The organism is Saccharopolyspora montiporae (assembly GCF_015209505.1).
Taxonomy (GTDB): Bacteria; Actinomycetota; Actinomycetes; order Mycobacteriales; family Pseudonocardiaceae; genus Saccharopolyspora; species Saccharopolyspora montiporae.
Genome location: NZ_JADEYC010000015.1, coordinates 114,474 through 169,844, shown reverse-complemented (window position 1 = coordinate 169,844; position 55,371 = coordinate 114,474). Strand labels below are relative to the sequence as shown.

The following is a 55,371-nucleotide window of genomic DNA, read 5'->3' as shown; positions in this document are numbered from 1 at the left end:
GATCTCCTTTCCCCCGTCCGGTTTGCTGCCCGTCACCGCGGTGACGGTGACGAATCCGGTGCGGTCCGTCCCGGAGTTCGTGATGAACGCCTTCGAACCGTTGATCACCCACTCGTCCCCGTCCAGCACCGCGGTGGTCCGGGTGGCTCCCGCATCGGATCCCCCGCCCGGCTCGGTGAGCCCGAACGCGCCGAGCACCCCTCCCGAGGTCAGCCCGGGCAACCAGCGTTCCCGCTGTTCCCGCGTGCCGAAGCGGTAGAGCGGCATGGTTCCCAGGGACACCCCGGCTTCCACGGTGATCGCGACCGAGGAGTCGACCCGGGCCAGCTCCTCCAGCGCCAGGCACAGGGCGAAGTAGTCGCCGCCCATCCCGCCGAACTCCTCGGGGATCGGCAGTCCGAACAAGCCCATCCGGCCCATGCCGTCGACCAGCGGGTCGGGGAACTCCTCCCGCTCGTAGTACCCGCCGATGACCGGGGCGACCTCCTTGCGCGCGAACGCCCGCACGCTGTCCCGGAGCTGTTCGTAATCCTCGCCGAGTCGGTGATCAACCATGCCTGTCCTCCTGTCCTGCGGTGAGGACGGCCAGCGGTTCGTCCAGACCGACCGGTTGTCCCGCACGGGCGTGCACTTCGGCGACCACGCCGTCGTCCGGCGCGGTGACGGTGTGCTCCATCTTCATCGCCTCGACCACGAACAAGCGCTGCCCGCTGGACACGCGCTGACCCGCTTCGACATCGGCCACGAGCACGGTCCCGGGCATCGGGCTGGCCACGACGCCGTCCGACCGTCCCCCGGATCCGGCCGGGTCGGTGAGCAACCGCTGCTCGGTCAGCGCCCAGCAGCGGCCGCCCGACCCGAGCCAGTCCACGCCGTCGGAGCGCACGAACCGGTACCGCTCGGTGCAGCCGCCCCAGGTAACGGTGAGCAAATCGCCATCGAGTCGCGCGGACGCCGGGTGAACCTCCCCGCCGACCGCTGCTTCGGCGGCGTGCGCGCGTCCGCGCACCCGGACCTGCACGTCGTCGCCACCGGTGCTGAACCGCCAGGTCGACCAGGCCGGTTCACCCAGGCGCCATCCGTCCGGAACGGCCCAGCGGTCCACGATCGGGCCTGCGGGTTCCGCCGCCAGTAGGCCCGCCATCGCCGCCGCGACCGGCACCTGCTCCGGGATGCCTGCGGAATCCGCGACCAGGCCCGCGAGATCGCGCTCGACCAGCCCGGTGTCCAACCGGCCCGACCGGACATCCGGGTGCGCGAGCAGGTTCCGGAGGAAGCCGACGTTGGTGCGCACCCCGAGCACGGCGACGTCGGCCAGCGCGGAGTCCAGGCGGCGCAGGGCCGCCGCCCGCTCCGGTGCCCACGCGATGACCTTGGACAGCATCGGGTCGTAGTCGGAGCCGATGCGCGTACCGGGAGCGAGCCCGGAATCGACCCGGACGTCCGGCCCGGACGGCTCGTGCAGCCCGAGCACCTCACCGCCGGTGGGCAGGAAATCCCGCGCCGGGTCCTCGGCGTAGACGCGCGCCTCCACCGCGTGGCCCGCCATGCCGAGCCGGTGCTGCTCGAACGGCAGCGGTTTGCCCTCGGCGATCCGCACCTGCTCGGCGACCAGATCGATGCCGCGCCGACCGGACACCGCGGTGACCTCCTCGGTGACCGGGTGCTCGACCTGCAGCCGCGTGTTCATCTCCATGAAGAAGAACTCGTCCGGGCGATCCGCGGAGACGATGAACTCGACGGTCCCCGCGCCGCGATAGTCGACCGCCCGGGCGGTGTCCACCGCGGCCTGCCCGATGCGCTGCCGGGTCGACTCGTCCAGCAGCGGTGACGGCGCCTCTTCGACGATCTTCTGATGCCTGCGTTGCAGGCTGCACTCCCGCTCACCGAGGTGCACGACCCCGCCGTGCGCGTCGGCCAGGACCTGGACCTCGATATGCCGCGGGCGGTCGACGAACCGCTCGACGAACAGGGTGTCGTCGCCGAACGCCGCACCCGCCTCCCGGCGCGCGGCGGCCACCGCCTCGGGCAGTTCCGCCGGTCCGCGCACGGTCCGCATTCCCTTGCCGCCGCCACCCGCGGAGGGCTTGAGCAGCACCGGGAAGCCGATCTCAGCGGCGGAGGCGGCGAGATCCTCGTCGGTCATCCCGGGATCGCTGCGTCCGGGCACCACCGGGACACCCGCCTCGCGCACCGCCCGCTTGGCGCGGATCTTGTCGCCCATCGCCTCGATAGCGGCCGGCGGCGGGCCGATGAACACGACTCCGGCATCGGCGCAGGCGGCCGCGAACTCCGCGTTCTCGGACAGGAACCCGTACCCGGGGTGGATGGCCTGTGCACCGGTGCGCTGCGCGGCATCCAGCAGGCGACCGGGATGCAGGTAGTTCTCGGCGGCGCGGCCCGAGCCCAGGTGCACCGCCACATCAGCTTCGGCCGCGTGCCGCGCGTCCCGGTCCGCCTCGCTGAACACGGCGACCGTCCGCAGGCCGAGCCGGCGCAGCGTCCCGATCACGCGCACGGCGATCTCACCGCGGTTGGCCACCAGCACGGTGTCGAATTCGCGCACCTCGTCCCACTTTCCACACATCGCGCTCACATCCGGAACACGCCGTAGGCGGTCCGCTCGTCAAGCTCCGCGTTGCCCACCGCGGACAGCGCCAAGCCGAGCACCGTCCTGGTCTGGTCCGGCGCGATGACGCCGTCGTCCCACAACCGCGCCGTCGCGTAGTAGGGATGCCCCTGGTGCTCGTACTGGTCGCGAATCGGCTGCTTGAACTGCTCCTCGTCCTCCGCGCTCCACTCCGCTCCGCGCCCCTCGACCTGGTCGCGGTGCACAGTGGCCAGCACCGAGGCGGCCTGCTCCCCACCCATGACGGAGATCCGAGCGTTCGGCCACATCCACAGGAAGCGCGGCGAGTACGCCCGCCCGCACATCGAGTAGTTCCCCGCACCGAACGAGCCACCGATCACCACGGTCAGCTTCGGCACGCGGGCGCACGCGACTGCGGTGACCATCTTGGCGCCGTGCTTGGCGATGCCGCCCGCTTCGTACTCCGCGCCGACCATGAACCCGGAGATGTTCTGCAGGAAGACCAGCGGGATGCCGCGCTTGTCGCACAGCTGCACGAAATGCGCGCCCTTCTGCGCCGATTCGCCGAACAGGATCCCGTTGTTCGCGACGATGCCGACCGGATGGCCGTGGATGCGAGCGAAACCGGTCACCAGGGTGGTGCCGTACTCGGCCTTGAACTCCGCGAAACCGCTGCCGTCGACGATGCGCGCGATCACTTCGCGCACGTCGTACGGGGTGCGGCTGTCCACCGGTACGGCGCCGCGGAGCTCGTCCGGATCGACCTCCGGTTCGCGCACCTCGGTCACGTCCCACGGCGGAGGGCCCGCCGGTCCGAGGGTGGAGACGATGGAGCGGACCCGCCGCAGCGCGTCGGCATCGTCGACGGCCAGGTGATCGGTCACCCCCGAGGTACGGGAGTGCAGTTCCCCGCCGCCCAGTTCCTCGGCGGTGACCTCCGCGCCGGTGGCCGCCTTCACCAGCGGTGGACCGCCCAGGAAGATCGTGCCCTGCTCGCGCACGATGACGGCCTCGTCGCTCATCGCCGGGACGTAGGCCCCGCCCGCGGTGCACGAACCGAGCACGGCGGCGATCTGCGGGATGCCCCGCGCGGACATCGTGGCCTGGTTGTAGAAGATCCGGCCGAAGTGCTCGCGGTCCGGGAACACGTCGTCCTGCCGGGGCAGGAAGGCGCCGCCGGAATCGACGAGGTACACGCACGGGAGGTTGTTGTGCAGGGCCACTTCCTGGGCCCGCAAGTGCTTCTTGACCGTCATCGGGTAGTAGGTGCCGCCCTTGACGGTCGCGTCGTTGGCCACGACCACGCATTCGCGCCCGCAGATGCGGCCGATGCCGGTGATGATCCCCGCGGCCGGGGCTTCGTCGTCGTAGAGCCCGTGCGCGGCCATCGGGGAGAGCTCCAGGAACGGCGAGCCGCGGTCCAGCAGCGCGTCCACCCGGTCGCGCGGGAGCAGCTTGCCGCGCTCCTCGTGCTTGCGGCGGGCCCGTTCCGGACCTCCCACCCGCACAGCCGCGAGCCGGGCGTCCAGATCGGCGGCGAGCTCCGCGTGCCGCGCGGCGTTGCGCGCGAACTCCGCCGAGCCCGGGTCCACGCCCGTGCGCAGGACCGGCGCTTCCATCAGTGCACACCTCCCACCCGCGGGAGCGGGTAGCCGAGTCGGTCGCCATCGAAGTCGGTGGCACTCGAAGTCGAACGCCGCCGAAGTCGAACATCACCAGCAGGTTAGCCGTCGTTAACCAAGCCCATGTTAACGACCACTAACCGAATCGTCTACCATCGGATCCGATGCCGCCCGAGAACACCCGACGGGGACCTGATGCCCGGGGACGACCCGACGACCGGGCCCCCGATGACCGGGACCCCGACGACCCCCCGGCGGAGCAGCCGGTCCGCGAGCCGACCCGCCGCGAGCAGATCCTGTCCGCCGCGGCGGGGAAGTTCGCGCGGCACGGGTTCCACGGCGTCGGCATCGACGACATCGGGGCAGCCGTGGGCATCTCCGGGCCGGCGCTCTACCGGCACTTCCGGAACAAGGACGCCATGCTCGCCGAGATGCTCACCGGCATCAGCGACAAGCTGCTCAACGGCGGGCGGGAACGCGTGCGCGCGGCGGCCGGACCGGAGCGGGCGCTGGACGAACTGGTGCGCTGGCACGTCGATTTCGCGCTGTCCAACCCGGAGCTGATCACCGTGCAGCTGCGCGACCTGGACACGCTCACCGGCACCGATCGGCACGCCGTGCGCGAGCTGCAGCGCGGCTACGTCGAGATCTGGGTGGACGTGCTGCGCCGCAGGCACCCCGACCTGGACGTGCCCACCGCGCGGTCCACGGCGCACGCGGTGTTCGGGCTGATCAACTCGACCCCGTTCAGCAGGCACCTGGACGTCGCGGCGATGGCCCAGCTGCTGCACGACATGGCGCTGGGCGCGGTCGCCGCGGCCGCCGCGCAACACGTCCGGGCGTAATCCGGGACTGCGGAGCGGCGGCGGCCGCAGCACGGATTGCAGTCCCGCGGTGGCCGGGGAAGACTCCGATCCGTTGCGCAGGAGAAGGACCTCCCCCGGATCCAGGAGACTGGCATGGCCGCCGTCCGACCGTCACCGGTTCCGACCCGAGCCCGCGAGCAGCACCGGGGGCGCAAGGGCGGCAAGCTGATCCCCTGGCTGCACACCACCGACCCCAAGGAAGTCGGGGTCCTCTACCTGATCACGTCGTTCGCGTTCTTCATGGCCGGCGGCGCGATGGCGATGCTGATCCGCGGTGAGCTCGCCTACCCGGGCCTGCAATTCCTGTCCCAGGAGCAGTACAACCAGCTGTTCACCATGCACGGCACGATCATGCTGCTGCTGTTCGCGACACCCATCGTGTTCGGGTTCGCCAACATCATCCTGCCGCTGCAGATCGGTGCGCCGGACGTGGCCTTCCCGCGGATGAACGCGCTGTCCTACTGGTTGTTCCTGTTCGGCGGCCTGATGGTGGTCAGCGGATTCCTGCTGCCCGGCGGGGCGGCGGACTTCGGCTGGACCGCCTACGCGCCGCTGTCCCGCGCGCAGTACACGGCGGGCTTCGGCGGGGACATCTGGGTGATGGGGCTGGTCGTGTCCGGGCTGGGCACGATCCTCGGCGCGGTCAACATGGTCACGACGCTGGTGTGCCTGCGCGCACCCGGCATGACCATGTGGCGGATGCCGATCTTCTGCTGGAACATCCTGGTGACCAGCTTCCTGATCCTGCTGGCGTTCCCGATCCTGACCGCCCTGCTGATGGGCCTGCTGGCCGACCGCAACCTCGGGGCGCACGTGTTCGATCCCGCGCACGGCGGCGCGATCCTCTACCAGCACCTGTTCTGGTTCTTCGGTCATCCGGAGGTCTACATCGTGGCGCTGCCGTTCTTCGGCATCGTCACCGAGATCATCCCGGTGTTCAGCCGCAAACCGCTGTTCGGCTACACGGGCCTGGTGCTGGCCACGCTCACCATCGGTGTGCTGTCCGCGGTGGTGTGGGCGCACCACATGTTCGCCACCGGCGCGGTGCTGCTGCCGTTCTTCTCCTTCGCCACGTTCCTGATCGCGGTGCCGACCGGGATCAAGTACTTCAACTGGATCGGCACCATGTGGCGCGGGCAGCTGACCTTCGAGTCGCCGATGCTGTTCTCCACCGGCTTCCTGGTGACGTTCCTGCTCGGCGGGCTGACCGGGGTCCTGCTCGCGTCCCCACCGCTGGACTTCCACATCACCGACACGTACTTCGTGGTCGCGCACTTCCACTACGTGCTGTTCGGCACGATCGTCTTCGCCGTGTTCGCGGGCGTCTACTTCTGGTTCCCGAAGATCACCGGGCGGATGATGGACGAACGGCTCGGGAAGCTGCACTTCTGGCTGACCTTCGTCGGCTTCCACGGCACGTTCCTGGTGCAGCACTGGCTCGGCGACGAGGGCATGCCGCGCCGCTACGCCGACTACCTGGAGACCGACGGTTTCACCGCGCTGAACCAGGTCTCCACCATCGGCTCGTTCATCCTCGGCGCCTCGATGCTGCCCTTCCTCTACAACGTGTTCATCAGCTACCGGGCCGGTGAGCGGGCCATGGTCGACGATCCGTGGGGGCACGGGAACTCGCTGGAGTGGGCCACCACCTGCCCCCCGCCGCGGCACAACTTCACCGAGCTGCCGCGGATCCGGTCGGTGCGGCCCGCCTTCGAGCTGCACTACCCGCACATGACCGACCGCATGGAGCTGGAAGCACACGCCTCGGTGCTGCCCCAACGCGACCAGGGCTGACCAGCGGCGTTCACACCGGACGAGCTGCTGCGCCGCGCGGGTGACACCGCGGGTGGCGCGGCTCATAGCCCAGCGCGGAACAACGTGCGGCCCGACTACCGTTGATCCCTTCCCGGGAGCGCCACCGACCGCCGCATCCCGAAGCCCGCCCACACCGCGGGTGGAGATCGCACCGGTCCGGAAAGATCAGACTCCTGGGGGAGAACCGTGCCCATCGCGCTGCTCGCGCTCGCCGTCGCCGCGTTCGGCATCGGCACCACCGAATTCGTGATGATGGGCCTGCTGCCCGAAGTCGCGACCGATCTGGGTGTGTCCATCCCCGCTGCGGGCGGCTACATCTCGCTGTACGCGCTGGGTGTGGTGGTGGGCGCACCCGTGCTGACCGCGCTGGGCATGCGGATGCGCCGCAAGTCGGTGCTGCTGGGGATGATGGCGCTGTTCACCGCGGGCAACGTGCTGTCCGCGCTGGCTCCCACGCACGAGCTGCTGCTGGGCGCCCGCCTGCTGTCCGGATTGCCGCACGGCACGTTCTTCGGCGTGGGCGCCGTGGTGGCGGCGAACCTGGCCGCACCCGGGAAGCGGGCGCAGGCGATCTCGATGATGTTCCTCGGCCTGACCACGGCCAACGTGGTCGGCGTCCCGGTGGGGACGCTGCTCGGCCAGGAACTCGGCTGGCGCTGGGCTTTCGGGCTGGTCGCGGTGATCGGGGTGCTGGCGTTCACCGCGGTGGCCGCGCTGGTACCGAACGAACCCGCGCCGGAGGGCGCGAGCCTGCGCGGGGAGCTGCGCGCCTTCCGGAACCCGCAGGTGTGGCTGGCCTTCGCGGTGGTCGTCTTCGGCTTCGCCGCGACGTTCTCGTTCTACAGCTACATCAAACCCGTGCTCACCGACGTGTCCGGCTACTCGCCGACCTCGGTGACGCTGCTGCTGGCGCTGTTCGGCACAGGCATGACGGCGGGTACCGCGCTCGGCGGGCGGCTGGCCGATCGGGCTCCGCTGCGCACGCTGCACGTGTTCCTCGCGGGCCTGGCGCTGGCGCTGTCCGCGTTCGCGCTCACCGCGCACTACCCGGTAGTGGCCGCGGGCGCGGTGTTCCTCATCGGACTCACCGGGTTCGCCGCGATCCCGAGCATCCAGGCGCAGATCCTGGACCACGCTCAGGACGCCCCGGCGCTGGGTTCGGCCAGCATCCAGTCCACGTTCAACATCGCCAACTCGCTGGGCGCCTACCTGGGCGGGCTGGTGATCGCGGCCGGGTTCGGGCTGACCTCGCCGAGCTGGGTCGGCGCGCTGCTGGCCCTGGTGGGTCTGGGCTTCGCGCTGCTGTCCGGCGGGCTGCAGCACCGGGCCCGTCGGCAGACCGCGCAGACCACCGCTGCAGCGCCCGCGGAGATCGGTGAGCCGGGTACGGTCGAGGTGGCTACGGTGAGGGCGGACCGCTCGGCGCGGGCGGCCGCCACGGATCACCAGATCGACCGCAGACAGCCGCGATGAGGCTGGGCAGGTCCACCGGCCGGGCGGGTCCGCGCGGAAACCGCCCGCCGCCTGCCGGCCCACGGGCACGGAAACGACATCGGCGGAGGAACGCGAACACATGACCAAGGTTCCGAACATCACGCTCAACACCGGCGCGCGGATCCCGCAGCTCGGTTACGGCGTTTTCCAGGTCCCGGCCGACGAGGTCGTGGAGCCGGTGCGGAACGCTCTGCAAGCCGGATACCGCAGCATCGACACCGCGACGATCTACGGCAACGAGGAAGGTGTCGGCAAGGCGATCGCCGAGTCCGGCATCCCGCGCGAGGACCTGTTCATCACCACGAAGCTGTGGAACGACAGCCAGGGTTACGACGAGGCGCTCACCGCGTTCGACGCCAGCCTCACCCGACTCGGGCTGGACCACGTCGATCTCTACCTGATCCACTGGCCGCAGCCGGCCCGCGATCGCTACGTGGACACCTGGAAGGCGCTGGAGAAGCTGCACGCGGAGGGCCGCGCCAAGGCCGTCGGCGTGTCCAACTTCCAGATCCCGCACCTGCGCAGGCTGTTCGAGGAGACCGACGTCGTGCCTGCGCTCAACCAGGTCGAGCTGCACCCGAACCTGCCGCAGGCCGAGCTGCGCGCGTTCCACACCGAGCACGGCATCGCCACCGAGGCGTGGAGCCCGCTCGGTCGGAACAACGGCCTGCTGGACAGCGACACGGTCACTTCGCTGGCCGAGAAGTACGGCAAGACGCCGGGGCAGGTCGTGCTGCGCTGGCACATCCAGCTGGGCAACGTGACCATCCCGAAGTCGGTCACGCCCGCGCGCATCGAGCAGAACATCGACGTCTTCGACTTCGAGCTGGCCGATGACGACATGTCGGCGCTGACCGCGCTGGAGAACGGGGTTCGGGTCGGCCCGAACCCGGACGACTTCAACGACTGAGCAGCACGGACGCGTCCTCCGGGTCGGGGGACGCGTCCGGCCTGGGCGGTCAGGCCAGCGACGGGGACGGCGCCAGTCCGCGCAGCACGTTGCTGCCGGAGCGCAGCGACACCACTTGGCTGCGGGTCGCGATCCACTTCGGGAACCGGCCCAGCCGCTGCAACGGGGTGCTGCGCTGGGCGGAGGTGAACGCGGCGGTGCGGGACACCTTCATCACCCGCGGCCGCCGCTCCTGCTCGTAGGCGCGGAGCGCGGCGGTCGGCGCGGACCCGGCCGGCACGTCGGCCAGGCAGTTGGTCAGCATCCAGGCGTCCTCGAACGTCTGGTTGGCCGCCTGCGCGACCGCGGGCGGCATCGCGTGCACCGCATCGCCGAGCAGCGTGCTGCGCGGTCCGCCCCAGACGTGCGGCACCCGGTGCCGGACGTGCGGGAAGAAGCCCAGGTCGTCATCGGTCACCGAGGCGAGCAGCGCCTCGACCGGCTCCGGCCAGCCGCGGAAGATCCGGCGCAGGTCGGCCACGGACAGGGCCGAGTCGCCGTCCTTCCACGGCATGTCGAACCACCAGTGCAGCAGGCCCTCCCCGGTGGGGATGAGCCCGCAGTGCGCGTTGCGGCCGGCGATGTTGATCGTCTGGTGCCCGGCGGCGACCGGGAGCGCGCTGGAGGTCAGGCCCTGCCAGCTCGCCCACCCGGTGGGCTTGGCGGGCTCGGGGTCCAGCAGCATCGACCGCACGGTCGAGCGCTGGCCGTCGGCGCCGATCAGCAGGTCGGCGTCCGCACTGGTGCCGTCGGCGAACTCGACGGACACGTGGTCGGCGTGCTCGGTGACCCGGGTGCAGCGCTTGCCGAAGTGCAGCACGCCCTCGGGCAGCGCCTGCGCCATCCGGGCGATCAGCGCGCGCCGCGGGATCTGCACGGTCGGCGAGCCGAGCCGCTCGGTCACCTCGCTGAGGTCCGCTTCCCAGAGCAGGCGGCCGGTGTCGGTCATGGCACGCAAGCTGTCCAGCTGCCTGCCGACCTCGGTGATGTCGACGCCGAGCTGCTGCAGCGCGGCGGTCCCGTTGCTCCAGACCGTGATACCGGCGCCGGTGGTGCGCAGCTGCTGCGCGTGCTCGAAGACTTCCACATCGTGGCCGCTGTCGAGCAGCCCGTTGGCGACAGCGAGTCCCCCGACTCCGGCTCCGATCACGAGAACCCGCATCGTCTCCATCCGTCCCTGAGAAAACCGCTTCTACTTCAACTCTATCCAGTAAGCCGGATCTCCCGGATTGTCCTTGCTCACACCCCGTGCACGAGCGCCCGGGTCCGCTGCGCATTCCGGGCGAACGGAAGGCCCTTTTCCCGGTCGCATTCGCGAACTATGTTGCGGGGGATGAGCCCACGTGTCACTCCCCCCTTCCGCGCCGACCACGTCGGCAGTCTGCTGCGCCCGCAGTACCTGCTCGACGCCCGGGAGGAGCACGCCGCAGGCCGGCTTCCCGACGACGAGCTGCAGCGCATCACCGACGACGCGGTCACCGAGGTGGTCGCGATGCAGGAGCGGGTCGGCCTGTCCGCGGCCACCGACGGCGAGTTCCGCCGCAACTCCTGGCACATGGACTTCCTGTACCAGCTGGACGGCGTGAACCGGGTGACCGGCTCCGAACTGACCGTGCAGTTCCACAACGCGCAGGGCGACATCGAGTTCGCCACCCCGGAGATGCGGGTCGACGGCAAGATCGGACTGGGTGCGCCGATCTTCGCCGACGCGTTCACCGCGCTGGCGGACCGCGTGACGACGGCGACGCCGAAGCTGACCATCCCGTCCCCGGGGATGCTGGAGTACCGCGGCGGCCGCGCCGCCATCGACGAGGCGGTCTACCCGGACCTGGCCGGCTTCCGCGCTGATCTGGCCGCCGCCTACCGGGCCGAGGTGCGGGCGCTGGCCGGAATGGGCTGCCACTACCTGCAGCTCGACGACACGAGCCTGGCCTACCTCAACGATCCGGATCAGCGCAGGCAGCTCGCCGAGCGCGGGGACGACGCCGAGCACGCGCACCTGCAGACGATCCGGCTGATCAACGAGTCGTTGCGCGACCGGCCGGACACGATGTCGGTCACCACGCACATGTGCCGGGGCAACTACCGGTCGTCGTGGGTGGCCGAGGGCGGGTACGACTTCGTCGCCGAGGCGCTGTTCAACGAGCTGAACGTGGACGGGTTCTTCCTGGAGTTCGACGACGAGCGCTCCGGCACCTTCGCCCCGCTGCGGTTCGTGCCCGCGGGGAAGGCGGTGGTGCTCGGCCTGGTCACCACCAAGCGGGGCGAGCTGGAGTCGAAGGACGACCTCAAGCGCCGCATCGAGGAAGCCACCCGGTACATCGACATCGACCAGCTGTGCTTGTCCCCGCAGTGCGGTTTCGCCTCCACCAAGGAGGGCAACGCGCTGAGCTACGAGCAGGAAGTCGCCAAGTTGGAACTGATCGTGGAAACCGCGGCGGAGGTCTGGGGATAGTCACCGGACTGCCGGGGAGATCGACCGCGCTCGGCGCGTGGCACCGCGGTCGGCTCGGCGGTTCAGGCCGCCTGTTCGAGGAACTGGCCCGCGACCAGACCCGGCTCTTCCTCGCCGTCGAACCGGACCCACATGACGGGTCCGTCGAAGACCTCGGGGAGGCCGCTGGCGGACTCCACGACCGTGCCGACCTGATCGCGGAACCGGCCGAACGTAGCACGCACCCGCGCCCCTGGCTCGAACGGGCTCGATGACTGCTCCATGTGTGGGGACGTTACGTGGCCGCGAGCCGCAACGGAAATCGCCTCCCCCCGAGCCGAACATCACGGTTGTGACCTGCGCAGTCACCGTCGATGGGAGGATGCGCGCAGGGGTCGCGGCGCATGCGGGCAGTGACCGCCATCACGACGCGAGAGGACTCGATGCGGACCATCAAGGCGGCCGGCGAGCACGAGCTCGACGTGCGCAGATCGCGCTTCCGCTGCGCGCTGGCCCCGGTGACCTCGCAGGACCAGGCCCGGGATTTCGTGCAGCAGCGCCGCAGAGCGCACCCCGACGCCCGGCACCACTGCTCGGCGTTCGTCCTCGGTGACGACGGCGAGTTCCAGAAGTCCAGCGATGACGGGGAACCCGCAGGAACGGCGGGCACACCGATGCTGGAAGTGCTGCGCCACAATGAGATTACCAACACCGTGGCCGTCGTTACCCGCTACTTCGGCGGTGTGCTGCTGGGTGCCGGAGGGTTGGTCCGCGCCTACGGCAGCGCGGTCTCGGCCACGCTGGAGCAGGTCGGCACCGTGGAACGCCGTGCCATGCGCATGATCTCGACCACTGTGGACTACGGGGTCGCGGGGCGGCTGGAGAACGAGCTGCGGGCGGCGGGCTACCGGCTGGCCGACGTGGACTACCGCGAATCGGTCCGGTTGCACATCCTGGTGCCGGAGTCCGGCGTGCCCGAGTTCCGGACCTGGATCGCCGAGACGACGGGCGGCGCCGCCGAACCCGAGCTCGGCGAACTCGGCTACAGCGAGGTCTGAGGCCGGCGCCCGATCAGACCCGTTCGGCCTCGGGCAGCGGCCGCTCCGGCGCGGGCGGGCGGCTGAACCGCTCGACCGCCGCGACCGCCAGCACCGCGACCAGGGCGCCGAGGGCCATTCCGGCCAGCACGTCGTGCGGGTAGTGCGCGCCGACGAGGATCCGGGAGAAGCCGGCGAGCAGCGCCATGGCCAGGGCGGACACGGCGAACCGGCGCCACAGCAGCGCGATCGCCACGGCGAGCGCGGCCGCGATGGTGGTGTGGTTGCTGGGCAGCGACCAGTCGCCGTACTCGGGGCACGCCTCCACGGTCTCCCGCACCCCGGGCACGCCGCGGCAGGGGCGGTCCTGCTGGATCAGGTCCTTGGCGGTGGTGCTGACCAGGTAGGCGACCGCGGTGGCGGCGAACGGGGCGACCAGCAGCGGAATCCGCCGGTCCCGGCTGCGCCACCAGGCCAGCAGCACCAGCACGGCCAGCAGCACCAGGAACGCTTCGGTCAGGACGGCGACCAGCAGCTGCACCCATTCCGGGGCTGCCACCCCCCAGCCCGCGATCTCGCGGTACCAGGCATCGCTGATTTCAGGAGTTTCCGCGTTCGCCACGCGCAGTACGATACGACGTCACTCACACGTGTGATTGCACAGTATGTGACCAGCGGATATACCGAGCGCAGGAAATGAGCCGCGTCGAGCCCCGCGCACGGCCCGTCGAGCTCAACGGGTGACTCGTGATCCGCTCCCGCCCCCGACGCCGGTCGTACTCCCCGGAGACGGCAGTCGACGCGGAGGGACTCTTCGTGCAGGACGAGCTGATCGCGGAGTTGCCCGACGGTGCGGACCGCAGAGCAGCCGTGGTCAGCCGTCGTTGGTGGAGCGTCCGGTGATGGTGGCTTCGATCCCGTTGAGCAGCTGGGCGAGCCCGAAATCGTGGGCACGCACGGTGGATTCGGCCGCGTCGGTGTCGTAACCGCCGCTGCGCCAGACCCGGGTGATGGCCGGGTACCCCGTCTCGTCGAAGCGGTTGGCCCAGAACGATCGGCGCGCCTTGCGCCAGGATTCCCCGGACAGGCCGGTCTGCTCGGCCTGCGCGTCGTCGACCTCCAGCGCCGCGGTGGCATCGACGAAGGCGATGACCGCGTCGGCGGCGTCGGCCATGTGCTGCTCGGTCAACCCGATCCCGGAAAGCGCTTCCAGCAGGTATTCCCGCTGCTCCAACAGCCCCGGGCCGAGCGGCGGACGTACCGTGGAGACTTGGCGCAGCCACGGGTGGCTCCGGTAGCTTCGCCGGGTCAGGTCGGCGTAGCGGTGGATCCGGGCGCGCCAACCGTCCGGCGGCGGACCCCAGCGCAGGCCGCGCTCGACCAGTGCCGCGTCGACCATGAGGTCGATCAGCTCGGCCTTGCCGGGCAAGTAGGTGTACAACGACATCGTGCCGATGCCGAGCTCGCGCGCGAGCCGGACCATCGACATCGCCGCGAGGCCCTCGGCATCGGCGACGCGGATCGCGCCCTGCACGATCTCCTCGACGCTGTGTCCGGGTTTGCGGCCGGGTTTGCCGGTCTCCGGCGGGTCTCGCCACAGCAGCGCCAGCGTGCGTTCGGGATCTCCGTGTCCGCTCCGCTCCAGAACCATTCCCGTATAATATACGAATATATTTCACGTTCAGCACCGGGGCGGTGACCGCGGAGCGCGGCCGATGCTCACTCCCCGCGGCGAACCAGCAACATCGCCGCACCCGCCGCGGTCGCACCCCCGCCGGTCAGCAGGAGCACCGGCAGGGGACCGGGCCCGGTGGCGGCCAGACCACCCTGCGGCTGCGGTGGCGGCTCCGGGCCCGGCGGCGGTGGCGGCGCGGACTGCTCGGTCATCCGCACGGTCACCGGTTCGGAGCTCGACGGGGGGCAGGTGTCGGTACCGGAGTAGTGCGCGGTGATCGCGTGCTCGCCGGTATCGGGTTGATCGGTGGTCAGCGTCGCGGCGCCGTCCTCGCCGACGGTGGCGGTACCGATCTCCCGATCGCCGTCGGTGAAGCTGACGGTGCCGGTCGGCTCACCCGCGCTGCAGGTCACGGTGGCGGTCAGCGCGACGGGCACACCCCGGTGGACCACCGCGGGTTCGGCGGTGAGGTTCGTCGCGCTGCTCCGCGGCCGGACCAGGGCCGCGCTGCGCGCCTGGCCGGCACCCACGCCGGTCGCCGCGCGGTCGGCCGGGACCTCGGCCTGCACCGCCGTGCGCTGATCCGCGCCGCCGCCGATCCCGAGCTGGCCGGCCGCGTCGCTGCCCCACGCGAACACCCGCCCGAGATCGTCCAGCGCCAGGCTGTGGAACTCGCCGGCGGCGACATCGACGACCGCACCGTCGCCGGGCAGCGCGACCGGCACCGGACTGCTCCGGTCGTTCGCGGTGCCGTCACCGAGCTGGCCGCGGTCGTTGCCGCCCCAGGTGTACAGCCCGCCGTCCGGAGTGATCGCCAGGTTGTGGTCGTTGTCCGAGACCACCTCGTCCACCACCGCATCCCCCGGCAGGTTCGCCGACACCGGGCTCGTGCGGTCGGTGAACGTACCGTCACCGAGCTGCCCCTGGGAGTTGGCTCCCCAGGTCAGCAGCCGGCCGCTGCTGGTGACCGCCATCCCGTGCTGCGCACCGGCGGCCGCCGTTCGCGCCACCGCTCCGGCAGGCAGAGCTGCGCGCACCGGGACCGCGCTCGGCACGCGGTTTCCGCTACCCAGCTGGCCGTCCGAGTTGTCCCCCCAGGCCAGCACCGAACCGTCCGATGTGGACACTACGCTGAACGCCTCGCCCGCGGACGCCGAAGCGGCCCGTGCCCCGCCCGGGAGCGCGACCGCGACCGGGACGTCGCTGGCTTCCCGGCTCCCGTCGCCCAGCTGGCCCGCATCGTTGCGGCCCCAGGCCAGCACTCGCCCGTCCACGGTCAGCGCGAGGCTGAACCCGTATCCGGCCGACACGGCCAGCACCTCGGCGTCCTCGGGCAGCGCGACGTCCACCGGGACCGAGCTGGACTCGTTCGTCCCGTCGCCGAGCTGCCCCGCGCCGTTGCCGCCCCACGCCAGCACCCGCCCGTCGGAGGTCACCGCGAGAGTGTGGTCATCGCCACCCTCGACATCGGTGACCGAGACGCCCGTGGGCAGCTGCACGTCACCGGGCAGGTCGCGGTCCGCGGCGCCGGCGTCATCGTCGCCCAGCTTCTCGGACGAGCCCGCGCCCCAGCTCAACACCTCGTCCGCGGGTTCGGCCGCGACGGCGGGCGGACCCGCGGCCCCGGCGAGGAACAGCATCGCCAGCGCCGTGGACGCGACGCCCCACAGCGGGTTTCGGTGGTAAGCCACAGCAGAACCTCCGCGCACCGCACATTCCCGGCCTCCGCGATTCGAAAGCCGCGAGATCGCAGCCTGTGTACCTGTGCGCCGCGGGCGCGGCGATTTACCACACGCAAGATCGAGAACGCTTCACCCGAAGAGGCAACGTGGCGGCACGTTGCCTGGACCTGGGACGATGGCAGCAGGTGGGCCGCCACCGGAGGCGGCCCCGGAGCCGCGAGCCGGAGGAACCATGACCGAGGTACTGGACGACGCCGCCGTCGACCGGGAGCTGGCGACGCGCGACGGATGGTCCCGCTCCGGCAGTTCGCTGACCAGGACCTGGCAGTTCAAAGGCTTCGGCGGTGCCATGCAGTTCGCGAACGTGATCGCCTGGATCGCCAACCAGTCCGGGCACCACCCGGACATCGCGGTGCACGACTACAACCGGGTCACCGTCACCAGCACCACGCACGATGTGGGTGGAATCACCGAGCACGACTTCGCGTTGATCGGGCGGATCGACGACCGGACCCGCGAGTTCTGAACCGTTTCTGCCCCGCGGAAAACACGTGTGTGCAACGAATCCCACACAAGCGACGCTAGGCAGGCGGATCGCAGGATGACACCATCGCCTAGCGATCCGCACGGACATACCGGGCGGAATGTCAGCACCGAGGGAGGTGGTCGCACCGTGACGAACCCGTCGACGAACGGCCTCCGGCACACGGCCGGGGTTTTCGCGGACGTGCAGCAGCGCGATCCGCACCAGCGGTGGTTCCACCAGGCCGTGCACGAGGTGTTGGAGTCGCTGGAACCCGTGCTGGACCGGCACCCGGAGTACGGGCACGCGCAGGTGCTGGAGCGGTTGTGCGAGCCCGAGCGGCAGATCACGTTCCGGGTACCCTGGACCGACGATGCGGGGACGGTGCAGGTCAACCGGGGTTTCCGCATCGAGTTCAACTCGTCGCTGGGGCCGTACAAGGGCGGGCTGCGCTTCCACCCCACGGTCGATCTGGACACGGTCAAGTTCCTCGGCTTCGAACAGGTCTTCAAGAACGCGCTCACCGGGCTGCCGCTGGGCGGCGGCAAGGGCGGCTCCGACTTCGACCCGAAGGGCAAGTCGGACGGTGAGATCATGCGGTTCTGCCAGTCCTTCATGACCGAGCTGCACCGCCACCTCGGCGACCGCACCGACGTCCCGGCCGGGGACATCGGGGTGGGACAGCGGGAGATCGGCTACCTGTTCGGCCAGTACAAGCGAATCACCAACCGCTTCGAATCCGGCGTGCTGACCGGGAAGGGCCTGCACTGGGGCGGTTCCGAGCTGCGCGCCGAAGCCACGGGGTATGGCCTGGTGCACTTCGTGCAGGAGATGCTGCACGCGCGCGGCACCGAGCTGGACGGCCGGAACGTCGTGGTGTCCGGGTCGGGCAACGTCGCGATCTACGCGACCCGCAAGCTCCACCAGCTGGGCGCGACCGTGGTCGCGATGTCCGACTCGACCGGCTACCTGGTGGCCGAATCCGGGATCGACGTGGACCTCGTCGAGGAGATCAAGAGCTCCCGCTCGGGCAGGCTGGACGAGTACCCGGCGCGCGGCGGCCGCGCGGAGCACGTCACCGGCGGTTCGGTGTGGGACGTGCCGTGCTCGGTCGCGCTGCCCTGCGCCACGCAGAACGAACTGGACGCCGACGGGGCCGCGGCACTGGTACGCGGCGGCACGATCGCGGTGGCTGAGGGCGCCAACATGCCCACCACACCGGATGCCCTGGCGGTGCTGTCCGAAGCCGGCGTCGCGTTCGGCCCGGGCAAGGCGGCCAACGCGGGAGGTGTGGCCACCTCGGGCCTGGAGATGCAGCAGAACGCGGCTCTGGATGCCTGGGACCGCGATTACATCGACAAGCGGCTGGCCGACATCATGGCCGACATCCACACCACCTGCCAGCAGACCGCGGAAGCCTTTGGCGCACCGGGGAATTACGTGCTCGGCGCGAACGCGGCGGGCTTCCGCAAGGTCGCCGGCGCCATGCTCGACCAGGGCGTGGTCTGACGATCGGCCGCGAGGAGCGAGCGCCCGCAGCGGAGCTCGCTCATCGCGGCACCGACCCGCTCATCCCAGGTGGAGCCGGTGCCAACGGCTCCGACGTCGTGACCGGAACGGTCTCCGGGACCGCGAACGCCACCACGCAGATCGCGCAGGACAGCGCGAGTGCCGTCAGCGGGATGAGGACGAGCCCGACGAGGCCTCGCCCGGGCAGCGAATGCGCGGCGACGCCGCTTTCCGCGTCGCCGTCCGCCACCGCGATCCTCGTTTCGCGCGGGTGCGGGGCCGCCGAACGGTCCCTCAGTCGCAGCAAGCGCTCGTTCGATTCCCGGGCTCGACCTGCAGGTCTGGCGATGCGCCCGCGACCGCGGAGTCGCCCTTGACGACGTAAACCTCCCAAGGCTCCCGCCCCGGGCCGTGGACCCAAACCTTGTCCTGCTGGGCATAGCAACAAGTCGTGTCGTTCTCGACCTGCGTGAACAACCCCAGTCGCGCGAGCCGTTCGGTGGCGGCATCGACCGTTCCGGAGTCGTCGACCTCGACACCGAGGTGGTCCAGCACCGTGTCCTGCCCCGGGTCGCCTTCGAGCAGGACGAGCTTGAGCGGCGGCTCCGCGACGGCGAAGTTGGCGTAGCCGGGACGCCGCTTGGCGGGTTCGGCCCCGAACAGGTTGGTGTAGAAGGCAATCGATCCTTCCAGGTCACCGACCCGAAGAGCGAGCTGCAGACGAGACATGCGCATCCCCTTGATTCGGCATGCATCAAAACAGTGGCACGTGTCAGCTTGCTCCCCTGTATTGATGGCTGTCAATATAGAGACATGTCGAATCAGGACCCGGGCGTCGAGCTGTGCAGCTCACCGATGCTGCGGGAACCGCTCTCCGCGGAACAGGCCGCTGACCTGGCGCGCGTGTTCAAAGCCATCGGCGAGCCGGTGCGTGTGCGGCTGGTGTCGCTGATCGCCTCCCATGCTGGCGGTGAGGCGTGCGTATGTGACTTGACCGGGGCATTCGAGTTGTCGGGGCCGACGATCTCGCACCATCTCAAGGTGCTGCGCGAGGCCGGGGTCATCGAGGGCGAACGCCGGGGCACCTGGATCTACTACCGGGTGCGGTCCGCGACGCTGCACGCCCTCTCGTCCGTCTTGCTGCCCGCGGAATCCGGAGCGGTGACGGCGTGAACCGGACAGCGGAGGCACCGGCTGGTGCGCGCTTGCCGGTGCTGGACCGGCTGCTGCCGGTGTGGATCGGTGTGGCCATGCTGGCCGGCCTGCTCGCCGGGCGATGGATCCCCGGCCTCGGCGCGATGCTGGACGCGGTGGCCATCGACGGGATCTCCCTGCCCATCGCGGCGGGGCTGCTGGTGATGATGTATCCGGTCCTGGCCAAGGTCCGCTACGACCGGCTGGACACCGTCACCAGCGACAAGCGGCTGATGGTCTCCTCGCTCGTCCTCAACTGGGTGTTGGGTCCGGCGCTGATGTTCGCGTTGGCCTGGCTGTTCCTGCCGGACCTGCCCGAGTATCGGACCGGTCTGATCATCGTGGGCCTGGCGCGCTGCATCGCCATGGTCATCATCTGGAATGACTTGGCCTGCGGCGACCGGGAAGCTGCCGCTGTGCTCGTCGCCCTGAACTCGGTGTTCCAAGTGATCGCGTTCGCCGGGCTCGGCTGGTTCTACCTCGCGATCCTCCCCGCCTGGCTCGGGCTACCAGGGGTGGCTCTGGAGGTTTCGGCGTTCGAGATCGCCAAGAACGTCGTGATCTTCCTCGGCATCCCGCTGATCGCCGGGTACCTCACGCGAAAGCTCGGCGAACGAACCAGGGGACGCGACTGGTACGAGACGCGATTCTTGCCCAAGATCGGCCCCCTCACCCTGTGCGGGCTGCTGTTCACCATCGTGGTTCTGTTCGCCCTGCAGGGCGAGGCCATCACCGCCAACCCGCTCGACGTCGCACGGATCGCACTACCGCTGCTGGCCTACTTCACGATCATGTGGGCGGGCTCGTTCGCCTTGGGCAAGGCCCTGCGATTGAGCTACGAGCGGACAGCAACGCTGTCGTTCACCGCGGCCGGGAACAACTTCGAGCTGGCCATCGCGGTAGCCATCGCGACGTTCGGCGTCACGAGCGGCCAAGCCCTCGCCGGCGTCGTCGGCCCGCTCATCGAAGTCCCGGTCCTGGTCGGCCTCGTCTACGTCTCGCTGGCCGTGCGACGCCGGTTCACCTCGCCCGTCCCGCCGACCGAACACGTCCCGGCCCCCTGAACGAGGAGCGATGTTGCCCGCACTCCCGGAGGTCCTGTTCGTCTGCGTGCACAACGCCGGGCGATCGCAGATGGCTGCAGCGCTGCTGCACCACCACGCACGAGGTCGCGTGGCCGTCCGCTCGGCCGGATCCAGTCCCGCCGACGACCTCAACCCGGTGGTACTGGAGGTCATGGCCGAAGTCGGCCTCGATCTCACCCGGCAGGCGCCGAAGAAACTGCTCAACGCCGATGTCGACGCAGCTGACGTCGTGATCACCATGGGCTGCGGTGATGCCTGCCCAGTCGTCCCCGGCAAGCGCTACGTGGACTGGGACCTCGACGACCCCGCGGGCAAGGGCACGGCCGAGGTCCGCGGAATCCGCGACGAGATCGACCGCCGGATCCGCCACCTGGTCGCTGAGATCGCCCCCGAAGCATGAAGCGTGCTCGCCGAAACATCCGCACACGCCCGGACGGAGCCGTCAACAACCCGAACTCCGCAAGGGATTCCGCGGGCAAGTTGGCGGCACTCCAGAGGCGTCTTGTGCACGGCGCCCACGCCATTCACTGCAATACCAGCATGACCTGGGGTTTTGTGGGCCGCCGGGGGATCGAACCCCGAACCCGCGGATTCTGAGGCCACGTCCGGCGTCGTTTGACGACGGCTGATGGCACCTGACATGCGCTGCGTGCTTCGCAGATGCGAACGCATGTCAGACGCCTTCGCCTGTCGTCCTCTGACGTCGTTTCGTGGGGGTTTTGTGGGGCGACTGGCCTTAGCTTGAGCGTCGCGTCCGGACCGCTGGGAGCTTTGCCGTCCCGATCGTCGACGCGCCGCTTACTCGGGTTGCTCCGGCACTTCCAGGAGCGAGTGGGCCGCGTGGTTGGTCGTCGCTCCGTTGACGATCACCGAGTGGGCCAGCCCGTTGTAGACCAGGTCCCACAAGTCCCGGTCTTCCTGCAGTTCGTCAACCCGAACTTGAACGGACCGGCCGCCGCTGTCCTTCAGATCGAGGTGCATCGACGCCCCGCGATGGCGAACCTTGATGTCGGTGAGCTCGTACAGCAGGACCCAAGTGCGTCCGATCTTGAGCCAGTCCGCCCCAGCAGCAGGATCGACGAGGCGGAAGATGCCGTACATACCCAGAGCAGCTACGAACAGGAAGATCCACATCCACCAGACCGTGAGCCAGGCGAAGTCGAGCCCTTGGCGGAGACTGATCAGGATGCCGATCACGAAGAAGGCGGCAACACCCATACCGATCGCGTAGCGCTGGCTGTGCCGGTACCACTCCAGCACAGGACCTTGTGCCTTCGGCGGCGTAGGTTTGCGCCGTTCACTGCGGTCGCGTTCCGAATCCTGCTCCTTCGGCGGCTTGTCCCGTTTGAAGAACCCGGGCGCCCGCGGTGGTCGCGGTTCGCCGGTCCACCGGTCCGGCCGTGGCGGCAACTGCTCTCGCGTTACAGGAGTTTCCTCAGACATGCTCCGCACCCTGTTCTAGTCGCCGGTCAGGGAATCCTCTGCCTTGGTCGCGAGGAAGTCGCCAGCCATGCTCCCAAGGGCGCCACCCACGACGGTTCCGACACCGGGACAAATCGCGGAGCCAGCCGCAGCGCCGACGGCCCCGCCCACCGCGCCCCCCGTGAGGCTGGCTCCAGCATCCGCCGCCGCCTCACCGGCCGTGTCCGTCCCCGTCGCATAGTCGGACGCTTCCGAGCCCACGGTCGCAACTGTCCCGACGTAGGGGAGCCCACGGAGAACGGACCCCGCGCCACGTGCGATTTTCGACCCACCCTTGACGTACCGACTCGCGTCAGCCGCGACGAAGTTGCTGCCGCGTTCTCCAATTTTCCTGGAGAGTCGCCCAGTCTTCTCCGCGTGCATGTTGGCAACTTTGCCCTTGGCGCGGGTTGTCATGGCGGCGACCTTGGTTTTCGCAGCGTCACTGCTGTGATCTGCCACCCTGGCCATTTTGTCCATTTCCTTTGCTCGGCCCTCCAAGGTATGAGCCTTGTCGACAAGGGCAGCTGCACTGTCCGTGGACGTCTTTACCGCGGCCAAGCCTCCGGTTACCGCTCGCATCACGTGCGTCTTGATCGTGTTGAACGTCTCGTAGGGACTCTTCAGCTCACCTTCGAGCTTGCGGTGCGCTTCTTCTTGTTTCGTCCGGGCATCAGCGACCGTCTCTCCTGCCGCCCGGAAGGCCTTCTGCTTCATGTCCGCCCCGTCTGGCGCACCTGACTCACCAGCGGGGTCCGCAGGGCTAGGTTTCGGGGGAAGGATCTTCGTGCCGTTGATTACCAGACCCGCTCCGCGGGCGACGTCGCGCGCATCGCCCATCCGAGATTTGACGGTGTCGATCTCGTCAGCGAAGACCGCCAACGCCGACCGAACCTTCTTGATCCCACCTTCTAGTTCGTCCGCGTTCGTGGCGTGCCTGCCGAGCTCTCCGCGTGCCGCATCCGCAGCAGTTCCCGTCCAAAAGCCTTCGGACGAGCTCCGCTGCTGGTTCATGCTGTCGGCGACTTCGCTGATGCCATCCGCGAGCTTGCCCAACCAACCGGCCGTCCGCCGGCACGTGTCAGGTTCGTCCAGTACGTCGGTATCCAGTTCCCCAGCCATATCCTCGCTCCCGCTCAGTCCGGCTGGCCGCCGTACTTGTCGGAGTACTCCTTCTGCAGGTCCTGCGCGTTGCGGTTATCCACGTCGCCATAGCTGCCGTCACTAGCGTCGATCTTGCCCGCGATCTCCTCAACGGTCGCGATCAGCCCTGCCGCGGCTTCTGAGAGCACACTGAGCGTGTGGCTCATCTTCTCGGCAGAGGTGCTCACTTCCGGCATGTCGGGCGAGCCACCCGCAGCGTCATCCAGTTGATCAGTGCTATTTCGCAGCCCCGAGGCCATTTGACGTACCTGCTCGTGACTGACGTGGACTTCGTCACCGGACATGCTCACTCCTTTCCGCTGTGGCGCAGGTGTTCGGGAAGTGGCGTGTCCAGGCAGATCGTGTGGGCTCCGCACTGACGTCGAACATCACCGAGCACGCCTGCTGGGACGGGGGCAGCGGCTTGGTGGGGTCCGCATGCTTTCTGCAGCGCGACCTGCGAGGTGTAGGCCATGACCGCCAACCGGCCCCCGGGCATGGGTTGCAGCTCCAATTCGACCTGGTCCGGCCTACCGCTGAACGAGCGAGAAGCGACGTGGACCGTCATCCAATCCGGAGACTCAGCGCTGTTCCAGTCCGCGTCGTCGGTTGCCCAGCCGCCGGTGGTTCCACGGAGATCAGTGGGGATGGAGCCGTCCAACGCCACGCCGAAACGGAAGGTCGGAGGAGCCATCGCCGATCCTTCGCTGACGCACGCGATCTCACGCACCTTGCTGGTCGGCAGCAAGATCCATGGCTGATCCGGGCCGCACCCCTCGATGAACGTCTCCAGGGTTGAGTACCCGAGTACCACCAGCTGACCGGACAGTTCCCGGGTCTCCAGCATCAGCCCGCTGTTCTCCTGGTCCGGACAACAAGCGAGATACAGCTGCGCAGGCAGCATGTCGGTCTCGTCCGGATCGTAGACTCGGGGTTTCTCGGCAACGCCGGTCATCGCGGCTCCAGCTCGGTACGACTACGCCGCGCGGACTCTAACCAGCGAGACCGCGCTCCACCCCCGTTTTCGCGCAAACTGGCAACTGTGCTGCGCATACGCCAAAGGCCGCGCGTACCGGACGGTTGGGCTGCGGGCAGTTGCCCCGGACCCACGATGCTGGTCGCAACCGCATCGGGCTGCTCTGCGACACGAGACCGGACCAACAATCTGACGGAATCCAGGTTCCGGCTCCCCCATCGTCTGACATCGGTTGCCAGCCTAGCTCGTGATCAGCACGGATTGCGTCCGCAAATGGCCATCGTGGTTGGCCGTCTGCGGACGTTTTTCATCGTTTCGGACACATAAAGTGCACGACGGCGAGCCGATCCAGCCTGCACTTGGTGATGAAGTGCACCACGGACTTCCTCAACCAGCGACAACACCCCAGTGAAGCGGCTTGACCAGGCAAAACCCTGCTGGTTGTCCGCCATCATTTTTCGACGGTCGCCGCACCACCTTGTCCCGGATATGTACCAGCGTGGGCGTGGCCTGCCTTCCGGAGAGCCTGACCGCGTCGCACACCGGCACGATCGTCGCCGCCCCACGATCTGGCATGTCGTGGCGCCGACCGTTCCGACCGCCGCGAGGGCAGTGGATTGAGCCATTAGAGCGAATTCCGGCAATGATTCGTACAGAGTCGTTCTTTTTATAGCGCCCCCAAAGGAGAGTAACTAGACTTGTGGCGGGTACAACCAGTGGGAGCATGGGTGAAAGACTGGAATCAGTTCTCGCCGCGTTTCAAGGGCGGCCAGGTCGCCGAACGCGTTTCATCACAAGACAGCATTGCCCTAGTCCTCGTCATTGAGGCGCTTGGTGGGATACTCCAAGGGACACCTCGAAATATTCTGGATCTATCTGGCCGAATATCTCTGGAAAAATTCGAGGACATTGAAATCCGCTGGGACGGTGGGTGCTTGATAGTTAGCGTGAAAGATAAGCATCTATCCTACCAGGAAGCGAAGTCGGAATTAGAGAAGTTCGAAGAAATTCTCGCCACTATGCCAAGACTTGGGGAAGTCGCATTTAGAATTGAGGCGACGGCCTTGTCTGGGAGCAAAACGCGGGACCTTCAGGGCGATTTGGATCGCTTACTCCAGGTGGCGTCGACTGAAATATCTGATGAGCTAGACGAGGTCATCGAGGAATTCGAGGAAAAGCATGGGGTAAGTGGCGACGTTGCGGTGAAGTCCTGCATCTCGTCGCGGGATTTGAGTCGAGATTCCGATACCGCACGAGCTATCTTTGCGACACAGTTTAGGTCCGTTTTCCCCGTGGCCGACTTTACAGACGACCGGATCGAGGAGATATTTCACGACTACACCTCAAGGATACTCGCTGGGGCGCGCCGAAGGAGGGAAACCATTGCTCTGTCGCAGCTTAGGCGTGAACTTCTTGAGCCGTTGGTGCCGCTTGAGCTGATGCAAACGAAGTTTGATGTACTCAGGACTCCATTCGGCTACGTCCCAGACCAAGACCTCGGAGAGGCATGGCATCGAGAGCACGAGATCGCTATGGCAGTCAGGCGAGAGGTCGTCAAGAAATGGAAGAGGCACACGCGTCGCGACCTGATCGCCTATTTCACGTATAAGTCTAGAGTTCGGTGCCCATTCTGTAACTACCCAACAGTGCGTTCGCTTCTCAACGACGGCGGTCTGGGCTGTCCAAAATGCGGATGGTTTCCATACCTGACTGTGTTTTATGCGTGTGATTGCCGAGCACCTGTTCCCGTAATTCGACAGCCTCCAATGGATGGCCTTGATATGTTTAGCGACCTCTTGGAATACGTAAGAAAAGAGCGCCCTAAATGCACAGAATGCGGCTTAGACGTCGAAACAGAAAAGCTTCAGGACCGCACATTCTTGGCGCATTTGCCGTGGCCAATCGAAGAATACTCCGACGAGAAAATAATACAGATGCGAATTGACATGGGGTGGGATGGCGCCAAATATAAGATTGAGGGCGAGACCCCCCTTAGCCTTATCATGAAAGGGCGCGCCTCTGAAATATTCGAAGAAGATTGAGGATGAGGAAACTTCCAACTGGGGGATAGAAATCAAGTCACGGCGGAGACGTCTTGCCCTACACCTGCAAGGGAGGGCCTCTGTCCTCACCCCGTCGACCTGGCGTAGCCCTCATCAGCTCGTGTCAAGGGGGCAACCGCCGATGGTCACGTGACGCCAGTGCGCGAGCTTGCCCCCTTGACGCGGGCTGATAGCCCTTGTGGAGGTCGATGGGGTGAGGACAGAGCAGCCACGACCGAACCGCAGCCGATGTGCCTGTCCCCCTCACCCTGTTGGCCTGCCCGTCCGGCGAGGACATCTCTTTGTGCCTGAGCGTGCAGCCTTCTTCTGGCGGAGCCGGGCCCGCCTGCCTTCCGATCTGGTCGGCGCGCGGGGTGCCGGGGTGCCGGAGGCGGGCCCCCGGCGGGGCCCCGCTGCGCTGACCTCGGAAACAGCAGGCAGGCGGGCCCGCAGGGCCCGCCCTTGATGCAGTAGAGAAACTCTGAACACACGCACACCACGACAGCGTCCGTGCTGGTCAGCGCTCCTCTTCGCGGCGCTGTCGGGCTAGCTCGTGCATCTCGGTCACGACTTCGTCGTAGCGCCACCGATATTGCCCGCCGGGCGTCACCAGTGCAGGTGTGATCAACCCTTGCTGCGCGTAGTGCGAGATGGTGCGCCGCGCGAGCCCAAGCCTGCGGGCCAACTCGCTACTGGAGATCAACGGCTCGTCGGCGGTCACCGCCACATCGTGCGGACCTGGAACGCCCACCGCTGCCTTGCTCGCCTCAGACGTATATGTTTGCCTTGTTTGCCTGGTTTATTTTCGGGAGGTCCGATGAACGAACAGACCGCACTCGCCGTGCTGCTGCGAGCGATGCAATGGGAACTGGATCACGCCGCGTTCGAAGTCGGCGGCGGACGACTGAGCGGTGAAGAGCGCCTGCGGCTGGCCGAACGCCTGCGACACACGGCGAACCACCTGCAGGACGCCATCACTGTGAGCCCGAACGATCAGGTCAACTGAATACGGCTGCGTGTTTGCTGGGAGGTGCGCCGCGGATGTCTACGCAGCCGGTGTCAGCGGCTCAGCAGCTGTTCCAACGTCTCCGCGTCCACCGCGCACCGGAATCCAGTGTCGTCGTCGCACATCGTCTCGGCGGCATCGTTGAACGACGACGGGGTGCACCGGTCGAACGGGCTCGTCCACGCCCCGCCGCGCAGCTCCCGCCGGCCGGGCTTGGACTCGGTGCCCAGCCACTCCCAGACGTTGCCGCACAGGTCGTACGTGCCGTACGGGCTCACGCCGCTCTGGTAGCGATCGACCGGTGTGGTGGCGCCGACACCGTTCTCCCGGACGTTGCACTTGGCCGGGGTCGGCTGGTCGCCTCACGGGTAGACGTTGCCGCGGTGCCGCGAGCGGCCTTCTCCCACTGCTGCGAGCTGGGCAGGGACTTGCCCGCCCACTCTGCGTACGCCGCGGCATCCTTCCACGTCACGAAGACCACGGGGTGCGTGGCCAGACCTTCGGGGTAGGTCGGACCGTCCCAGTGCTTCGGAGGTTCGTGCCCCGTGGCAGGGACTTCGACGGCATAACGAGGACGATCGAACGGACCGGGCGGACGAAGGCAGCAGCGGAGCGCAACCTCAAGCGTGATCTGGCCGAGCGGATCAAGGCTCAGTCCGGGCCTTCTACTGGCCCCGAAACGAAGTTCCGCGACGTCGCGGAACTGTGGTTTCAGACGATCGAGCAACAGGTGAATGCTGGTGCGCGGTCCCCGACGACTCTGGACCAGTACAGGAGCAATCTGAACCTGCACGTGCTCCCCGCTCTTGGCGAACTGCGAGTTGGGCGCGAGGTCACCGTTCCGGCTGTAGAAGGGTTCCTGCAAACACTCCGGACCACCAGGAGCGCTTCGGTTGCGAAGACCGCTCGATCGATCGTCTCGGGAGTCATGGGGTACGCCGTACGTCAAGGGTTGGTCCAGCAGAACCCGACACGAGAAACGACGCGGCTTCATGCACGGCAGAAGCGGAAGCCCCGGGCCCTGACCTTGCAAGAGCGCATCAAGTGGCTTGAGCAGATGGAGGCTGATGAGAAGGCGGTCCGATGGGACTTGCCAGACCTGTCCTGCTTCATGCTGGCCACCGGCGTTCGCATCGGAGAAGCGCTAGCCGTGTACTGGCCGGAAGTCGACTTGGACACCGGGCTTGTCGCAGTGGATCACAACGTGGTGCGCGTGAAGGGGACAGGCTTGATCCGGAAGTCGACGAAGACGGAGTACGGAGAGCGGACCTTGCCCCTTCCTTCCTGGGCTGTGGAGATGCTGCGCAGGCGCTTTGCTGAAGCCGGGGAGCCCATCGACGGGCCGGTGTTCCCGAGCGAGGTCGGCGGTCTGCGCGATGCCTCGAACACCCGTCGCGTCCTTCGGCAGACCCGTGGCAGCGAGGGATTCGAGTGGGTCACGTCGCACGTGTTCCGCAAGACTGCGGCGACCATTCTCGATGAGGCTGGGCTTGCGGCGCGGTTGATCGCCGATCAACTGGGGCACTCGCGTCCGTCGATGACGCAGGACGTGTACATGGGGCGGCGGGCGATCAACCGAGCCACTGCCGACGCGCTCGAGGACGCGTTCACCACCGACCCCTCCACCGATGGTCCGGCGTAGTTTTGCGTGAGTTCAGCGTGGATGGCGCCCGGAAAGCACGGAAACCCCAGCTTCTGACCTGGGGTTTTGTGGGCCGCCGGGGGATCGAACCCCGAACCCGCGGATTAAAAGTCCGCTGCTCTGCCGGTTGAGCTAACGGCCCTGCCGGAGCAAGGCTACAAGGTCGAGAGGCCGCCCCGTGGGGCGGTCGGCGGTTCGCGCGTTGTTGCCCTGGGCGTTGTCGACCGGTGCTCCTACCTCGAACTCCCGTTCGGTTGTTCCACTGCGGCGAACGGCGGGCAGCCGAAGAGCGTTGCGGACGCCACATTTTCGCGTCCGAGCGCACGCGTGACCCCCTCGGAGCGTCGCGGATCTGCACGATGGTGAGCGGCGACCATCACGGGAAGGGACGGCACGTGGCACGCATCAGGCCGCTCATCGGCGGACTCCTCCTCGCCGGGGCGGCTGCGGGCTCCGGGGCGGCTGCGGGATGCGGTGCGGGCCCGGAGCCGGTGGAAGTGCACTACCCGAGCATGGCCGAGGTGCGCAGCGCCGACGGCGGTGCGCAGAGCTGGGTGCCGGCCTGGATCCCGGACCAGGCGACCGGGATCGCGATCAAGTACGACCTGGACACGAACGCGCGCATCCTGCGGTTCGACCTCGGCGGTGCCGCTCTGCCGCCCGGCGCCTGCACCCCGGGCGAACCGGCTGCCGGGTCTCCCGAGCTGCACGCGGACTGGTTCCCACACCACCCGGGTGGCGAGCAGCACCTGACCTGCGATGCGGCCGCGACCGCCGTGGTGGTCGCCGGCGACACCGCCTACGCCTGGAGCCCGGGCGATCCCGAGGAGTGAACATCCGCGCGACGGCCACCGCGCACATCCCCCGCACGAGTGATCACGGCCGGTTCGGCGCAGATCATGTACCACGCAGCTGTCCAGCACGGCGGCAAAGCGGCAGAATCGGGCGCACTCCGTGCCAGCGATCGAAAGGGACCTATTCCCATGGTGCACCAGCGCAAACGGCTTCTCGGCCCGATCCTCGGCGCGTTCGCCGCGGCATCGCTGCTCGTCGGCTGCGGGCAGGGCGAGGAGCAGGGCCAGCCCCCTGCCGCCGAGCAGCCGCCGCCCGCCGAACCCGAGCAGCCCGAGCACGGGGAACACGGCGAACAACCGGCGGCTCCGGAGCCCGGTCAGCAGCAGGCCGACGCCGAGGGCACCTTCGAACCGTTCCAGGAGGGCGCCACGGCGGTCACCTACGACGAGCAGCAGGCCCCACCGGGGTCGACCGCCAAGGTGCGCACCGAAGCGCTCCCGGACGGCGGGCAGCGGATCACCACCGAGTTCACCGGCCTGCAGCCGGACCGGGAGTACGGCGCGCACGTGCACACCCAACCGTGCGGGCCGAGCGGGGACGACGCCGGACCGCACTTCCAGCAGGAAGCCGACCCGGTCAAGCCGTCGGTCGACCCGGCCTTCGCCAACCCGGAGAACGAGGTCTGGCTGGACTTCCACACCGACGCCGAGGGCAACGGCCAGGCCACCGCGGAAGGCGCGTGGCAGTTCGAGGGCCGCGACGACGCGAACTCGCTGGTGATCCACCAGGAGCACACCCACACAGAACCGGGCGAGGCCGGGGAAGCCGGCGACCGGCTGGCCTGCCTGACCGCCTCGTTCTGACCGGGGCCGCGGGCGGGCACCGACCGGGCGCCGGTGCCCGCCCAGCTCGATGCGCCCGGTTCGGCCGAGGACAATGGAGCGCGTGACTGCCACGCTGACCAAGCCCGCGCTCCGGATCGGCCCCCATCCCGTCGATCCGCCGGTGGTGCTCGCGCCGATGGCCGGGATCACCAACGTCGCCTTCCGCAGGCTGTGCCGGGAGTACGGGGCGGGCCTGTACGTGTGCGAGATGATCACCACCCGCGCGCTTGTCGAACGCGACCCGAAGACGCTGGAGATGGTCGCCTTCGACCCGGACGAGCACCCGCGGTCGATGCAGCTCTACGGCGTGGACCCGCAGACGATGTACCGCGCGGCGCGGATGATCGTGGACGAGGGGCTCGCCGACCACATCGACATGAACTTCGGCTGCCCGGTGCCCAAGGTCACCCGCAAGGGCGGCGGGTCCGCACTGCCGTACAAGCGCAGGCTGTTCGGCGAGATCGTGCGGGCCGCGGTGCGCGCGGCCGAGCCCGCGGGCGTTCCGGTGACGGTCAAGTTCCGCGTCGGCATCGATGACGAGCACCACACCTACCTGGACGCGGGGCGCATCGCCGAGGAGAGCGGGGCCGCCGCCGTCGCACTGCACGGGCGCACCGCGGCGCAGCGCTATTCCGGGCAGGCCGACTGGTCGGCGATCGCCAGGCTGGCCGAGCACGTGCGCACGATCCCCGTCCTGGGCAACGGCGATATCTTCAGCGCCGCGGACGCGACCCGCATGATGCGCGAAACCGGTTGCGACGGCGTGGTCGTCGGCCGCGGCTGCCTCGGGCGCCCCTGGCTGTTCCGCGATCTGCAGGCCGTGTTCGCCGGAGAACCGGTGCCACCGGGGCCGCCGCTGGGCGAGGTCGCGCAGGTCCTGCGCCGGCACGCGGAGCTGCTCGCCGAGCACATGGGTGAGCAGAAGGGCCTGCGCGACCTGCGCAAGCACATGGCGCAGTACCTCCGCGGATTCCCGGTCGGCTCGGAGCTGCGGCACCGCTTCGGCCTGGTGTCCGGGCTCGGCGAGCTGGACGACCTGCTGGCCGAGCTCGATCCGGACGTGCCGTTCCCGGACGACGCCGATGGTCCGCGCGGGCGGCAGGGATCGGCGGGCAAGGTAGTGCTGCCGGAGGGCTGGCTGGACGACCCGGAGGACGAGACGGTCCCCGCAGCTGCCGAGATCGACCACAACGGCGGCTGATCCGCCGTGCCGCGAACGCCCGCGCGCGGCCGGCCGCGCCACGCCGCCCTGACCGCACTGCCGGTGATCGCACTCGTGTCCGGGTGCTCCAGCGCCCCAACGGATTCCGATGCGCGGGAAGCCGCGGTGCAGTACTTCGCGGAGAACACCACGGCCGCCCGCAGCGGTCCGCAGCAGCAGGCGCGGTTCTTCACCGCCACGCAGCACCCGGATTTCGCCGACCGCGTGTGCGATCTCGGCAGCACCACCGTCGAGTTCGATCCCGCGCTGTCCACACTGCGCCCGGACCCGGAGTTCACCACCGCCGGACAGGTGCCGCGCGGCTCGGTGTGGGTGGTCGCCGTGGAAGTGACGATCCGCGAGCAGGGCCGGATCACCGCCCACCAGATCGGTTCGCAGCACCTGGTGCTGCTCCGGGGCGAGGCCCGCGGGTTCGCGCCCTGCTTGTCCTGATCCCGCCCACGGATGTGCTTGATCGCACAACGGAAGGTAACGGCGACGCCGGACCCTGCCGATGACGTTGGCGAGTGGTGATGCGGAACACAGGGTCCGGTGCTCGTCCGTGCGGGTGGGTCCGGACGGTTTCGCTTCCACATCCGCCCCCCGGGCCGGTACACAACAAGCAGCGCCGGATTCGACAGGTGTTCGCGTCCGCTCGGCCGGTCGGGCGAAATCGAACGCCCCTGCTCCGGTCGATCTCAAGCGAACAGCCGCACGCGACGACACCACGAACGGGAGGTGAGTGCGATGACCGGACTCCGCGGCGGGTACACCGGCCCGGAACCGGTCCGCGACGACTGCGCTTTCCCCGCGCCGCCTCCCGGGCAGCGGACCCGCCAAGACCTGGCGTCGGGAAACGGCATGGCCGAGATGCACGAATCCATCGCCGGCCTGCTCGCGGCGCGCGGGCAGTGGCGCCAGGCGTACCACCACCTGCGCTCAGCACTGGACATGATGTCCACATCGGACGCGCCGAAAGTGCCCGAGCAGCTCCGGCACGAGGTGAACCGGCTGCGCAGGGAGCACGCCGAAGCGCGCGAGCAGAGCCTGCGGGACAGCCTGACCGCCAGCTACAACCGGCGCTACCTGGACGAGCGACTCTCCAGCCTGCTCGCCGACCGGGCGGGATCCGACGGGGGGCTCGCGGTCGCCATCGTCGACCTGGATTGGTTCAAGCAAGTCAACGACACCTACGGGCACCTGCTCGGGGACCGGGTGCTGCAGCGCGTCGTCGATCTGATCCAGGAAGCGCTGCCCACCGGGGCGTTCTGCGCCCGCTACGGCGGCGAGGAGTTCGTGCTGGTGCTGCCGGACATCGATCCGGACGCGGCGGTCTCGCTGTGCGAGAGCACTCGGGCCCGGGTGGAGCGCTTCCCGTGGCCGCAGATGGCGCCGGGACTGCGGGTGACGATCAGCGCAGGTCTGGCGCACGAGGGCATGCCGTGCCGGCGGGAGACCGGGCCGGCCTCGGCGGAGCAGCAGCTGATCAGCGCGGACGCCCTGCTCTACGCGGCCAAGCAGGCCGGCCGCAACGCGGTGGCCTTCCAAGCCGGGGCGGAGATCCGGCTAGCGGGGGCACCGGACCGGCGGGCGACCGCGGCCACGGGCTCCGGAGGCGGTTACTGATCGCGATGGGATCGCGGAATTCGGAGCGTGCCTCTCCGATTACCCGACGTCGTTCGCCGCAGTGGAGTTGCGCGGTTTGGGCGAGTTGCCGGGTGACATCGTGCACTGATTGTGCAGAAGTGGTCGGCGGTATCGTCAGTTTGGCGGATCGGCCGTACTATCTCGGAGGCGTCAACCGATACGTGTCGGGGGGTATTGGTGCGCCGACGTTCATCCGTGGATCGTTGGCTCTTGAAGGTGGGAGGGAAAACGCGTGCCGCAGGACCCCCGGCATGGCGACTTCGGGCACCGGGATCCCCACTCCGACCAGGACGCCGAAGAGTCCGCGGCCAGTCGCCGGCGACGCAGCCTCGGCGATGACGGCACGGGTGGCACCCGGGTCATCGACCTGCTGTCCAAGCACGGCAAGTCCCCGGGCGGGACCGGTTCGCACCGCCGCCGAGCCGCCGAACCGGACGCCGAAGCCCCACCCGGCCCGGCGCAGGGCGGGGCAGCGCAGCACGGTCCGGCGGCCCAGCCGGACGGGGCCGCGCAGCAGCCCGCGGACGCTCCGGGCAGCCGATCGGCCGAAGCCCGCGGCACGGGCGCCCCGCCGTCCGGCGGACGCAGCGGTCGACGCGGCCGGTCGAACCAGCAGAACGGGCGCCCCCAACCCGGCACTCCCCCGGTAGGCGGCGGGGCCGCTCCCAGCGGACCTGCGCGCCAGGGACCCCCCGCGGCGCCGCCCGCCGGGCAGCAGAACTCGGCGGGGCCGGACGCACCGCAGCCACCGCAGCGCGGTTGGACGAATCCCGCGGGTGATCCGCCTCCGCAGCAGAACGGCTCCCGGCAGACCGCGAGCCAGCAGAACGCCTGGGCCCCGCCGGCTGACGGGCCGCAGCAGCCCGCCGGGAACGAACAGCCACCCCGACCACCGCGGCGCAGGCAGTCCCCGACCTCGCGGCAGGGGCCCGGCACGCCGGCTCCGGGCACGCCCGCTCCCGGCACGCCGGCTCCGGGCACCCCTGCTCCAGGCACCCCTGCTCCAGGCACCCCCGCCGCGGGCGGATCGGACGCCGGACAGCAGCAGGGTTCTGGACAGCAGCAGGGAGCACGAGCGGCCGGTGGTCAGCAGTACGACCCGACCCGCATCACGCAGGCGCTGAACGGCGGAGGGGCGCCGCAGGCCCCGGAGACCGGGGGCCGCCGCAGACCGGTCCCACCCGACCAGGCCGCGCCGCAGCCACCGGCAGGACCGCCGACCGGGCAACGGGCCGCGCAGAACCAGCCGCCGCAGCCGAACCAGCCGCGCAGCCAGGGATCCGCGAGCACGGGGCCCGGCAAGAACGGCGCGACCGCGGCAGGCGCCGCTGCCGCCGCAGCAGCCGCAGCAGCGGGGTCGGCGGCCGCGGAATCCGACCTGGAGGCCACTACCCAGCACCCTCCGGTCCCGGCGGCCCCGGAGAACACGAACGGATCCGCACCGGGCACCGCGAACCGGAGCCCCGCACCGCCCCGCGGCACCAACGGGCACGAGCAGGTCGCCCCGCACCGGCCCGCACCGAACCCCCCGCCGCACCAAGCCGCGGGGCACCAGCAGAGCGCGCCGGAGGCGACTGCGCTCGCGCGGCCGGTCGCTCCCGCCGATGCCGAGCAGACGGCCATCGTCGCCGCGCAGCCGGATGCCGGGGACCCCTACGACGACTACGACGCCGACTACTACGACGACCTCGGCACGGGCGACCGGGACGGCTCCGAGCCCGGCGACGAGGACGCCGACGAGGGCGAGCGGCTGAACGACGTGCAGGAGATCGACGCCACGCTGGCCCGCTTCTCCGCCGTGCACGACGAGATCGCGCAGGAGGAAGCGGCGCGCCGCAAGAAACTCTCCTGGCTGGTCGGGCAGCGCAAGGAGCCCGAGCTCGGCACCGATATGCCGTTCGACTTCCACGAGGGCCGGGACGGGCAGTCCCGGATGGCGTACAAGAAGCAGCAGCGCAAACGGCGCACCAACCTCATCGTGCTGGCCGTGGCGGCGGTCGTGGCCGTCATCGTGGTCCTGGCCGTCGTCATGACCGCAGGCTGACGTCCGCTCCGGCTGAACCGGTTCGCCCGCGGGCACGCGGGGCGGCACTGCCGCGCCGCGACCCCCGCTCGGCCCCGGACGCGGAGCTACCGGGGCTGGTCACGGGCTCGGTGACCCCGCCGCCGCGTTCTCCGCGGACGACCGGCGGACCTCACTCGAACCGGTTCATCATGCCCCGTTCACCAGCGGTTCACCACGGGTCACCTCACCGGATTCCGCAGCGACGTAGGCTGAAGCCATGCGTGAGGTTTACCAGGAACAGCTCGGCAAGCTGGCCGAGGAGCTCGCCTCGATGTCGAAGATGGCCGGTACCGCCATGGAGCGGGCGACCCAGGCACTCCTGGAAACCGACCTGCAACTCGCAGAGCAGGTGATCGAGGAGGACGTGCAGGTCGACGAGACCAGGGCGCGCGCCGAGGAGCACGCGTTCGGGCTGCTGGCGCTGCAGGCCCCGGTGGCCGGTGATCTGCGCACCGTCATCTCCAGCATCCACGCGGCCGAGGACCTCGAACGAATGGGCGACCTGGCGCTGCACGTGGCCAAGACCGCGCGGCGCAGGCATCCGCACCCGGTGCTCCCGCCGGACGTGCAGCCGTACTTCGCCGAGATGGGGCGGATCGCGGTGAAGCTGTCCGGCCGCGTGCTGACCGTGCTGCAGACGCAGGACGTCGAGGCGGCGCGCGGGTTGGAGGAGGACGACGACGAGATGGACGACCTCCACCGGCACCTGTTCACCGTGATGATGAGCCCGGAGTGGTCGCACGGGGTGGCCGCGGCGGTCGACGTGACCCTGCTCGGCCGGTTCTACGAGCGGTTCGCCGATCACGCGGTCTCGGTGGCCCGGCGGGTCGTCTTCATCGTCACCGGCAAGATGCCCAGCAGCTGACCGCCGCCGCGCCTGACGCTGGCCGGCAACAGAACTATTAATACTCGATCTCAATAGTCGATGTCCCGTCCGATTCGTGCGATCCTCGTTCGAGTGAGACTGATCAGAATCGAACACGGACCGGTGCGCGGTGAGTAAGAGTCCGACCGTGCACCGCAGGCGACTCGGCAGCGAACTGCGCAGGATCCGCGAGAGCGCGGGCCGCACGCACCGCGAGGTCGCCGCCCATCTCGACTGCTCGCAGGGCAAGATCAGCCAGATCGAGCTCGGCCGCGTCCCGGTGCGCACGTCCGACGTGCGGCTGATGGCCGAGTTCTACGGCGTCGGCCCGGACGGGCTCGACCAGCTACTGGACCTGGCGCAGGATTCCAAGCAGCGCGGCTGGTGGCAGCAGTACCCGAGCACCGCCCAAGTGCCGGGGCTGCAGACCTATCTCGGCCTTGAGACCGCCGCCAAGGCCGTGAGCTGCTACGGAGCGGCCCCGCTGCCCGATCTGCTGCAGACCGCGGAGTACTGCCACGCCTTGCGCAGCACCGAGGTCGCGCCGCGCACCGAGGACGAGCTGGGCGAACTGGAGCAGGTGCTGACCGCCCGGCAGCAGCGGCTGGTGGGCGACAACCCGCTGGAGCTGTGGGCGGTGCTGGACGAGTCGGCGCTGCGCCGCGCGGTGGGTGGTCCCGCCGTGCAGCGCAGGCAGCTGGAGCACCTGGTGCTGCTGGGCTACCGGCGCAACGTGACGATCCAGGTCCTGCCGTTCGAGGCGGGTGGGCACCCGCTGATGAGCGACCGGATCGCGGTGTTCTCGTTCCCGGACGACGCCGACCCGCAGGTGGTGCACCTGGGCGACTCGGCCAATTCCCGCTTCCTGGACAAGCACGCGGACACGGCCGACTACCTCAAGGCGTTCGAGCAGGTCTGCACCAGGGCCCTCAACCCCAAGGACTCCAGCGCCCACATCTCAACCCTGGCCGACCAACTGAAGTAGGCCGGAAAAGTCAAGCCACAAAGCAAGAAACAAGACACGATCGACGAAAACCCGCGCTGCAAAAGGGACGACGCCGAAGGCTAGTCGAAAACCCCACAGGGCAAACGACACCGGCGCGGGTTCTCAGCGGCGTGCTGGCGAGGACAGCCCCGACATGGCGTAGGTCGCCACTCGATGTCGGGGATCCCGCAGCCCGCGCGCCGCTGAGGTTCCGCCATCGGCACCACCCAGCAAGCCGACCCGAGAAACCCTCCGGCTCAGCCGAACCGCCCGGAGATGTAGTCCTCGGTGGCCTTCTGCTCGGGATTGGAGAAGATCTTCCCCGTCTCGTCGATCTCCACGAGCTGCCCGGGTTCCCCGACGGCCCGCAGGTTGAAGAAGGCCGTCTGGTCGCTGACCCGGGCGGCCTGCTGCATGTTGTGCGTGACGATGACGATCGTGTAGTCCTGCTTGAGCCGGGCGATCAGGTCTTCGATCGCCAGCGTGGAGATCGGGTCGAGCGCGGAGCAGGGTTCGTCCATGAGCAGGACGTCCGGTTCCACGGCGATCGCTCGCGCGATGCACAGCCGCTGCTGCTGCCCGCCGGAGAGGCCGCCGCCGGGCTTGTTCAGCCGGTCCTTGACCTCTTCGAAGAGGTTGGCCCCGCGCAGCGCGCGTTCGGTGACCTCGTCGAGGTGCTTCTTGTTCTTCTCCCCGGTGAGCTTCAGCCCGGAGACCACGTTGTCCCGGATGGACATCGTGGGGAACGGGTTGGCCTTCTGGAAGACCATCCCGATGGTCTTGCGGACCTGCACCGGGTCGACGCCGGCCGCGTAGACGTCCTCGCCGTCCAGCATCACCTTGCCGTCCACGCGCGCACCCGGGATGACTTCGTGCATCCGGTTCAGCGAGCGCAGCACGGTGGATTTGCCGCAGCCGGACGGACCGATGAACGCGGTCACACTGCGCGCGGGTACCTGGAGGGTGACGTCCTGCACGGCGTGGAACTTGCCGTAGTGCAGGTTCAGGTCCTTGATGTCGAGACGCTTGGCCATGATTCGGGTTCCGTCCCTACTTGGTCTTGACCGCGAAGAGCTTGGACAGCAGGGTCGCCACGAGGTTGATGAGCATGATGACGAGCACCAGGGTCAACGCCGCGCCCCACATCCGGTAATCCCCGGCAGCGGTCGCAGTGCTGCGTTCCATGTAGATGGTCAGCGGCAGCGATGCCATTTCGCCGCTGAACAGGTTGAAGTTGATCGCGCTGGAGTACCCGACGAGGATCAGCAGCGGGGCCGTCTCGCCGAGGACCCGGGCCAGGCCGAGCATCACGCCGGTCAGGATCCCGGACAGCGCCGTGGGCAGGACGATCCGCACGATCGTCTTCCACTTGGGCACGCCGAGGGCGTAGGACGCCTCGCGCAGTTCGTCCGGGACGATCAGCAGCATCGTCTCGGTGACCCGGACCACCATCGGCAGCATCAGCAGCACCAGCGCCAGCGCGACCGCGAAACCGCTGCGGCTGAGGCCGAAGGTGGTGATCCACAGCGCGTAGATGAACAGACCGGCCACGATGGACGGCAGCCCGCTGAGGATGTCGACCATGAAGGTCGCGACCTTGGCCAGTCGCGATCCCTGGCCGTATTCGATCAGGTAGATCCCGACCATCACACCCAGCGGCACCGAGATGGCCGTGCAGACGAGTCCTTGCAGCAGCGTGCCCGCCAGCGCGTGGTAGATCCCGCCGCCGAAGTCGGTGGGCAGCAGCCCGTTGAACGAGTGCGACCACCAGGTGGGGGTGAGCATGGGCGCGAGCCCGCGCTCGATCAGCGTCCACAGCACCCACAGTAGCGGGATCACCGCCACGGTGAAGGCCGCGGTGAACACCGCGGTGGCCGTGTTGTTCTTCAGCTTGCGCGCCAGCCCGATGCGCTGGAAGGCCGGCGGGGTGGCGAGGCTTTCCACGTCAGCCGCGTCGGTCCTCATGCTTTCTCCTTGCCGCTCGCGTTCTCGATCCAGCGGGCGAGCGCGTTGACCGCGAAGGTGATGACGAACAGCACCAGCCCGGCAGAGATGTAGGCGCCGACCTGCAGGTTGTTGTTGAATTCCGCGGAACCGAGCGCGATCTTGGACGCGAAGGTCGCACCGGCGTCGAAGACGCTGTAGTTGGGCGGGGCGAAGGTGAAGCTCAGGATGATGGTGAGCGCGACCGTTTCGCCCAGCGCCCGGCCGAGCCCGAGCATCGACCCGCCGATGAACCCGTTGCGGCCGAACGGCCACACGGTGGTGCGCACCACTTCCCAGCGGGTGGCACCGAGGGCGAGCGCGCCTTCGATCTGCGCGGTGGGGGTGCGTTGGAACACCTCCCGGCTGACGCCGGTGATGGTCGGCAGGATCATCACGGCCAGCACGATGCCCGCGGTGAACACGTTGGCGCCGCTGTCGGCGCGCACGTTGCCGTCGGCGAAGATCGGGATCCAGCCGAGGTTCCCGTTGAGCCAGGAGGCGACCGGGTCGAGCACCGGTGCCAGCACGAGCGCGCCCCAGAGGCCGTAGATCACCGAAGGCACGGCGGCCAGCAGGTCGATGATGTAGGCGAAGGGACGGGCCAGTGCCCGCGGTGCGTAGTGCGTCAGGAACAGGGCGATGCCGCCGGAGACGGGCATCGCGATCACCAGCGCGACCAGCGAGCTGGCCACCGTGATCCAGGCGAGGTCCAGGATCCCGAAACTCAGGTCATCGGGGTCCGAGGTGTCCCAGACCCGGCTGAACAGGAAGTTGACCTGGTTGACCTGCAGGGAGGGAACCGCCCGGATCAGCAGGAAGATACCGATGGCCGCGATGAGCGCGACCACGAAGGCGCCGGATCCGGTGGCGATGCCGGAAAAGATCCGGTCGCCGACTCGGACTTTGGCACCCGCAGAGGCTTCGGGAGCGGAAATGGGTTCCTCCGGTCCGGAACTGTCCGCCGCCGCGCCCGCGGACCCGCTGTCCTCGGGACGCGCGTCGGCTCTCGTCGAGTCGGTCACTGCTTCTGGCAGCCTCTCACTTCGTGGCGTTCGACCCGTTGTTCACCCTGGGCACGAGCCACCGCGCTAGCCGATGGTGTGCCGGGCCGTGCGGTTCAGCCCTCAGGCGATCGCGTCGACCGCGTCGAGGACCTTCTGCTTGAAGCCTTCCGGCAGTGCCGCGTAGCCGGCTTCTTCGAGCTGATCGGGGTCCGCGTTCGCGGCCACGGTCAGCAACGCCTTGACCGCCTTGGCGGTCTCCGGGTCGTAGCCCTGGGAGCACACGACCTCGTAGGTGTTCAGCACGATCGGGTAGACGCCCGGTGCGTCGTTGCCGTAGATCGAGTCGAGGTCGACCCGCAGGTCGTGCCCCTCGCCGCCGATCTCCGCGGATTCGATGGCCTTGCCGACGTTCTCCGTGCTCAGCTCGACCGGTCCGGATCCGCTGTCGACCTTGGCGATGCCCAGGCCGAGGTTCTTCGGGAAGGACCACTCGGCGTAGGTGAACCCGCCCGGGGTGCCCTGCACCGACTGCGCGACCTGGTCGCTGCCGTCGCGGCCCTGGCCGACGCCCGGGGCCGGTTCGAACTGCTTGCCCTCGCCGGTCCACGCGCCGTCGGTGGCGGTGGTCAGGTATTCCTGGAAGTTCTCCGAGGTGCCGGACTCGTCGGAGCGGAAGAACGGCACGATGTCCAGGTCGGGCAGTTCGGTGCCCGGGTTGAGCTGCTGGATCGCCGGGTCGTTCCACGAGGTGATCTTGCCCTGGTAGATGCCCGCGGCGACCTCCGGCGACAGGGTCAGGTCGTCGACGCCGGGGATGTTGTAGCTCAGCGCCACCGGGCCGAACACCATGGGGATGTTCCAGGCGGGGTTGCCTCCGCATCGGGCGGCGGCTTCCTTGTCCTCGCCGTCCTCCGGGTCGAGCGGCGAATCGCTGCCGCCGAAGTCGATCTGCCCGGAGTTGAACGCGGAAACGCCCTTGCCGGAGCCGGACTTGGTGTAGTTCAGCTGCTCACCGGGGCACTTGAGGCTGTAGTCCCGCGCGAAGACGTCCATCGCGTTCTTCTGCGCCGAGGAGCCCTCCGCGGAGATCGACTGCTCGCCGCATTCGACCTGCAGCCCTTCCAGCGCGGGATTGATCCCGCCGGAGGGGATGTTCTGGTCGGTCCCGCACCCGGCCACCAGGAGCGCACCGGCGGCGAACACGGCGAATGCCGCACTGGACCGCTTGCTGTCCACTTCGTTCCTCCTCCTCGGGGGAAACGCCGTCACCTCCAGCGGCCCGGAGCGGCCCGGCCGGACTCCGCATCACCGCCGCACCCGGAACGCTAAGCAGCCGCAGTGGACGCCTGCCGCCATCCAGGTGAACGAGAGGTGAACAAGGCACGCTAAGTAAGCAGACACACATTCCGTACGGGGAACTCGGGGGAACGGCCGCCCGCCCCGGCGACCGCGCGTCACCGGCTGAACTGCACGTCCGTGTCCCACCTCTCGAATCCGAGCCGTTCGTAGACCCGGATGGCCGCCGGGTTGTCCGCTTCCACGTAGAGGATGACCCGACTATGCCCAGTGTCCCGCAAATGCCGCAGTCCGGCTACGGTCAGTGATCGACCGAGCCCGCTGCCCTGCGCCGCGGGGTCCACACCGACCACGTACACCTCACCGGTGCCGTCCGGATGCACCTTGGTCCAGTGGAAGCCGAGCAGGCCGCCCGCCGCGTCGTGGGCGAGGAAGAACCCTGCCGGGTCGAACCAGTCCTCCCGCTGCTTGGCGGACAGCTCGTCCTCGGTCATCGCGCCCTGCTCCGGGTGCCAGGAGAACGCGCGGTGATTCACCCGCACCACGTCCGCCTCGTCCGCACCCGGGCGGAACGCGCGGATGGACATCCCGGTCGGCGGGTCGACCTCCGGCAGCACCCCGCCGGCCAACTCGACGCCCATCCGCCACAGCTCCCGGGGCCGCGCGAAGCCGTAGCGCTCGGCCAGCCGCAGCGCCGCCGGGTGCTCGCCGTGCGACCAGATCCGCAACCGGCCGGTGTCGGCCGCGGGGGCCGGGTCCAGGTCGGCGCGGTCCAGCAGGGCCGCGACCAGGCGCGCACCGGCTCCGGCGCCGCGGTGCTCCGGGCGCACGGCCAGTTCGGCCACCAGCTGCCCGTCCGGTTCGCCCTCGGTGTCCAGGTGCGCGTAGCCGATCAGCTCGCCGTCCGCGGCGCGCAGCACGAAGTGCTCCGATCCCACATCGGCCTGCACGGGTTCGATCTGGTGCACCACATCCCGGTGCACCTTGAGCCGCATGATCACGTGCTCGCCCACCGGGGCGACGCCGTCGGCCGCCTCCGTCGCCTCCAGCAGGGCCATGACCTCGGCCGCTTCGCTGCTGTCCAGTCCATTCCGCCACGTCAGCTGCACGGGTTCGACGTTACCCAGGACGGCACCGCGCGCGCGTCCGGGCCGATCGGGCGGCGCGGCGGGGGATCAGCGGGCGAGCAGGCCGGGGACCCGGGTTCCCGGGTGCGGGGTCGGCTCCGGTTCGGGCGCACCGCGCTCGGCCTCGGCGGACTCCTGCTCACGCAGCGCGGCGGACGCGGCGCCGCGGTTCGGGCGGACGAACTTGTACCCGACGTTGCGCACGGTCCCGATCATCGAGTCGTGCTCCGGGCCGAGCTTGGCGCGCAGCCGCCGCACGTGCACGTCGACGGTGCGCGTGCCGCCGAAGAAGTCGTAGCCCCAGACCTCCTGCAGCAGCTGGGCGCGGGTGAAGACCCGGCCCGCGTGCTGGGCCAGGAACTTCAGCAGCTCGAACTCCTTGTAGGTCAGCTCCAGCGCCCTGCCCTTGAGCCGCGCGGTGTAGGTGGCCTCCTCGATCACGAGGTCGCCCACCGACAGCGAACCGTCCCCGGACGATCCGATGCTGCCGCGGCGGGAGACCAGCAGGCGCAGGCGGGCATCGAGCTCGGCGGGACCGGTGGTCGGCAGCAGGATCTCGTCCACGCCCCACTCGGCGTTGACCGTCACCAGGCCGCCCTCGTTGACCAGGGCCACCACCGGGACGTCCCCGGCGGACAGCATCCGGCACATGTCCCGCGATCCGGCGAGGTCGGAGCGCGCGTCCACCAGCACGACGTCGTGCGCGCCTCCGGACAGGACCGCTCCCGGGTCCGGCGGCACCGCGCGCACGCGGTGCGGCAGCAGCGCCAGTGCGGGCAGGACCGCTTCGGAATCGGGTTCGTCGGTGAGAACGAGCAGTTCGGAGCTCATGCGGGGCCTCCGTCCCAGGGAGCACAGCCAACGGCCGGGCTGGAGTCACCACCCGCGCGGAGCACGGGGGGAGCACGCGGCGTCGTTGCCTGCGGATGGCACGGAGAATAACCGACACGCCACCGAAAAACCCAGGTCCGGCAGCAGGGGTCACATTTGTGAACGGTGATCGACGCCGGATTGCGGGCATGTTTCGCGCCCGCGCGGTCACCCTGCGTGCCGTCGACGGGGCGGCACCGCCCGAGCCGGCCGCCCGCACCGAGAGCCGTACCACGGCGCGGCTGGTGGACCGCACGAGCGAGCGGGTTGCCGATACAGTGGGCCCCCCGATCGTGGGCGCCGGCGCCGAGCGCGGCCGGTGGCCACCCGTCAGGCCCCGAGGAGAACGGACCGTTCGGTGAAGAAGCTCGCCATCACGCTCGTCATCGTCTTCGCACTGCTCGTCGGTGCGGACTTCGCCGCGGCCGCCTTCACCGAGCGGCAGGTGGCGACCGAGGTCGGCAAGCAGCTCAAGGTGCAGCAGGACCCGGACGTCAGCATCAACGGCTTCCCGTTCCTCACCCAGGCCGCGGCGGGGAACCTGCGCGATGTGCAGCTGGCCGCGAAGAGCGCCCAGGTCGGCGAACTGCAGGACGTCGACCTGGAAGCCGACCTGCACAGCGCCCGGTTCACCCCCAGCGAGGTGATCGCGGGCAACGCCAACGACCTGGCCGTGGACAACATGGTCGCCCGGGTGAAGCTGAAGTCCTCGGACGTCGGCAGGCTGATCGGTGTGCAAGACCTGGCGATCAACCCCGCCCCGGAGGACGCCCTGGACGGCACCGACGGCACCAGCGGGCAGAACGACCAGGCGGGGACCGGCCAGTCCGGCGACCAGACCAGCACCGCGGTCGCGCTGGACGGCACGGTCAACATCGCGGGTTCGCAGAACAAGGTCTCCGTCGTGGCGGTGCTGGCCCTGGTGGACGGCAAGCTGCAGATCGAGCCGAAGAAGCTGGGGCTGGACAACGACAGCTTCGGCCAGATCGCGCTCCCGTCCGCCTTCGAAGAGGCGATCCTGTCCCAGTTCAAGACCACCCTGGACCCAGGCATGCTGCCGTTCGAGATCACGCCCACCGGGGTGCGGGCCGAGCGGGGTGCGCTGGTCGCCGAGGGCAGCGCGGACAACATCAAGGTCAGCCAGGACGGTGTGACGACCGGCTGAGCGCCGGGCGCGGACCGCGGAAGGGGGCACCGGTGGCCCGGATCCCCGAACAGCTCGCCGAGCGGCTGGGTGCTGCCCGGCCGGGCGAACTCACCCTGCTGCAACTGTCCAGCACGTTCTGCGCCCCGTGCCGGCACGCGCGGGTTCTGCTGGACGACCTGGCCCGCCGCACCACCGGGCTGCGGCACGTGGACGTGGACCTCACCCACCACCCGGAGTGGGCCGACGCGCTCCAGGTGCACAGCACGCCGACCACCCTGGTGCTCGATCCGGCGGGTGCCGAGCTGCTGCGCGTGGCCGGAGTCCCGAAGCGGGCGGCGCTCGCCGAGGCCCTGCGCCCGCACCTACCGGGCGCAGCGGCGGAGCGGTGATCGCGTCCCACCAGATGAACGACCTTCCCGCGGACAGGGCACTGCGGGTAATCTCGCGCACGTGCACGTCCTGCTGACCCGAAGGCGCGCGGTCGACTTCTGCCGCGTGGGCAGCAGCCTGTGTCCGAGGTGCTGACCGGGCGGCACGCCCCGCGTGCGACCGCCTGACGGACCGGAGAACTCCGAGCAGTCCCGGGCAGGAGGGCCTGATGCGCACGACGCCGGATCCGCGCGGTGTGCGGTTCACCGCCGCGTTCACCAGCGCCGTGCTCGCCCTGGGACTGGTCACCGGCAGCTGGCGGGTGATGGCGGCGCAGACGCTGCTGTTCGGCCTGTGCGCGTTCGTGGACCTCAAGCTCAACCCCTGGGGGGCGCTCTACCGCAGGGCGGTGCAGCCCCGGTTGGCCGCTCTCGGCGGCGAACAGCACGAGGCACCCGGTCCGGTCCGCTTCGCGCAGGGGATCGGGTTCGTGTTCTGCCTGGTGGCCACCGCGGGGTACGCCTCCGGTGCGGTCGTGATCGGTGCCGCGGCGAACGCACTGGCTCTCCTGGCGGCGCTGCTGAACGCGGTGTTCGGGTACTGCCTCGGCTGCCGGGCGCACGCCCTCGCGCACCGCATGGCGCCTGCCCGGTCGTCCGCAGCCCGGTGACCCGGTGATCCGGAAGCTCCGGTGACCCGCCCGACACATTCGTTCAATCCACGCAAGACCGAAGAAGGAGTCGCTCGATGAGCCGTGCAGACGTCCTGGTTTCCACCGACTGGGCCGAGGAGAACCTGAACACCGGAGGTGTGGTGTTCGCCGAGGTGGACGAGGACACCACCGCCTACGACGGCGGGCACATCCCGGGTGCTGTGAGGATCGACTGGAAGAACGAGCTGCAGGACCACGTGCGGCGCGACTTCGTCGACCGGGCGGGCTTCGAGCAGCTGCTGTCCCGCAAGGGCATCGGCAACGGCGACACCGTCGTGCTCTACGGCGGCAACAACAACTGGTTCGCCGCCTACGCCTACTGGTACTTCAAGCTGTACGGGCACGGCGACGTCAAGCTGCTCGACGGCGGCCGCAAGAAGTGGGAGCTCGACGGCCGCGAGCTGACCAAGGACGAGCCGAACCGCCCGGCCACCGAGTACAAGGCGCAGGAGCCGGACAACTCGCTGCGCGCCTTCCGCGACGAGGTCGTCGACGCGATCGACAGCAAGAACCTGGTCGACGTGCGCTCGCCCGACGAGTTCGCGGGCAAGCTGCTCGCGCCGGCGCACCTGCCGCAGGAGTCCGCGCAGCGCGCCGGACACATCCCGTCGGCGATCAACGTGCCGTGGAGCAAGGCCGCCAACGAGGACGGCACGTTCAAGTCCGACGAAGAGCTCGGCAAGATCTACGGCGAGGCCGGGCTGGACGACTCGAAGGACACCATCGCCTACTGCCGGATCGGCGAGCGCTCCTCGCACACCTGGTTCGTGCTGCGTGAGCTGCTCGGGCACAGCAACGTGAAGAACTACGACGGTTCGTGGACCGAGTACGGTTCGCTGGTGGGCGTCCCGGTCGAGAACCCCGCCGAGGACAACGCCGGCTGATGCCGGCCGCGAACAGCGAGGAGCGTGTGAGCATGAGCGGATGCGGAGCACCGCAGCAGTCGGGCGCGGCCGTCGCGGCCGACACCGACCAGATCGTCGTCACGGGCAAGGTCCGCACCGGTGAGCAGCCGGTCGGCGGCGCCTTCGTGCGCCTGCTGGACGGCTCCGGCGAGTTCACCGCCGAGGTCGTCTCGTCCGATGACGGCGACTTCCGGTTCTACGCCGCCCCGGGTGCGTGGACCGTCCGGGCGCTGCACCGCAGCGGTTCGGGCCAGGCCGAGGTCACCTCGGCCGGACCCGGGGTGCACGAGGCGGACATCGTGCTGTCCTGATCCCGGTCCGCCCGCTCGGGCGGACCAGCGATGACCACCGGCGGGGCCCGGTGCCGGCCGCGGTCGGCACCGGGCCCCGCTTCGCTGCGGTCAGCAGTGGCGGGAGCGCAGCAGCGCGAAGGCCCGCTCGTCCCGGTCGTCGCGCGCGGGCTCCGAATCCTGCAGGCAGCCGACGCGGTGGAAGTCCAGCACCTCCCAGCCGGTGCGATCGACCAGCCTGCGCAGCCCGGCTTCGCTGAAGATCCAGAAGTTCGTCGCGTCCCCGTCGGCCTCGGCGGGGTCGACCAGGTACGCCACCGGCCGGTCGCGCAGCGGAGTCCCGTCCGGGGCGAGCTGGGCGACGCGGGTGGACAGGAAGCACAGCTCCGCGTGCCGGGCCAGCCGTTCGAGCACGAAGAACGGGTTCTTGAGGTGGTAGAGCAGCCCCAGCAGCAGCACCGCCCGGTAGCGCTCGGCGGGCAATCGGAACTGCGCGTCCAGATCGGTCTCGTAAACGCCGGCCGTGGACGGCAACTCCGCGGTGAGGCGCCGCGCCCCGCGCAGGCCGTTGTAGTTCGTCGGCGGGTTGTCGATGAGGTCCACCTGGCAGCCGAGCTCGGACTCCAGGAAGAACCCGAGGTCACCGTCGGCGGCCCCGATGTCGGCGATGCGGGTGCCTGCCAGGCTGTCGAACACCGCGCGCCGCGGGCCGGTCAGCATCCCGTCCAGGTGCCAGACGTTGGCCATCGTGTCGTCCGGGTACCAGGCGAAGTCCTGCGGCGCGATCTCCTCCTTGCGCGCCAGCAGCTTCTCGCGGAAGGTCAGCGCCCGGTCGCGGAGCGTCTCGACGTCCAATGCGTTCCCCGTCCTGCCGAGCGGTGCGCGGTACGTGCGGCGCGCCGTGTCAGGCAGATCATGCCGGACGCCACATCCCGCGCGGCGCCCGCGGTGGTTATCCTCTTCCCGTGGAACTCATCGATTTCCTGCACTACGGCCTCGTCACGCTCGTCGCGATCGCCGCCATCGCGACGGTCTGGTTCGCCTGCTACATGGTTTACCGCCTGTACAGCGACTGACCTGGCGCAACGGGTAACCTCTCACCCGATGAGCACGACGCCCAACGAACCCGAACCCGGCAGCGGCGACGCCGCGGTGGCGGCCGCCGCCGAACGCGCCAAGTTGACCGGGCACCGCAACCTGCCCGAGTTCGAGGACCTGCCGGGTACCGGCGATACGGCCAACCTCCGAATGGGCCCGTCGCTGGACGACGCCAACCTCGTGCTGCTGCCGATGGTCGGCGTGTGGCGCGGTGAGGGCGAAGCCACCTACCCGACGATGGACGAGCCCTACCGGTTCCTGCAGCAGGTCACGATCGCGCACGACGGGCGCCCGTTCCTGACCTACGAGAGCCGGTCGTGGCAGTTGGACGGTCCGGACGGCAACATCGTGGGACCCGCGTTCCGGGAGACCGGGTTCTTCCGCCCGCAGGCCGACGAGAGCATCGAGCTGCTCGTCCTGCACGACGACGGCATCGCCGAGCTGTTCTTCGGCAAGGCGCGCAGCCAGACCTCGTGGGAGTTCGGTACAGACGCGGTGCTGCGCAGCCCGAACAGCCCGGACGTCTCCGCGGCCAGCAGGCTCTACGGCGTCGTGGAAGGCGCGCTCGCCTACGTCGAGGAGCGCGCGACCTCCGAGCACGAGCTGCAGCCGCGGCTGTCCGCCAAGCTCGACCGCGTGGTGGGCTGACCCGACCCCGGCGCGGCTCCCGGTGCCCGACCGCCGGGTTCGGCGGTGACTTCCGGGGCCCGGGGTTACCGTCGGGACCTCGCGAGAGGAGCCGACATGGGTGCCACCCGCAACACCGCCGACGAGGCCACCGATCTGCTCGGAGCCCTGGACACGCACCGGGGTTTCCTGCGCTACGCGGTCCGCGGGCTGGACGACGAGCAGGCCGGCTCGCACCCCACCGCCAGCGAGCTCTCCCTCGGCGGGTTGATCAAGCACGTCACCTCGGTGGAACGCGGCTGGATGAGTTTCCTCCGGGAAGGCGCCGCGGCGCTCCGGCCGGACGAGACGGCGATGGCGGCCCGCGCCGCCGGGTTCCGGATGGAACCGCAGGAGACGCTGGACGGGCTGCTGGCCGACCACGAGCGGGCCGCCGCGGAGACCGCGCAGCTGATCCGTTCGCTCCCGGACCTGGACGAGGTCCGGGAGCTGCCGGAGGCCCCGTGGTTCGAACCCGGCGCCGGCTGGTCGGCCCGACGGGTGCTGCTGCACCTGCTCGCGGAAACCGCGCAGCACGCCGGGCACGCCGACATCCTGCGCGAGACCCTCGACGGGCAGAAGACGATGGGCTGACCCGGATCAGCCGGTGCCGTAGTTGCTCTCGTAGAGCCGGGCCAGCTCGGCGTGCAGCTGCGGATCGGCGCGCACCGGGGAGCCATCGATGCTGCGCACCTGGGTGATCAACCGCACGCTGGAGGCCAGCCAGACGCCGTCCGCGCTGTGCAGGTCGGCCACCGGGAACTTCTCCGCCCGGGTGCGCCAGCCCGCGCGCTCGGCGGTCCGGAACAGCGCGCCCTGCGTGGTGCCCTCCAGGATCCCGGAGCTGGGCGGGGTGGTCAGCAGCTCGTCACCGCGGGCCAGCACGACCGTCGAGGTCGGCCCCTCCAGCACGGAACCGTCCGCCGCGGTGAAGATGACCTCGTCCGCGCCCCGGGACTCCGCCTCGCGCATCGCGGCCATGTTCACCGCGTAGGACAGCGTCTTGGCCGAGAGCAGCAGCCAGGGCGCCCGCTCCATCAGATCCGGTTCGTACCCGCGCTCCAAGGTGACCGCGGACACCCCCTGCTCGCGTTTGCGCAGCGTTCCGGCTTCGATGGAACTGCCCAGGGCGAACCCGTGCGGGGTGCCGTCGCCACCGTCGATCCCGCGGGTGCAGACCAGCTTCAGCGCGAGTTCGCGCTCCTGGTCCCAGGGCCAGGCGTCCACGACGGCCTGCACCGCGCGCAGCCAGGCGGCGCGATCCGGCAGCGGCAGCTGCATCAGCCGCGCCGACCGCTGCATCCGGTCCAGGTGCGCAGCCAGCTCCCGCGGCTCCCGGTCGGCGACCAGGATCGTCTCGAATACCCCGTCGCCGCGCGTGACACCCAGGTCGTCAGCCCGGAACAGCGGCGTCTCCGGATCGACGAGCGTTCCGTCCAGCAGTGCCAGTACCCGCATATCCGCAGCCTAGAACCCCGGTGGCCACCTGCGACGGGCGGGCCGCGGGCTCGGTGGTCCCCGGTCGTGGCGGAGTTACGATCGACGGTGGGGAAGGCGGAACCGGACGCGGACGCAGGAGCACGCAGTGACCGACGAGCGCGCGTTGCGCAGCACGCTGCACCAGCGCGGCATGCGGATGACCCCGCAGCGCCAGCTGGTGCTGGACGCTGTCCGCGAGCTCGGCCACGCCACTCCGGAGCAGGTCTGCAAGCGGGTGCAGGGCACCGCGGCCACGGTCAACATCACCACGATCTACCGCGCACTGGACCTGCTGGAGGAGCTGGGTCTGGTCCGGCACACGCACCTGGGGCACGGCGCGCCCACCTACTCCGCCGAGGAGCACGAGCACGTGCACCTGGCCTGCCACCGCTGCGGGGAGGTGGACGAGGTGGACCCGGCAGTGCTGGGCGACCTGGGCCGCAGGCTGCTGGCCGAGCGCGGGTTCGAGCTGGACGCCACGCACCTCGCGCTGTCCGGTCTGTGCCGCGCCTGCCGGGCGGCCGGCCCCGAGCAAACCCCTGCGGATCCTCCGCAGCAGCACGCCGAGGAGCACCGATGAGTTCGCCGCTGTTGCAGTTGCCGGGTGCGGTCCCCGCCCCGGATGACGTCCTCGACCACGGTGTGCCCTGGCATTTCGGCGACCCGTTCGCCGAGCAGCGCACCGCGGCCCGCCGGGCCGTGCTGGTCGACCGCTCGCACCGCCAGGTGATCGCCGTACCGGGCGCGGAGCGGTTGAGCTGGCTGCACCTGGTGCTGTCCCAGCACCTCACCGAACTGCCGGACGGGCAGGGCACCGAGGCGCTGGTGCTGGACAGCGCGGGGCGCATCGACGCGCACATGATGGTGGCGCACCACGACGAGGCGGTGTTGCTGGACACCGACGCCGGTGCGCAGGCCAGCAGCGCCCTGCCCACCATCGGGGTGGACGGCAAGCAGCCGCTGGTGGAGTACCTGGACGCGATGCGGTTCTGGTCCCAGGTCGAGCCGCGGGACGCGACCGGTGAGTTCGCGGTGCTCACCGCGATCGGCCCGGAGGCCGCGGACCTGCTGTCCGGGCACGTGCCGGTGCCGGACCGGAACTACGGCGTGACCGGGATCCCCGGGGGCGGTTTCGTCCGCCGGGTCGATTTCCGCGCCCTGCCCACCTACGACCTGGTGGTACCGCGCGACTCGCTGGTCGACCGGTGGACCGCGCTGACCGATGCGGGAATCCGCCCGTCCGGGACCTTGGCCTACGAAGCGCTCCGCGTCGAGGCGCTGCGTCCGCGGGTGGGGCTGGACACCGACGAGCGCGCGATCCCGCACGAGCTGGGCTGGGTGCACGTGGCGGCGCACGTGGCCAAGGGCTGCTACCGCGGGCAGGAGACCGTCGCCAAGGTGCACAACGTGGGCAAGCCGCCGCGGCGGACGCTGCTGCTGCACCTGGACGGTTCCGTCGAGGTGCAGCCGGAACCGGGCGACCCGGTGCTGTCCGGCGAGCGCAAGGTGGGCCGCGTGGGCAGCGTGGTGCAGCACCACGAGCTGGGCCCGATCGCGCTGGCGCTGATCAAGCGGTCCGCCCCGGTGGACGGTGAGCTGCTGGCCGGCGATCCGGACGAGGGCCGGGCCGTGGCGGCCGCCGTGGACCCGGACTCGATCCCCCCGGACACCGGCGAACCGCCGGGCCGGGTCGCTGCCCAGGGGCTGCGCGGGCGCTGACCGCCGATCTGCTCGTCCGGGACGCGCGGTGCGCGGCGCGTGTGCCAGGATGCCGGGCGTTGGGCGGTGCGCGATCGGCCGGTTCTTCCGCCCGCCGCCGAGCCGCAGGCGCGACCCGATGACCGGAGGATGCCCACGTGATCGAAGTCCGCCCGGGTGGACGCCGCCGCATCGACCGGGTGTTGTCCCCGGACTACACGAGCGGTTTGCCGGATCTGGAGCTCGGGGCGGTGCGCGGACTGCGCGACGAGGCGGCGCAGGAGGAGACCGACCTGTCCTACCTGCGGCGCGTGCTGCACGCCCGGATCGACATCGTGCGGGCCGAGCAGCGCAGGCGGCGGGAGGACGGGTCCGCGACGGTCGTCGAGCAGCTGGTGAACATCCTGTCCGACAACGCGGTCGGCCCGGCCGCGGGTTCCGGCCGCTACCAGACCACCGAGCCCACCCGGGCCGAGGCGCACCGCAGGCATGTCGAGGCGCTGGTCTCCGACGTGGACCTCTCGGACGTGATGTCGTTGTCCGATGACCAGCTGGACCGGGCGCTGCACGCGTACACCGCCGAGGAGGACTCGGTGTCCCGCCGGCGCCGCGAGGTGCAGGACGTGATGGACCGGCTCAACGCCGAGATCGGCCGCCGCTACCGGGAAGGCGCTGCCTCGGTGGACGAGCGGTTGGCCGAGGAGCGCGACGGGGACTGATCTCCACCGCGCGTCCGGGAAACCGCTCCCTAGTTGTGCCGTTCGCGGGCGGCGAACTCGCCCCAGAAGTCCCGCAGTCCCTCGTAGCGCGCGCTGACCTCGTCCGGATCGCCGGTCTCCATCGCGTCCACGATGGCGTGCACGTCCTCGGCCGAGGTGTCGGCCTCCACATCGGACTCGGACATCAGCTGCACCAGGCCGCCGTAGTCCAGCTCGACCGCGGAATGCGGGTGGAAGCGCTCCAGCCAGCGGCCGGTCTCGCGCAGGATCTTGGTGGGGCCGTCCTCCCCGATGGACTGCTTGCCGACGGCGTGCGCGCGGGTCACCCGCCTGCGCGCATCGGCCATCGCCACCCGCCAGCTCACCCGGTCCGTACCCCGCTCGCCGGCGACGACCTCGCGCTCCTGCGGATCCACCAGCACGAACCACGGCAGCGGGACGGTCCAGGTGGAGGACAGCACGTGCACCGCGCCGTCGGAGAGCTCGCTGACCACGGAACTGGCCTGCGCGCGGGCGTGGTCGGCGTCCACGGACAGGGCCGCGGTGCGCAGCGGAACGTCGGCGTCACCGAGGAATCCCACGAGCGCGGCGGCGCAGCGCCCGCGCAGGTCCAGCGGGCACACCAGCGGGCCGGGGCCGACCGTGGCGGCCGGTCCGCTCGGCACCTGCTCGGGGGAGAGCACCAGCACGTCGTCCGCGGATCCGCGGCGGCGGTTCTCCCCGGGCAGCAGCTGCGGCGGGGCGGTGAGCTGGGTGCGCAACCACACGTCCTGCTCGCGCAGTCCGGCCCGGGACTGCTGCACCGGTCCGCGCTCGACGGCGCCGGACAGCTGCTCGCGCACGGACGACTCGAACGAGGACAGGGGTTCGTACACCCGCAGGTAGGCGACGAACGGTTCAGGCACGGGAGCATGCTCCCACGTGCTCCGGGCGGTCCCGCCAGAGGCTCACCCGATCCGGACGAGCCGCCTCCCCGGAGCCATCCGCGGCGGCCTGCGAACGTCGTTCAAGACACGCTCGCCGACTCCCGGCACCACGTCGCATAGAACCGCCTCGGCACGGTACGGTAGTTACAGGAAAAGTTGTCGAGATCATGCGGGGCCGACATTCCCCTGTCCGCCCCGCACACCCTGTGCGAGGGGGTCGAGCCATGGGGCGCGGCCGGGCTAAGGCCAAGCAGACGAAGGTGGCCCGCGAGCTTAAGTACAACTCCCCCGGGATGGACATCGAGGCGTTGCAGCGAGAGCTGTCCTCGGACGAGTCCGGCGATTGGGCCGAGGACCGCGAAGACCCGTACGACGACGGCTACGACGACTACGACCGGCGTTGAACCACAGGTGCACCGAACGCTCGGCGGAGATCCGCCGGGCGTTCGGTAGTGGTGTGCGCCGGGAGTCGTTCGGCCCGATGTCCGCCCGCGGGCGGGTTGGCGAATTCGCGAGCCGCTAACAGGAGGAGCAGACGAGTGGCGCTGCCGGTCGGCGAACCGGCAGCGCCACTCGTGCTCGCGCACGTTGTCCGGGCGGACCGGCCGCCGCGGCAGCAGGAGCGAACGGTCCGGTCCGGCGGAGCGGGACCGTCCACAGGTGACGCCCCGCCGGGACGCGGGGCTCACGAAGCGGGGTGTTCCCCGCGCAGCACGACGCGCTCGTCCGCACCGCTCTCGGTCCCGGACTTGGCCACCTCGCCGAGCGTCCACGCGGGCACGTGGCGCGCGGTGAGCACGGCCAGCGCGCGGTCCACGTCCTCGGCGGCCACGACCGCCACCATGCCCACGCCCATGTTGAACGTGCGCTCCATCTCATCCGGTGCCACTCGGCCGCGCTCGGCGATCATCCGGAACACGGCCTGCGGCGACCAGGTGCTCCGGTCCAGGGTGGCCGTCAGCCCCTCCGGGATCACGCGTTCCAGGTTGGCCGCGAGCCCACCGCCGGTGATGTGCGAGAACGTCCGCACACCGGCCTCGGCGGCCAGCGCCAGGCATTCCTTCGCGTAGATGCGGGTCGGCTCCAGCAGCTCCTCGCCGAGCGTCCGGCCGAACTCCGCGACGTGCCCGTCCAACGGGAGCCGCGCACCCTCCAGCAGCACGTGCCGGGCCAGCGAGTAGCCGTTGGAGTGCAGCCCGGACGAGCCCATGCCGATCACCACGTCGCCGGCCCGCACCTTGTCCGGGCCGAGCATCGCGTCGGCCTCGACGACGCCGACGCCGGTGGCCGACACGTCGTACTCGCCCGCGCCCATCATCCCCGGGTGCTCGGCGGTCTCCCCGCCCAGCAGCGCGCATCCCGCCTGCACGCAGCCTTCCGAGATGCCCTTGACCAGGTCGGCGATCCGCTCCGGGACGACCTTGCCGACCGCGACGTAGTCCTGCAGGAACAGCGGCTCGGCGCCGCACACCACGAGGTCGTCGACGACCATGGCGACCAGGTCGATGCCGACCGTGTCGTGCACGTCGAGCGCCTGCGCCACGGCGATCTTGGTGCCCACGCCGTCCGTGGAAGAGGCGAGCACCGGCTGCTTCCACCGGTCCAGCTTCAGCTGGAAAAGGCCGGCGAACCCGCCCAGCGAGCCGAGCACCTCCGGCCGGGTGGCCCGCTGCGCCCACGGCCGCATCTGCTGCACGGCCTCATCGCCGGCTTCGATGCTGACCCCGGCGGCGGCGTAACTGGCCTTCGGGTTCTCCGTCTGGTCGGAACCTGCGAGCAGGTCTTCGGACACGATGGCTCCACATCTGGTGCGAGTGTGCAGTTCGCGGGACGCGCACGTGCGGCACGCCCCACGTTACGCGCGGCGGGAACGGCCCGGCCGCGGCAGCGGG

At 69.7% G+C, this 55,371-nt stretch carries 60 protein-coding genes and 1 tRNA gene (1 of these 61 cut by a window edge); 33 read left to right on the top strand and 28 right to left on the bottom strand.

The window, feature by feature from the left end; genetic code table 11:
- The 3 genes in view from IQ251_RS10290 to IQ251_RS10280 are tightly spaced (at most 5 nt apart) and all read right to left on the bottom strand, a layout consistent with a single transcriptional unit that may run on beyond the window.
- A protein-coding gene (locus IQ251_RS10290; RefSeq protein WP_193928267.1) for an acyl-CoA dehydrogenase family protein crosses the window boundary here: on the bottom strand, positions 1–555 show its 5' portion. 603 nt of this gene lie to the left of the window's left edge; 555 of the gene's 1,158 nt are visible here — the first part of the coding sequence; its start codon is at positions 553–555; its stop codon lies beyond the left edge, outside the window.
- Positions 548–2,587 (bottom strand): acetyl/propionyl/methylcrotonyl-CoA carboxylase subunit alpha, encoded by a 2,040-nt coding sequence (locus tag IQ251_RS10285; protein WP_193928266.1) that lies wholly within the window; start codon positions 2,585–2,587, stop codon positions 548–550. Before IQ251_RS10285 ends, IQ251_RS10290 begins: the two co-directional genes overlap by 8 nt.
- Positions 2,588–2,592: 5 nt before the next feature.
- Positions 2,593–4,209, bottom strand: coding sequence for a carboxyl transferase domain-containing protein (locus IQ251_RS10280; RefSeq protein ID WP_193928265.1), 1,617 nt, complete (start codon positions 4,207–4,209; stop codon positions 2,593–2,595).
- 167 nt (positions 4,210–4,376) lie between these two features.
- Between IQ251_RS10280 and IQ251_RS10275 the strand changes: the two genes are divergently transcribed.
- The 4 genes from IQ251_RS10275 to IQ251_RS10260 all read left to right on the top strand — a co-directional run bounded on the left by IQ251_RS10275 (position 4,377) and on the right by IQ251_RS10260 (position 9,297).
- Positions 4,377–5,057, top strand: a complete 681-nt coding sequence (locus IQ251_RS10275) for an SACE_7040 family transcriptional regulator (RefSeq protein ID WP_193928264.1) — start codon at positions 4,377–4,379, stop codon at positions 5,055–5,057.
- A 114-nt stretch (positions 5,058–5,171) separates the two neighbouring features.
- Positions 5,172–6,872, top strand: a complete 1,701-nt coding sequence (gene ctaD / locus IQ251_RS10270) for an aa3-type cytochrome oxidase subunit I (RefSeq protein ID WP_193928263.1) — start codon at positions 5,172–5,174, stop codon at positions 6,870–6,872.
- Between the two features lie 207 nt (positions 6,873–7,079).
- A complete protein-coding gene (locus IQ251_RS10265) occupies positions 7,080–8,366 on the top strand; it encodes an MFS transporter (protein WP_193928262.1) in 1,287 nt (428 codons plus the stop codon).
- A 100-nt stretch (positions 8,367–8,466) separates the two neighbouring features.
- Complete coding sequence (locus IQ251_RS10260) at positions 8,467–9,297, top strand: aldo/keto reductase (RefSeq protein WP_193928261.1); 831 nt, start codon at positions 8,467–8,469, stop codon at positions 9,295–9,297.
- A gap of 49 nt (positions 9,298–9,346) precedes the next feature.
- Here the strand turns inward: IQ251_RS10260 and IQ251_RS10255 are convergent, their stop codons facing one another.
- On the bottom strand, positions 9,347–10,498 hold the full coding sequence (locus tag IQ251_RS10255) for an FAD-dependent oxidoreductase (RefSeq protein ID WP_228046492.1): 1,152 nt from the start codon (positions 10,496–10,498) through the stop codon (positions 9,347–9,349).
- Between the two features lie 171 nt (positions 10,499–10,669).
- Between IQ251_RS10255 and IQ251_RS10250 the strand changes: the two genes are divergently transcribed.
- Positions 10,670–11,791, top strand: a complete 1,122-nt coding sequence (locus IQ251_RS10250; protein ID WP_193928259.1) for a 5-methyltetrahydropteroyltriglutamate--homocysteine S-methyltransferase — start codon at positions 10,670–10,672, stop codon at positions 11,789–11,791.
- Positions 11,792–11,853: 62 nt separating this feature from the next.
- Here the strand turns inward: IQ251_RS10250 and IQ251_RS10245 are convergent, their stop codons facing one another.
- Positions 11,854–12,054 (bottom strand): KOW motif-containing protein, encoded by a 201-nt coding sequence (locus IQ251_RS10245; protein ID WP_193928258.1) that lies wholly within the window; start codon positions 12,052–12,054, stop codon positions 11,854–11,856.
- A gap of 159 nt (positions 12,055–12,213) precedes the next feature.
- Between IQ251_RS10245 and IQ251_RS10240 the strand changes: the two genes are divergently transcribed.
- Positions 12,214–12,828 carry a YigZ family protein gene (locus tag IQ251_RS10240; protein WP_193928257.1) on the top strand — a complete coding sequence of 205 codons (615 nt, stop codon included), beginning with the start codon at positions 12,214–12,216 and terminating at the stop codon, positions 12,826–12,828.
- A 13-nt stretch (positions 12,829–12,841) separates the two neighbouring features.
- On the opposite strand, the gene IQ251_RS10235 is transcribed toward IQ251_RS10240, so the two are convergent.
- The 3 genes from IQ251_RS10235 to IQ251_RS10225 form a co-directional block, all read right to left on the bottom strand.
- Positions 12,842–13,429 carry a phosphatase PAP2 family protein gene (locus IQ251_RS10235; RefSeq protein ID WP_193928256.1) on the bottom strand — a complete coding sequence of 196 codons (588 nt, stop codon included), beginning with the start codon at positions 13,427–13,429 and terminating at the stop codon, positions 12,842–12,844.
- Between the two features lie 252 nt (positions 13,430–13,681).
- Positions 13,682–14,458, bottom strand: coding sequence for a TetR/AcrR family transcriptional regulator C-terminal domain-containing protein (locus tag IQ251_RS10230; protein WP_193928255.1), 777 nt, complete (start codon positions 14,456–14,458; stop codon positions 13,682–13,684).
- Positions 14,459–14,526: 68 nt separating this feature from the next.
- Positions 14,527–16,173, bottom strand: coding sequence for an RCC1 domain-containing protein (locus tag IQ251_RS10225; RefSeq protein WP_193928254.1), 1,647 nt, complete (start codon positions 16,171–16,173; stop codon positions 14,527–14,529).
- A gap of 223 nt (positions 16,174–16,396) precedes the next feature.
- Here IQ251_RS10225 and IQ251_RS10220 point away from each other — a divergent pair, with 223 nt between their 5' ends.
- Both IQ251_RS10220 and gdhA read left to right on the top strand, forming a co-directional pair.
- Positions 16,397–16,690, top strand: a complete 294-nt coding sequence (locus IQ251_RS10220; RefSeq protein ID WP_193928253.1) for a 4a-hydroxytetrahydrobiopterin dehydratase — start codon at positions 16,397–16,399, stop codon at positions 16,688–16,690.
- Positions 16,691–16,837: 147 nt separating this feature from the next.
- Positions 16,838–18,196 carry an NADP-specific glutamate dehydrogenase gene (gdhA, locus tag IQ251_RS10215; protein WP_370591316.1) on the top strand — a complete coding sequence of 453 codons (1,359 nt, stop codon included), beginning with the start codon at positions 16,838–16,840 and terminating at the stop codon, positions 18,194–18,196.
- A 40-nt stretch (positions 18,197–18,236) separates the two neighbouring features.
- On the opposite strand, the gene IQ251_RS10210 is transcribed toward gdhA, so the two are convergent.
- Both IQ251_RS10210 and IQ251_RS10205 read right to left on the bottom strand, forming a co-directional pair.
- Entirely contained in the window at positions 18,237–18,446 is a 210-nt protein-coding gene (locus IQ251_RS10210; protein ID WP_193928251.1) for a hypothetical protein, read from the bottom strand.
- Between the two features lie 44 nt (positions 18,447–18,490).
- On the bottom strand, positions 18,491–18,925 hold the full coding sequence (locus IQ251_RS10205) for an ArsI/CadI family heavy metal resistance metalloenzyme (protein ID WP_193928250.1): 435 nt from the start codon (positions 18,923–18,925) through the stop codon (positions 18,491–18,493).
- Between the two features lie 84 nt (positions 18,926–19,009).
- Here IQ251_RS10205 and IQ251_RS10200 point away from each other — a divergent pair, with 84 nt between their 5' ends.
- Genes IQ251_RS10200 through IQ251_RS10190 form a run of 3 tightly spaced genes read left to right on the top strand, consistent with a single transcriptional unit; the run spans position 19,010 to position 20,875 of the window.
- On the top strand, positions 19,010–19,369 hold the full coding sequence (locus IQ251_RS10200) for an ArsR/SmtB family transcription factor (protein WP_193928249.1): 360 nt from the start codon (positions 19,010–19,012) through the stop codon (positions 19,367–19,369).
- The gene (gene arsB, locus IQ251_RS10195) at positions 19,366–20,454 is read left to right on the top strand and encodes an ACR3 family arsenite efflux transporter (protein ID WP_193928248.1); all 1,089 of its coding nucleotides are present in this window, start codon (positions 19,366–19,368) and stop codon (positions 20,452–20,454) included. The genes IQ251_RS10200 and arsB overlap by 4 nt, the downstream gene beginning before the upstream one ends.
- 13 nt (positions 20,455–20,467) lie before the next feature.
- Positions 20,468–20,875: an arsenate reductase ArsC gene (locus IQ251_RS10190; protein WP_193928348.1), complete on the top strand. Its 408-nt coding sequence runs from the start codon at positions 20,468–20,470 to the stop codon at positions 20,873–20,875.
- 398 nt (positions 20,876–21,273) lie between these two features.
- Here IQ251_RS10190 and IQ251_RS10185 read toward each other — a convergent pair whose 3' ends face one another.
- From IQ251_RS10185 to IQ251_RS10170, 4 genes are read right to left on the bottom strand one after another with little or no spacing between them, the layout of a single operon-like run.
- On the bottom strand, positions 21,274–21,918 hold the full coding sequence (locus IQ251_RS10185; protein WP_228046491.1) for an MFS transporter: 645 nt from the start codon (positions 21,916–21,918) through the stop codon (positions 21,274–21,276).
- 15 nt (positions 21,919–21,933) lie between these two features.
- Positions 21,934–23,058 (bottom strand): hypothetical protein, encoded by a 1,125-nt coding sequence (locus tag IQ251_RS10180; RefSeq protein ID WP_193928247.1) that lies wholly within the window; start codon positions 23,056–23,058, stop codon positions 21,934–21,936.
- A gap of 14 nt (positions 23,059–23,072) precedes the next feature.
- Positions 23,073–23,384 (bottom strand): hypothetical protein, encoded by a 312-nt coding sequence (locus IQ251_RS10175; RefSeq protein WP_193928246.1) that lies wholly within the window; start codon positions 23,382–23,384, stop codon positions 23,073–23,075.
- A gap of 2 nt (positions 23,385–23,386) precedes the next feature.
- Complete coding sequence (locus IQ251_RS10170; RefSeq protein ID WP_193928245.1) at positions 23,387–24,034, bottom strand: SAV_915 family protein; 648 nt, start codon at positions 24,032–24,034, stop codon at positions 23,387–23,389.
- A 749-nt stretch (positions 24,035–24,783) separates the two neighbouring features.
- Here IQ251_RS10170 and IQ251_RS10165 point away from each other — a divergent pair.
- The gene (locus IQ251_RS10165; protein WP_193928244.1) at positions 24,784–26,097 is read left to right on the top strand and encodes a hypothetical protein; all 1,314 of its coding nucleotides are present in this window, start codon (positions 24,784–24,786) and stop codon (positions 26,095–26,097) included.
- Positions 26,098–26,614: 517 nt separating this feature from the next.
- On the opposite strand, the gene IQ251_RS10160 is transcribed toward IQ251_RS10165, so the two are convergent.
- On the bottom strand, positions 26,615–26,818 hold the full coding sequence (locus tag IQ251_RS10160; protein ID WP_193928243.1) for a MerR family DNA-binding transcriptional regulator: 204 nt from the start codon (positions 26,816–26,818) through the stop codon (positions 26,615–26,617).
- A gap of 96 nt (positions 26,819–26,914) precedes the next feature.
- Here IQ251_RS10160 and IQ251_RS10155 point away from each other — a divergent pair, with 96 nt between their 5' ends.
- The gene (locus tag IQ251_RS10155) at positions 26,915–27,103 is read left to right on the top strand and encodes a hypothetical protein (protein WP_193928242.1); all 189 of its coding nucleotides are present in this window, start codon (positions 26,915–26,917) and stop codon (positions 27,101–27,103) included.
- 53 nt (positions 27,104–27,156) lie between these two features.
- Here IQ251_RS10155 and IQ251_RS19990 read toward each other — a convergent pair whose 3' ends face one another.
- Entirely contained in the window at positions 27,157–27,381 is a 225-nt protein-coding gene (locus IQ251_RS19990; protein WP_370591315.1) for an SUMF1/EgtB/PvdO family nonheme iron enzyme, read from the bottom strand.
- The gene (locus IQ251_RS20270) at positions 27,378–27,575 is read right to left on the bottom strand and encodes an SUMF1/EgtB/PvdO family nonheme iron enzyme (protein WP_370591314.1); all 198 of its coding nucleotides are present in this window, start codon (positions 27,573–27,575) and stop codon (positions 27,378–27,380) included. The genes IQ251_RS19990 and IQ251_RS20270 overlap by 4 nt, the downstream gene beginning before the upstream one ends.
- Positions 27,576–27,641: 66 nt before the next feature.
- Here IQ251_RS20270 and IQ251_RS19725 point away from each other — a divergent pair, with 66 nt between their 5' ends.
- On the top strand, positions 27,642–28,745 hold the full coding sequence (locus IQ251_RS19725; RefSeq protein WP_370591313.1) for a tyrosine-type recombinase/integrase: 1,104 nt from the start codon (positions 27,642–27,644) through the stop codon (positions 28,743–28,745).
- Between the two features lie 69 nt (positions 28,746–28,814).
- On the opposite strand, the gene IQ251_RS10140 is transcribed toward IQ251_RS19725, so the two are convergent.
- Positions 28,815–28,887: transfer RNA gene (locus IQ251_RS10140), tRNA-Lys, on the bottom strand.
- A gap of 253 nt (positions 28,888–29,140) precedes the next feature.
- On the opposite strand from IQ251_RS10140, the gene IQ251_RS10135 reads away from it, so the two are divergent.
- From IQ251_RS10135 to IQ251_RS10100, 8 genes are all read left to right on the top strand, one after another.
- Entirely contained in the window at positions 29,141–29,578 is a 438-nt protein-coding gene (locus tag IQ251_RS10135; protein ID WP_193928240.1) for a YbbD-related protein, read from the top strand.
- 150 nt (positions 29,579–29,728) lie between these two features.
- On the top strand, positions 29,729–30,403 hold the full coding sequence (locus IQ251_RS10130) for a superoxide dismutase family protein (RefSeq protein WP_193928239.1): 675 nt from the start codon (positions 29,729–29,731) through the stop codon (positions 30,401–30,403).
- Between the two features lie 73 nt (positions 30,404–30,476).
- Complete coding sequence (gene dusB / locus IQ251_RS10125) at positions 30,477–31,625, top strand: tRNA dihydrouridine synthase DusB (protein WP_193928238.1); 1,149 nt, start codon at positions 30,477–30,479, stop codon at positions 31,623–31,625.
- Between the two features lie 63 nt (positions 31,626–31,688).
- Positions 31,689–32,078, top strand: a complete 390-nt coding sequence (locus tag IQ251_RS10120) for a hypothetical protein (protein WP_370591312.1) — start codon at positions 31,689–31,691, stop codon at positions 32,076–32,078.
- A 294-nt stretch (positions 32,079–32,372) separates the two neighbouring features.
- Complete coding sequence (locus IQ251_RS10115; RefSeq protein WP_193928237.1) at positions 32,373–33,251, top strand: GGDEF domain-containing protein; 879 nt, start codon at positions 32,373–32,375, stop codon at positions 33,249–33,251.
- A gap of 253 nt (positions 33,252–33,504) precedes the next feature.
- A complete protein-coding gene (locus IQ251_RS10110; protein ID WP_193928236.1) occupies positions 33,505–35,316 on the top strand; it encodes a hypothetical protein in 1,812 nt (603 codons plus the stop codon).
- A gap of 238 nt (positions 35,317–35,554) precedes the next feature.
- A complete protein-coding gene (gene phoU, locus IQ251_RS10105) occupies positions 35,555–36,202 on the top strand; it encodes a phosphate signaling complex protein PhoU (protein WP_193928235.1) in 648 nt (215 codons plus the stop codon).
- A 130-nt stretch (positions 36,203–36,332) separates the two neighbouring features.
- On the top strand, positions 36,333–37,187 hold the full coding sequence (locus IQ251_RS10100) for a helix-turn-helix domain-containing protein (RefSeq protein WP_370591311.1): 855 nt from the start codon (positions 36,333–36,335) through the stop codon (positions 37,185–37,187).
- 257 nt (positions 37,188–37,444) lie between these two features.
- Here IQ251_RS10100 and pstB read toward each other — a convergent pair whose 3' ends face one another.
- The 6 genes from pstB to IQ251_RS10070 form a co-directional block, all read right to left on the bottom strand.
- A complete protein-coding gene (pstB, locus tag IQ251_RS10095; protein ID WP_193928234.1) occupies positions 37,445–38,221 on the bottom strand; it encodes a phosphate ABC transporter ATP-binding protein PstB in 777 nt (258 codons plus the stop codon).
- Between the two features lie 16 nt (positions 38,222–38,237).
- Entirely contained in the window at positions 38,238–39,152 is a 915-nt protein-coding gene (pstA, locus tag IQ251_RS10090) for a phosphate ABC transporter permease PstA (protein ID WP_193928233.1), read from the bottom strand.
- Positions 39,149–40,108: a phosphate ABC transporter permease subunit PstC gene (gene pstC / locus IQ251_RS10085; RefSeq protein WP_370591323.1), complete on the bottom strand. Its 960-nt coding sequence runs from the start codon at positions 40,106–40,108 to the stop codon at positions 39,149–39,151. The genes pstA and pstC overlap by 4 nt, the downstream gene beginning before the upstream one ends.
- Positions 40,109–40,297: 189 nt before the next feature.
- Positions 40,298–41,413 carry a phosphate ABC transporter substrate-binding protein PstS gene (pstS, locus tag IQ251_RS10080; RefSeq protein ID WP_193928231.1) on the bottom strand — a complete coding sequence of 372 codons (1,116 nt, stop codon included), beginning with the start codon at positions 41,411–41,413 and terminating at the stop codon, positions 40,298–40,300.
- 218 nt (positions 41,414–41,631) lie between these two features.
- Complete coding sequence (gene mshD / locus IQ251_RS10075) at positions 41,632–42,582, bottom strand: mycothiol synthase (RefSeq protein ID WP_370591310.1); 951 nt, start codon at positions 42,580–42,582, stop codon at positions 41,632–41,634.
- Positions 42,583–42,648: 66 nt separating this feature from the next.
- Complete coding sequence (locus IQ251_RS10070; RefSeq protein WP_193928230.1) at positions 42,649–43,431, bottom strand: winged helix-turn-helix transcriptional regulator; 783 nt, start codon at positions 43,429–43,431, stop codon at positions 42,649–42,651.
- A gap of 397 nt (positions 43,432–43,828) precedes the next feature.
- Between IQ251_RS10070 and IQ251_RS10065 the strand changes: the two genes are divergently transcribed.
- The 5 genes from IQ251_RS10065 to IQ251_RS10045 all read left to right on the top strand — a co-directional run bounded on the left by IQ251_RS10065 (position 43,829) and on the right by IQ251_RS10045 (position 46,914).
- A complete protein-coding gene (locus IQ251_RS10065; protein WP_193928229.1) occupies positions 43,829–44,635 on the top strand; it encodes an LmeA family phospholipid-binding protein in 807 nt (268 codons plus the stop codon).
- 32 nt (positions 44,636–44,667) lie between these two features.
- A complete protein-coding gene (locus IQ251_RS10060) occupies positions 44,668–45,006 on the top strand; it encodes a TlpA family protein disulfide reductase (RefSeq protein ID WP_370591309.1) in 339 nt (112 codons plus the stop codon).
- Between the two features lie 209 nt (positions 45,007–45,215).
- On the top strand, positions 45,216–45,656 hold the full coding sequence (locus IQ251_RS10055) for a DUF4395 domain-containing protein (RefSeq protein WP_193928228.1): 441 nt from the start codon (positions 45,216–45,218) through the stop codon (positions 45,654–45,656).
- A 77-nt stretch (positions 45,657–45,733) separates the two neighbouring features.
- On the top strand, positions 45,734–46,582 hold the full coding sequence (locus tag IQ251_RS10050) for a sulfurtransferase (RefSeq protein ID WP_193928227.1): 849 nt from the start codon (positions 45,734–45,736) through the stop codon (positions 46,580–46,582).
- A gap of 32 nt (positions 46,583–46,614) precedes the next feature.
- Positions 46,615–46,914: a DUF1416 domain-containing protein gene (locus IQ251_RS10045; RefSeq protein WP_193928342.1), complete on the top strand. Its 300-nt coding sequence runs from the start codon at positions 46,615–46,617 to the stop codon at positions 46,912–46,914.
- Positions 46,915–47,004: 90 nt separating this feature from the next.
- Here IQ251_RS10045 and IQ251_RS10040 read toward each other — a convergent pair whose 3' ends face one another.
- Positions 47,005–47,748, bottom strand: a complete 744-nt coding sequence (locus IQ251_RS10040; RefSeq protein WP_193928226.1) for a hypothetical protein — start codon at positions 47,746–47,748, stop codon at positions 47,005–47,007.
- Positions 47,749–47,997: 249 nt separating this feature from the next.
- On the opposite strand from IQ251_RS10040, the gene IQ251_RS10035 reads away from it, so the two are divergent.
- A complete protein-coding gene (locus IQ251_RS10035; protein WP_193928225.1) occupies positions 47,998–48,639 on the top strand; it encodes a heme-binding beta-barrel domain-containing protein in 642 nt (213 codons plus the stop codon).
- Positions 48,640–48,735: 96 nt separating this feature from the next.
- Positions 48,736–49,251 carry a DinB family protein gene (locus IQ251_RS10030; RefSeq protein WP_193928224.1) on the top strand — a complete coding sequence of 172 codons (516 nt, stop codon included), beginning with the start codon at positions 48,736–48,738 and terminating at the stop codon, positions 49,249–49,251.
- Positions 49,252–49,257: 6 nt separating this feature from the next.
- Here the strand turns inward: IQ251_RS10030 and IQ251_RS10025 are convergent, their stop codons facing one another.
- Complete coding sequence (locus tag IQ251_RS10025; RefSeq protein WP_193928223.1) at positions 49,258–50,115, bottom strand: aminodeoxychorismate lyase; 858 nt, start codon at positions 50,113–50,115, stop codon at positions 49,258–49,260.
- Positions 50,116–50,287: 172 nt separating this feature from the next.
- Between IQ251_RS10025 and IQ251_RS10020 the strand changes: the two genes are divergently transcribed.
- From IQ251_RS10020 to IQ251_RS10010, 3 genes are all read left to right on the top strand, one after another.
- The gene (locus IQ251_RS10020) at positions 50,288–50,716 is read left to right on the top strand and encodes a Fur family transcriptional regulator (RefSeq protein WP_193928341.1); all 429 of its coding nucleotides are present in this window, start codon (positions 50,288–50,290) and stop codon (positions 50,714–50,716) included.
- Complete coding sequence (gene ygfZ / locus IQ251_RS10015) at positions 50,713–51,855, top strand: CAF17-like 4Fe-4S cluster assembly/insertion protein YgfZ (protein WP_193928222.1); 1,143 nt, start codon at positions 50,713–50,715, stop codon at positions 51,853–51,855. The genes IQ251_RS10020 and ygfZ overlap by 4 nt, the downstream gene beginning before the upstream one ends.
- Positions 51,856–51,992: 137 nt before the next feature.
- Positions 51,993–52,553, top strand: a complete 561-nt coding sequence (locus IQ251_RS10010; protein WP_193928221.1) for an RsiG family protein — start codon at positions 51,993–51,995, stop codon at positions 52,551–52,553.
- A 29-nt stretch (positions 52,554–52,582) separates the two neighbouring features.
- Here IQ251_RS10010 and IQ251_RS10005 read toward each other — a convergent pair whose 3' ends face one another.
- A complete protein-coding gene (locus tag IQ251_RS10005; protein WP_193928220.1) occupies positions 52,583–53,458 on the bottom strand; it encodes a DUF8083 family protein in 876 nt (291 codons plus the stop codon).
- A gap of 245 nt (positions 53,459–53,703) precedes the next feature.
- Between IQ251_RS10005 and IQ251_RS10000 the strand changes: the two genes are divergently transcribed.
- Positions 53,704–53,883: a DUF3073 domain-containing protein gene (locus IQ251_RS10000; protein WP_193928219.1), complete on the top strand. Its 180-nt coding sequence runs from the start codon at positions 53,704–53,706 to the stop codon at positions 53,881–53,883.
- Between the two features lie 281 nt (positions 53,884–54,164).
- On the opposite strand, the gene purM is transcribed toward IQ251_RS10000, so the two are convergent.
- The gene (purM, locus tag IQ251_RS09995; protein ID WP_193928218.1) at positions 54,165–55,271 is read right to left on the bottom strand and encodes a phosphoribosylformylglycinamidine cyclo-ligase; all 1,107 of its coding nucleotides are present in this window, start codon (positions 55,269–55,271) and stop codon (positions 54,165–54,167) included.
- Between the last annotated feature and the right edge of the window lie 100 nt (positions 55,272–55,371).

Bases quoted from the DNA above. Each gene is read 5' to 3' on its own strand.
- IQ251_RS10155 (WP_193928242.1), top strand. From the start codon at position 26,915: ATGAACGAACAGACCGCACTCGCCGTGCTGCTGCGAGCGATGCAATGG.
- IQ251_RS10130 (WP_193928239.1), top strand. From the start codon at position 29,729: ATGGTGCACCAGCGCAAACGGCTTCTCGGCCCGATCCTCGGCGCGTTC.
- IQ251_RS10025 (WP_193928223.1), bottom strand. From the start codon at position 50,115: ATGCGGGTACTGGCACTGCTGGACGGAACGCTCGTCGATCCGGAGACG.
- IQ251_RS10230 (WP_193928255.1), bottom strand. From the start codon at position 14,458: ATGGTTCTGGAGCGGAGCGGACACGGAGATCCCGAACGCACGCTGGCG.
- ygfZ (WP_193928222.1), top strand. From the start codon at position 50,713: ATGAGTTCGCCGCTGTTGCAGTTGCCGGGTGCGGTCCCCGCCCCGGAT.
- IQ251_RS10030 (WP_193928224.1), top strand. From the start codon at position 48,736: ATGGGTGCCACCCGCAACACCGCCGACGAGGCCACCGATCTGCTCGGA.
- IQ251_RS10260 (WP_193928261.1), top strand. From the start codon at position 8,467: ATGACCAAGGTTCCGAACATCACGCTCAACACCGGCGCGCGGATCCCG.
- IQ251_RS10115 (WP_193928237.1), top strand. From the start codon at position 32,373: ATGACCGGACTCCGCGGCGGGTACACCGGCCCGGAACCGGTCCGCGAC.
- IQ251_RS10050 (WP_193928227.1), top strand. From the start codon at position 45,734: ATGAGCCGTGCAGACGTCCTGGTTTCCACCGACTGGGCCGAGGAGAAC.
- IQ251_RS10250 (WP_193928259.1), top strand. From the start codon at position 10,670: ATGAGCCCACGTGTCACTCCCCCCTTCCGCGCCGACCACGTCGGCAGT.
- IQ251_RS10220 (WP_193928253.1), top strand. From the start codon at position 16,397: ATGACCGAGGTACTGGACGACGCCGCCGTCGACCGGGAGCTGGCGACG.
- IQ251_RS10035 (WP_193928225.1), top strand. From the start codon at position 47,998: ATGAGCACGACGCCCAACGAACCCGAACCCGGCAGCGGCGACGCCGCG.
- phoU (WP_193928235.1), top strand. From the start codon at position 35,555: ATGCGTGAGGTTTACCAGGAACAGCTCGGCAAGCTGGCCGAGGAGCTC.
- IQ251_RS10240 (WP_193928257.1), top strand. From the start codon at position 12,214: ATGCGGACCATCAAGGCGGCCGGCGAGCACGAGCTCGACGTGCGCAGA.
- pstA (WP_193928233.1), bottom strand. From the start codon at position 39,152: ATGAGGACCGACGCGGCTGACGTGGAAAGCCTCGCCACCCCGCCGGCC.
- ctaD (WP_193928263.1), top strand. From the start codon at position 5,172: ATGGCCGCCGTCCGACCGTCACCGGTTCCGACCCGAGCCCGCGAGCAG.
- IQ251_RS10070 (WP_193928230.1), bottom strand. From the start codon at position 43,431: ATGAGCTCCGAACTGCTCGTTCTCACCGACGAACCCGATTCCGAAGCG.
- IQ251_RS10170 (WP_193928245.1), bottom strand. From the start codon at position 24,034: ATGACCGGCGTTGCCGAGAAACCCCGAGTCTACGATCCGGACGAGACC.
- IQ251_RS10255 (WP_228046492.1), bottom strand. From the start codon at position 10,498: ATGCGGGTTCTCGTGATCGGAGCCGGAGTCGGGGGACTCGCTGTCGCC.
- IQ251_RS10000 (WP_193928219.1), top strand. From the start codon at position 53,704: ATGGGGCGCGGCCGGGCTAAGGCCAAGCAGACGAAGGTGGCCCGCGAG.
- IQ251_RS10055 (WP_193928228.1), top strand. From the start codon at position 45,216: ATGCGCACGACGCCGGATCCGCGCGGTGTGCGGTTCACCGCCGCGTTC.
- IQ251_RS10180 (WP_193928247.1), bottom strand. From the start codon at position 23,058: ATGGCTGGGGAACTGGATACCGACGTACTGGACGAACCTGACACGTGC.
- IQ251_RS10200 (WP_193928249.1), top strand. From the start codon at position 19,010: ATGTCGAATCAGGACCCGGGCGTCGAGCTGTGCAGCTCACCGATGCTG.
- dusB (WP_193928238.1), top strand. From the start codon at position 30,477: ATGGAGCGCGTGACTGCCACGCTGACCAAGCCCGCGCTCCGGATCGGC.
- IQ251_RS10205 (WP_193928250.1), bottom strand. From the start codon at position 18,925: ATGTCTCGTCTGCAGCTCGCTCTTCGGGTCGGTGACCTGGAAGGATCG.
- IQ251_RS10175 (WP_193928246.1), bottom strand. From the start codon at position 23,384: ATGTCCGGTGACGAAGTCCACGTCAGTCACGAGCAGGTACGTCAAATG.
- IQ251_RS10275 (WP_193928264.1), top strand. From the start codon at position 4,377: ATGCCGCCCGAGAACACCCGACGGGGACCTGATGCCCGGGGACGACCC.
- IQ251_RS10185 (WP_228046491.1), bottom strand. From the start codon at position 21,918: ATGTCTGAGGAAACTCCTGTAACGCGAGAGCAGTTGCCGCCACGGCCG.
- IQ251_RS10280 (WP_193928265.1), bottom strand. From the start codon at position 4,209: ATGGAAGCGCCGGTCCTGCGCACGGGCGTGGACCCGGGCTCGGCGGAG.
- IQ251_RS10245 (WP_193928258.1), bottom strand. From the start codon at position 12,054: ATGGAGCAGTCATCGAGCCCGTTCGAGCCAGGGGCGCGGGTGCGTGCT.
- IQ251_RS10045 (WP_193928342.1), top strand. From the start codon at position 46,615: ATGAGCGGATGCGGAGCACCGCAGCAGTCGGGCGCGGCCGTCGCGGCC.
- IQ251_RS10285 (WP_193928266.1), bottom strand. From the start codon at position 2,587: ATGTGTGGAAAGTGGGACGAGGTGCGCGAATTCGACACCGTGCTGGTG.
- IQ251_RS10020 (WP_193928341.1), top strand. From the start codon at position 50,288: ATGCGGATGACCCCGCAGCGCCAGCTGGTGCTGGACGCTGTCCGCGAG.
- pstB (WP_193928234.1), bottom strand. From the start codon at position 38,221: ATGGCCAAGCGTCTCGACATCAAGGACCTGAACCTGCACTACGGCAAG.